The following is a 57,127-nucleotide window of genomic DNA, read 5'->3' as shown; positions in this document are numbered from 1 at the left end:
CGGCGACTTCAAGAGCACGTTCGTCGGCGACACGCCGGTGGTCGTCACGCGCACCGAGGACGGCACGCTCTCCGCGTGGGTGAACCGCTGCGCGCACCGCGGCGCGCAGGTATGCCGCAAGTCGCGCGGCAACGCGAGCTCGCATACGTGCGTGTATCACCAGTGGAGCTTCGACAACTCGGGCAACCTGCTCGGCGTGCCGTTCCGGCGCGGCCAGAAGGGGATGACCGGGATGCCGGCCGACTTCGACCCGAAGCAGCACGGGCTGCGCAAGCTGCGCGTGGACAGCTATCGCGGGCTCGTGTTCGCGACCTTCAGCGACGAGGTCGCGCCGCTGCCCGAGTATCTCGGCGAGCAGATGCGCCCGTGGATCGACCGCATTTTCCACAAGCCGATCGAGTATCTCGGCTGCACGCGCCAGTATTCGAAGTCGAACTGGAAGCTGTACATGGAGAACGTGAAGGACCCGTATCACGCGAGCATGCTGCACCTGTTCCACACGACCTTCAACATCTTCCGCGTGGGGATGAAGGCACGCTCGATTCCGGATGCGAACCACGGCCTGCACAGCATCATCACGGTGACGAAGACGAACGACGACACGTCGGCCGCGTACAAGCAGCAGAACATCCGTTCGTTCGACGAGGGCTTCCACCTCGAGGACGAATCGATCCTCGATCTCGTGTCGGAATACGACGAGGACTGCACGAACCATATCCAGCCGATCTTCCCGCAGCTCGTGATCCAGCAGATCCACAACACGCTGGTCGCGCGCCAGATCCTGCCGAAGGGCCCCGACAACTTCGAGCTGATCTTCCACTTCTTCGGCTACGCGGACGACACGCCCGAGCTGCGCGCGCTGCGCATCAAGCAGGCGAACCTCGTCGGGCCGGCCGGCTACATCTCGATGGAAGACACGGAAGCGACCGAGCTCGTGCAGCGCGGCACGGTGCGCGATGCCGATGCGACGTCGGTGATCGAGATGTCGCGCGGCAATCCGGACCAGCAGGACACGGTGATCACCGAGAGCCTGATCCGCAAGTTCTGGGTCGGCTACCAGAAGCTGATGGGCTATTGAGGCGGGAGCGAAAAATGACGGAAGACATGAAGACGTGGTTCGAGATTTACATGCTCCAGAACCGCTACATCGGGCACCTCGACAACGACCGGCTCGAACACTGGCCGGAGATGTTCACCGAGGACTGCACGTACGAAATCGTGCCGAAGGAGAACGCCGATCTCGGGCTGCCGGTCGGGATCGTCCACTGCACGAACCAGCGGATGCTGCGCGACCGCGTGGTGTCGCTGCGGCACGCGAACATCTATGAAGAGCATACGTACCGGCACATGACGTCGGGCCTGACGATCGTCGCCGAACGCGACGGCGAGATCGACACCGAGAGCAACTACGTCGTCGTTCAGACGCGCAGCAACGGCGAGTCGAACGTGTACCAGGCCGGCAAATACTACGACACGGTCGTGCGCACGTCCGACGGGCTGCGCTACAAGACCAAGCGCGTGATTTACGACACGTCGCGCGTGCAGACGCTGCTCGCGACGCCGATCTGACAGCCAGGGAACCGACATGACCGAAGCAACGCTGGCCGAGTGGCATCCGCTCGGCGCTTTCGACGAATTCTCCGAAGACGAACCGGCGGCGCGCGTCGCCGGCCAGAAGCCGATCGCCATATTCCGGATCGGCGACGAACTGTTCGCGATGCACGACCTCTGCACGCACGGCCATGCACGGCTGTCCGAAGGCTATGTGGAAGACGGCTGCGTCGAATGCCCGCTGCACCAGGGGCTGATCGACATCCGCACCGGTGCACCGAAATGCGCACCGATCACCGAGCCGGTGCGGACCTATCCGATCCGGATCGTCGACGGGCAGGTGGAAGTCAATGTCGGCTGATCCGTTCGTGATCGTCGGCGCCGGCCACGCGGCGCGGCGCACGGCCGAAGCGCTGCGCGAACGCGATGCGGCGGCGCGCATCGTGATGATCGGCGCGGAGCGCGAGCTGCCGTACGACCGCCCCGCGCTGTCGAAGGATGCGTTGCTGACGGACGGCGGCGAGCAGCGCGCGTTCATCCGCGATGCGGCGTGGTACGACGCGCAGCGCATCGAACTGCGGCTCGGCACGCGCGTCGACGCGATCGAACGCGATGCGCAGCGCGTGCGGCTCGACGACGGCACGACGCTGCCCTACGCGCGGCTCGTGCTCGCGACGGGTTCGCGCGTGCGCACGTTCGGCGGGGTGATCGACGAAGGTGTCGTGCCGCACTACGTCCGCACGGTCGACGATGCGCGTGCGTTGCGTGCACGGCTTGCGCCGGGCCGCCGCGTGGCGTTGCTCGGCGGCGGTTTCATCGGGCTCGAGGTGGCGGCTGCCGCGCGCCAGCTCGGTTGCGACGTGACGGTGATCGATCCGGCGCCGCGCCTGTTGCAGCGTGCGTTGCCGGAAGTTGTCGGCACGTATGCGCGGCAGATGCACGACGCACGTGGTGTGGTCTTCCAGATGGCGACGCTGCCGCGTGCGATCCGTCGCGCATCGGGCGGCGGCGCGGTCGTCGAGACCGATCGCGGCGACGTCGAGGCCGATATCGTCGTGGTCGGCATCGGCGTGGTGCCCAACGTCGAGCTGGCGCAGGCGGCCGGGCTCGACGTCGACAATGGCATTCGTGTCGACGCGGGCTGCCGCACGGCCGACGCCGCGATCTTCGCGGCGGGCGAGGTGACGATGCACTTCAATCCGCTGCTCGGGCGTCACGTGCGGATCGAGTCGTGGCAGGTGGCGGAAAACCAGCCGGCCGTCGCGGCCGCGAACCTGCTCGGCGCCGCCGACACCTATGCCGAGCTGCCGTGGCTGTGGTCCGATCAATACGACTGCAACCTGCAGATGCTCGGGCTGTTCGGCAACGAACGCACGATCGTCGTGCGCGGCGATCCGGCGAGCGGGCCGTTCACGGTGTTCGGGCTCGGCGACGACGGCAGGATCGTCGCGGTGGCCGCGGCGAACCTCGGGCGCGATATCGGCGCATCGCGCCGGCTGATCGCGGCAGGGGCCGTACCCGATCCGGTGAAGCTGGCCGATCCGGCGGTGAATTTGAAGTCGTTCATGTAGCGGCGGGCTGCGCGGCGCGCATGCGCCGTGCGTGCGATGCCAGCCGCGCGTTTGTCGGCTGCGGCGAAATCGGGGATATTAGCGGCATCGCCGATCCGCCGGTCCTCCATGACGCCCGACAAAGCCCTCGAACTGAAACGCAGCAAGCGCCGCGCGCTGTGGCTGCTGCTGGCCGCCGTCGCGGTGTTCGTCACCACGATCCTGCTGCCGCGCGGCCCGTGGGTCGACGGCGTCAAGGCCGTGGCCGAAGCCGCGATGGTCGGCGCGCTCGCCGACTGGTTCGCGGTCGTCGCGCTGTTCCGCCGCGTGCCGATTCCGTTCGTGTCGCGCCATACCGAGATCATTCCGAAGAACAAGGACAAGATCGCCGACAACCTCGCGGTGTTCGTGCGCGAGAAATTCCTCGGCCCCGACGCGCTCGCCGCGCAGATCCGCCAGCACGATCCCGCGCAGAAGCTCGGCGCGTGGCTCGGCGAACCGGCGAACACCGACGCGCTCGGCAGCTACGTGACGAAGCTGATGAGCTTCGCGCTCGACATGACCGACGACGCGCGGATTCAATCGTTCGTGCACGACGCGTTCCGCGCGGTGATCGATCGGGTCGACCTGTCGCAGTCGGCCGGCGCGATCCTCGACACGCTGACGAAGGACGGCCGCCACCAGGCGCTGCTCGACGACGCGATCGAACAGGTGGTCGACGTGCTCGACAAGGAGGAGAACCGCGAGGTGATCGCGGGCTTCATCGTCGAATGGCTGAAGACGCAGTACCCGAAGGTCGAGAAGATCATGCCGACGCAGTGGTTCGGCGAGAACGGCGCGCGGATGCTCGCGAGCGCGGTGAGCCGCGTGCTCGAAGGCGTGGCGGCCGACCCCGAGCACGAACTGCGGCAGCGCTTCGACCGGACGGTCGCGCGGCTGACCGAGCGGCTGAAGCACGATCCGGCGTTCATCGAGAAGGGCGAGGAGATCAAGCGCTATATCCGCGACGGCGACGCGTTCAACGAGTATGCGCGCGACCTGTGGGACCAGTTGCGCGCGTGGCTGAAAGCCGATCTCGCGCGCGCCGATTCGACGCTGCACCGGCAGGCCGCGACGCTCGGCGGCTGGCTCGGCGCGCGGCTGTCGGAGAGCCCCGCGCTGCGGGCATCGCTGAACGAGCACGTGGAGAAGGCCGTGCACGAGATGGCGCCGGATTTCGCCGATTTCCTGATGCGGCACATTCGCGATACGGTGCGCAACTGGGATGCGCGCGAGATGTCGCGGCAGATCGAGCTGAACATCGGCAAGGATCTGCAATACATCCGCATCAACGGCACGCTGGTGGGCGGGCTGATCGGGCTCGGGTTGTACCTGGTGTCGCTGGTGCCGCGCTGGGCGGCCGGGTGGCTGCATTGACGCGGCCGGATGCACCGCGGGCCGCGTGCGGCACCGGCCGCGCACGCATCACGCGTGCGCTTTCGAGCCGTGCAGTTGCAGGCCGAGCGCCTTGATGACTTTCAGGATCGTGCCGAAGCTCGGGTTGCCGTCGTGCGACAGTGCCTTGTACAGCCCTTCGCGCGACAGGCCGGCATCGCGTGCGACCTGCGACATGCCGCGTGCGCGGGCGATCACGCCGAGTGCGTGCGCGATGAAGGCCGGATCGTCGCCGGCCTCCTGCAGGCAGGCCTCGAAGTAGTCGGCCATGTCGTCTTCGGTTTTCAGGTGTTCGGCCGAATCCCACGGCCGCGTGCTGATCTTGTCCATCGATCACTCCATGTCGAAGCGCGCGAGCATCGCATGCGCGGCGCGTATGTCGGCCTGTTGCGTCGATTTATCGCCGCCGCAGAGCAGGATGACCCAGATCGGCCCGCGCCGGACGTAGTAGACGCGGTAGCCGGGGCCATGGTCGATCCGCATTTCGACGACCGGCGAGCCGGCGGACTTCCAGTCGCCCGGATTGCCCATCGACAGGCGGTCGATGCGGGCCTGGATGCGGCGCTTCGCGACGCGATCCTGCAGGCCGGCAAACCAGGCGTCGAAGACGTCGGTGGTTCGGATGCTGAACGTAGGCGCACTGTAGGGCATCGATTGCAGTATGTCAACCATGGTTCACAGATGAGGTGGGCGGGTGGCAGGTCGATTCGTGGCTGCTACGGTAGGGCCGCCCGCTTCGTTTGTGTGCCGATTGGCCGTTCGGTCGAAGTCGAAATCCGTTGAATCCGTCTACAATCAAACACGTCCTTGCCGCTCGTGCGCGTTTGCCGCGCGCGGGCGGATCCGTTCGTTCTCCGGTGTTGCCGGGGGCGCCGCCGCGCATCGCAATCGCGTATTGCGCGGCGGGAAGTGCCGTGGTTTGTGTCCAGTAGGTAAGCGTCCGCGTGCCGTAGGCCGGCGCGCGTCATGAACGCCGCGTGTCCGTAGGCCGGGCCGGCGGCATAACCGAGAGTCCCCCATGAAAGCATCGGATCTGTTCGTGAAGGCGCTGGAAGCCGAAGGCGTCGAGTACGTGTTCGGTATTCCCGGCGAAGAAAACCTCGATCTGCTCGAATCGCTGCGGCGATCGAAGATCAAGCTCGTGCTGACCCGGCACGAGCAGGCGGCCGGGTTCATGGCCGCCACCTACGGCCGCCTGACGGGCCGCACCGGCGTGTGTCTCGCGACGCTCGGGCCCGGCGCGACGAACTTCGTCACGGCCGCCGCGTACGCGCAGCTCGGCGGCATGCCGATGCTGATGATCACCGGGCAGAAGCCCATCAAGTCCAGCAAGCAGGGCCACTTCCAGATCGTCGACGTGGTCGACATGATGCAGCCGCTCACGAAGTTCACGCGGCAGATCGTGTCGATCGGCAACATCCCGTCGGCCGTGCGCGAGGCGTTCCGGCGCGCGGAGGAGGAGCGCCCGGGCGCCGCGCACCTCGAGCTGCCGGAAGACATCGCGCACGAAGAGGGCGACGGCAAGCCGATCCCGCGCAGCTACAGCCGGCGGCCGGTGGCCGAGGAGAAGGCGGTCGCGCATGCGGTCGACGCGATCCAGGCCGCGCGCCATCCGCTGTTGATGATCGGCGCGGGCGGCAACCGCAAGACCACCTGCAAGATGCTGCTCGAATTCGTCGACAAGACGGGCATCCCGTTCTTCACGACGCAGATGGGCAAGGGCGTGATCGACGAGACGCATCCGCTGTGGCTCGGCAACGCGACGCTGTCCGACGGCGATTTCGTGCACCGCGCGATCGAGCATGCGGACTGCATCATCAACGTCGGCCACGACGTGATCGAGAAGCCGCCGTTCTTCATGCGCACCGATGACAAGACCGTGATCCACGTGAACTTCCTCGGCGCGCAGGTCGATCCCGTCTATTTCCCGCAGATCGAAGTCGTCGGCGACATCGCGAACGCGGTGTGGCAGATGAAGGAGGCCGTGTCGCCGCAGCCGCACTGGGATTTCGCGCGCTTCGCGATGATCAAGGAGCACTTCGACGCGCACCTGGAGAAGGGCCAGCACGACCCGCGTTTCCCGATGTATCCGGTGCGCATCGTCAACGACCTGTACAACGCGATGCCGGTCGACGGCATCGTCTGTCTCGACAACGGGATGTACAAGATCTGGTTCGCACGCTACTGGCGCGCGCACGAACCGAACTCGCTGCTGCTCGACAACGCGCTCGCGTCGATGGGCGCGGGCCTGCCGTCGGCGATCGCGACGAAGATCGTGCATCCGCAGCGCAAGGTGATCGCCGTGTGCGGCGACGGCGGCTTCATGATGAATTCGCAGGAGCTCGAAACGGCCGTGCGGCTGAAGCTCGACATCGTCGTGATGATCCTGCGCGACGACGCGTTCGGGATGATCCGCTGGAAGCAGGAGAACATGAATTTCCCCGATTACGCGATGACGCTGCAGAACCCCGATTTCGTCGCGTATGCGCAAAGCTACGGCGCGCACGGGCATCGCGTCGAATCGGCCGACGATCTGGAGCCGCTGCTGCGCGAGTGCTTCTCGTCGCCGGGCGTGCACGTGATCGACGTGCCGATCGATTATTCGGACAACGAGCGCGTGCTGAACCGCGAGATCAAGCGCCTGTCGGCACAGCTCTGAATTCCCCGTTCACAGGAAGGAGTCGTTCCATGTTGAAGGAAACCTATCCGTACTACCTCGCCAACGAAGCCGTCTACGCGAACACCGATCTGGAAGTGACGGACAAGTTCAGCGGCAAGGTCGCGACGCGCGTCGCGCTGGCCGATGCGAAGGCGATCGATGCGGCCATTGCCGCGGCGGTCGACGCCGCGAAGCCGATGCGCGAGCTGCCGGCCTTCAGGCGACAGGCCGTGCTCGACCATTGCGTCGCGCGCTTTCGCGAGCGCTTCGACGAGCTGGCCGAGGCGTTGTGCATCGAGGCCGGCAAGCCGATCAACGATTCGAAGGGCGAAGTCACGCGGTTGATCGATACGTTCCGCGTGGCGTCCGAGGAATCCGTGCGCATCGACGGCGAGATCATCAACCTCGAGATTTCCGCGCGTGCGCAGGGCTATACGGGCTACACGAAGCGCGTGCCGGTCGGCCCGTGCTCGTTCATCTCGCCGTTCAACTTCCCGCTGAACCTCGCCGCGCACAAGGTCGCGCCCGCGCTCGCGGCCGGCTGCCCGTTCGTGCTGAAGCCCGCGAGCCGCACGCCGATCGGTGCGCTGATCATCGGCGAGGTGCTCGCGGAAACCGATCTGCCGAAGGGCGCGTTCTCGGTGCTGCCCGCGCATCGCGACGGCGCCGATCTGTTCACGACCGACGAACGTTTCAAGCTGCTGTCGTTCACGGGTTCGCCGGCCGTCGGCTGGGCGCTGAAGGAGAAGGCCGGCAAGAAGAAAGTCGTGCTGGAACTCGGCGGCAACGCGGCCGCGATCGTCGATGCCGATCAGCGCGACCGGCTCGACTACGTGGTCGAGCGTCTCGCGTTCGGTGCGTACTACCAGTCGGGCCAGAGCTGTATCGGCGTGCAGCGGATCCTCGTGCATGCCGATATTTACGACGCGCTGCGCGAGAAGCTGATCGCGAAGACGCGCTCGCTGAAGATGGGCGATCCGAAGGATCCGTCGACGTTCGTCGGCCCGATGATCTCCGAATCGGAGTCGCGCCGGCTGTCGGGCTGGATGGACGCGGCCGTCGCGGCGGGTGCGAAGATCGTCGCGGGCGGCAAGGTCGACGGCGCGATGTTCGAGGCGACGCTGCTGGAAAACGTCGGGCACGAGCAGGACCTGTACCGGAAGGAGGCGTTCGGCCCCATCGCGATCCTCGAGAAGTTCGACCGCTTCGACGACGCGCTCGCACGCGTGAACGACAGCGACTTCGGGCTGCAGGCCGGCGTGTTCACCGATTCGCTCTCGCACGCGCAGCGCGCATGGGATGAACTGGATGTCGGCGGCGTCGTGATCAACGACGTGCCGTCGTTCCGCGTCGACAACATGCCGTACGGTGGCGTGAAGGATTCGGGTCTCGGTCGCGAAGGGGTCCGCTACGCGATCGAGGACATGACCGAACCGCGGCTGATGGTCGTGCGCCGACGGTAACGCGCAGGCACGCGGCGCGGGTCCGCGACGGCACGCAGGCAGGCGATCGGGCCGGCCTGCGTGCCGTTTTTCATTGCGGTGCGTGCATCGGGTCGGCATGGCGCGCGCACCCCGCCCGGCAGCCAGCCCGGCGCGCGCTCGACTGCGGGCCTCGCCTCGTGATGTAATCGCGCCAAACTGCGGACCGCGGTACGACGCCGGAACGCGCGAATTCATTCTTCACGAGGTCGATTCATGTCCCCCGTCTCGGCATTCAAGCTGGTCCTGTTGTCATTCCTCGCGATCGTCGCGCTCGAATGCATCGCCAAGCGGCTGCGGCTGCCGCCCGCGGCCGCGCTGCTGATCGGCGGCATCGGCATCGCGTTCATTCCCGGCCTGCCGCCGATCAACCTCGATCCCGACCTGGTACTGCTGGTATTCCTGCCGCCGCTGCTGATGGACGGCGCGTACTTCTCCGTGTGGGAGGAGTTCAAGCGCAACGTCGGCGGCATCCTGATGCTCGCGATCGGCGCGGTCGTGTTCACGACGTTCGCGGTCGGCTTCGCCGTGCACTGGGTCGTGCCGGCGCTGCCGTGGGCCGCGTGCTTCGCGCTCGGCGCGATCGTGTCGCCGCCCGACGCGGTTGCCGCGAAAGCCGTGCTCGAACGCGTCGCGCTGCCGCGCCGGCTGATGGTGCTGCTCGAAGGCGAGAGCCTGCTGAACGACGCGGCCGGCCTCGTGCTGTTCCGCTTCGCGGTCGCGGCCGCGCTCACCGGTGCGTTCAGCCTCGAGCACGCGGTCGTGCGTTTCGCGGAACTCGGGCTCGGCGGCGTGGTGGTCGGCTTCGTGGTCGGCAGGCTCGTCGTGTGGTTCCTGAAGCTGCTCGACGACGACTATCTCGTGATCACGGTCGCGGTGATCACCGGCTGGATCGCGTACATCGCAGGCGAAATGGTCGAGGTGTCGGGCGTGATCGCGACGGTCACGGCCGGCATGATCGTCGGCTGGCATCAGCACGAGGTGTTCTCGGCTGCCGTGCGCACGCGCGGCACGGCGTTCTGGCAGGTCATCGTGTTCCTGCTCGAAGCGATGGTGTTCGTGCTGATCGGGCTGTCGCTGCGCGGCGCGATCCACCGGCTCGGCGGTTTCGAGCAGGTGCTCGCGACGATGGTGCCGCCGGTAGTCGCGGTGCTGGCGGCGGTGATCCTGTCGCGCTTCGTGTGGATCTACGCGGTCGAGGCGCTGAAGTGGCCGGTGCGCGGGTTCGCACGGCGCGGCGAAGCACCCGACTGGAAGGCCGCGACGATCATGAGCTGGGCCGGGATGCGCGGGGTCGTGACGCTGGCGATCGCGCTGTCGCTGCCCGAGGCGCTGCCCGGTCGCGACGTGATCCTGGTCGCGTCGTTCGCGGTGATCCTCGTCACCGTGCTGCTGCAGGGCACGACGATCGGGCCGCTGATCCGGCTGCTGCGCGTGCCGCAGCGCGAGGAGCGCGCCGCGCACCATCTGACCGAGCCGCAGACGTGGGCGCATGTCGAGGCTGCCCAGCTCGCGGCGATCCAGCCGCTCGTGCGCGACGAGAACGGCGTCGTGATCCACCCGCGCCTGCTCGAGCAGTACACGTATCGGGCGGAGTTGACCGAACGCGCGAAGAACGAACCCGAATACCCGGCGGAAGTGCGCACCGCGCACTACGACGTCGTGCTGGCCGCGATCCGGGCCGGGCGCGCGGAGCTGTTGCGCCTGCATCGGTCGGGGCGCATCCACGACGAGATGCTGCATACGCTCGAACGCGATCTCGACCTGCAGGAAGTGTCCGCGCAGCACGCGCGCGGGTAAGCCGGCGCGACCCGCCATCGCACGGGCCGGCGTCCTGCCTGCGCCGCCGAACCGCGCGCCGGCCGATCCTGGCCGGCCGCGCGTCTTTTGCACCTGTCTACCGGCCGATGTGGCGTATCGGCATCCGGCCCTCAATACGTCCGGCAAACAGCCTTGCAGCCCATGCAATCCTTATGGGACCGGTCTCGCAAACGTTATCGTCTTTCGAATCCGGAAATGATCCGATTTATCTGATTCCGTCTCTTTCGGCATATTTGGCAAAACTAAACCGGAAGGAGATAGATGCTGTGTTCTAATTTCATTTAGAATCAGCCGGTTATCTTTATTGAGAGAAAGAATGCGGAGGTAATGCGGTCGCCAATGGAGAAGGAATCGGTGTCCGAAGCCCCGCAAGGCAGTGCCGACAGGCCAAATCGGCGGAATCAGGCGGGTTTTTCAACCGCCAAAATAAGATAGTGTCCAAGTCGGATAAACAACTCCTATGAAAGAATCGATTGGAGATTCGGCGTTTGAAACTGTATTTATGAAAGAATCGAGCAGTGATAATGCCTCGGATTGTCTCGAATCGGGGTTATCGGTCCTCCTGGTCGACGATCAACCGTTCGTCGGCGAGGTGATCCGTCGCGCGCTGCGCAGCGAACACGACATCAACCTGCACGTGTGCACCGACGCGCACCGGGCGATGGCGGTCGCGCGCGACGTGAAGCCGACGGTGATCCTGCAGGACCTCGTGATGCCGGAGATCGACGGCCTCGATCTCGTCCGCGCGTGGCGCGCGGACGCCGGCACCGCACGCGTGCCGATCATCGTGCTGTCCGCGAAGGAGGAGCCGATCGTCAAGCGCGAGGCGTTCATTGCCGGCGCGAACGACTATCTGGTGAAGCTCCCCGACGCGATGGAGCTGACCGCGCGCATCCGCTATCACTCGAATTCGTACCTGATGTCCCGGCAGCGCGACGAGGCGCTCGATTTCCTGTCGCACGACATGCGTTCCCCGCAGACGTCGATCCTCGCGCTGCTCGACGTCTACCGCACCGAACACGGCGACATGCCGGCGATCATGGAGCGCATCGCCGGCCATGCGCGGCGCGCGCTTGCGCTCGCCGACGGTTTCATCCACCTGACCCGCGCGCAGTCCGAGCGCCGCGCGCACGAGGTCGTGAGTCTCAACGAGATCGTGCTCGATGCCGTCGACCAGCTGTGGGAGAAGGCGGCCGGGCTCGGCTGCCGGGTCGTCGCGCACGTGCCCGACACCGAGTGCGTGACGATGGGCGACCGCATGATGCTCACGCGCGCGGTCGCGAACCTGATCGACAACGGGCTGAAGTACGGCCCGGCCGGCACCGACGTGCACTGCACGCTGGGCAGCGAGGACGGCGCCTGGCTGATCGGCGTCGAGGATACCGGCGCCGGCATCGCACCGGAGCAACGCACGGCCGCGACCGAGTCGTTCGTGCAGCTCGAATCCGCACATGGCGCGGCGCGCGGCGGCTTCGGCCTCGGGCTCGCGTTCGTCCGCGCGACGGCGGCGCGGCACCGCGGCCGGATCCTGATGCGCAATACGGCGCGCGGCTTCATGGTCGCGCTTCGGCTGCCGGCGCAAGCGGAGCGGTGATGGTGCGGCGCGGCCTGCCGGCGCCGCGTCGTCCGCAGACCCCGATGCGCTCGCGGCGCGCCTTCCGGCGCGCAGGCGGGCGCGGATTTTTTCAACGCTGATTTTAGAAAGCCCATAACGAACATGGCCACCGTGACGCCCCGCGCGACCAATGAAAGCTTGCATCCGACGATCGGCGCCGCCCGGCTGACGCTCGGCAATCGCATCCTGCTCAGCTTCGGCGTGCTGTTCGTGCTGATGCTGGTGACAGCCGGCGTGTCGTACGAGCGACTGCGCGCGATCAATGCCGAAGCCGTCAGCATCGAGCGCGACTCGCTGCCCGGCGTCTACCTCGCGTCGTCGCTGCGCGCAGCGGTCAACGAAACGTTCGTCATGCTGCAGCAGGCGACCTTCGTCGAGACCGATCCCGACGCCGCGCAGCGCGATCTCGCGAAGATCGCGGACGCGACGAAGCAGGTCGAGTCGCTGTCGGTCGACTACCAGGCGTCGATCTTCCGCGACGACGACCGCGCGCGGTTTGCGACGTTCCGCGGCGCATACGATCGCTACCTGCCGCTGTTGACCGACGCGGTACAGAAGCACCACGGCTCGCGCGACGAAGCAATCGCCGCCTACGCGAAGGTGTTGCCGGGGTGGACCGAGGTCGTGCAGGACGCGAACATCATGGTCCAGGAGAACCGCAAGTTCGCCGACCAGTCCGCGAGGCTGATCCGCGAATCCGTGCAGGACACGGAAGTCGTGCTCGTCGGCGCGCTGACGATCATGCTGCTGTCCGCGCTCGGGCTCGGCTACCTGCTGTACCGTTCGGTCACCGTACCGATGGCGCGGCTCGTCGAGGTGCACGACGTGATGCGCACCGGCAACCTCACGCGCCGCCTCGACCTGCGCCGCCGCGACGAATTCGGCACGCTCGAGACGGGCTTCAACCGGATGGCCGACGAGCTGACCGAACTCGTCGCGCGTGCGCAGCAGTCGTCGCTGCAGGTGACGACGTCGGTAGCCGAGATCGCGGCGACCTCGCGCGAGCAGCAGGCGACCGCGAACGAAACCGCGGCGACGACGACCGAGATCGGCGCGACCTCGCGCGAGATCTTCGCGACGTCGCGCGACCTGCTGCGCACGATGAACGAGGTGGCCGGCGTGGCCGAGCAGTCGGCGACGCTCGCGGGCGTGAGCCAGAGCGGGCTCACGCGGATGGGCGAGACGATGCGCAGCGTGATGGACGCGGCCGGCTCGGTGAACGCGAAGCTCGCGATTCTCAACGAGAAGGCGCTGAACATCAACCAGGTGGTCGCGACGATCACCAAGGTGGCCGACCAGACCAACCTGCTGTCGCTGAACGCGGCGATCGAGGCCGAGAAGGCCGGCGAGTACGGCCGCGGCTTCGCGGTCGTCGCGACCGAGATCCGCCGCCTGGCCGACCAGACGGCCGTCGCGACCTACGACATCGAGCAGACGGTGAAGGAAATCCAGTCGGCCGTGTCGGCGGGCGTGATGGGAATGGACAAGTTCTCCGAGGAAGTGCGCCGCGGGATGCTCGACGTGCAGCAGGTCGGCGGGCAGCTGTCGCAGATCATCGCCGAGGTGCAGACGCTCGCGCCGCGCTTCCAGATGGTCAACGAAGGCATGCAGACGCAGGCGAACGGCGCCGAGCAGATCACGCAGGCGCTGTCGCAGCTGTCGGAGGCCGCGCAGCAGACGGCCGAGTCGCTGCGCCAGTCGTCGCAGGCGATCGACGACCTGACGCTGGTGGCGAACCAGTTGCGCACCAGCGTGTCGCGCTTCAAGGTCGACGCGTGACGCGCGCCGATCCGCAGAACGGCGCGCATGCGCTGTTCCTGATGTTCGAGCTCGACGGCGAGCGCTATGCGCTCGACGCGGCCGGCATCGACGAGGTGCTGCCGCTCGCGGACACGAAGGCCGTGCCCGGCGCACCCGACTGGATCGCCGGGCTGCTGATGCGCGGCGGCCAGCCGGTGCCGGTGATCGACGTGCCGATGCTGGCGCTCGGCCGGCGCGCGCATGCGCTGCGCTCGACGCGGCTCGTGATGGTCCGCTACCGCGCGGGCGACACGGGCGTCGAGCGCACGCTCGGCCTGATCGTCGAGCGTGCAACGCAGACCATGCGGATCGACCGCGCGGCGTTCCACGCAAGCGGCATCTCGACCGCGCGCACGCGCTGGCTCGGGCACGTCGCGGATACGCCTGACGGCGTCGTGCAGCAGGTGTCGGTGTCCGACCTGATCGACGATGTCGCGCGCCAGTATCTGTTCGACGGCCTGACGGGCCACGGGGGGGAATTCGCATGAAAGCGTCCGAATCGCGATTTCGCGGCTGGCTGTTGCGCGAGACCGGCATCGACGCCGATTCGCTCGGCAACGATTTCCTGACGCGGGCGCTGACGGAACGCGTGCATACGCTGCAGGCGGACGGCGAGCGCATGCCGTCGGCGGCGCGGCCGCCCGTCACGCAGGAAGCGCTCGACGCGTACTGGCAGCAGCTGAACGCATCGGCCGACGAGCGGCGCGCGCTGATCGAGCTGTTCGTCGTGCCCGAGACGTGGTTCTTCCGCGACCGCGAGGCGTTCGCGACGCTCGCGCGGCTCGCGACCGAGCGGCTTGCCGCGATGCCCGGCCGCGTGATCCGTGTGCTGAGCGCGCCGTGCTCGACGGGCGAGGAGCCGTATTCGGCGGCGATGGCGCTGCTCGACGCGGGCCTCGACCCGGCCAGTTTCGCGATCGATGCGATCGATCTCAGTGCGCGCGCGATCGAACAGGCGCGGCTCGGCTGTTACGGGCGCAACGCGTTTCGCGGGACGGCCACCGAGTTTCGGTCACGGTACTTCACGCCGGCGAGCGACGGCTGGCTGCTCGACGAGCGCGTGCGCGCATGCGTGCAGTTCCGTCACGCGAACCTCGTCGAACCGGCCGCGGATACGGGTATCCGCTACGATTTCGTGTTCTGCCGCAACGTGCTGATCTACTTCGACCGCGACGCGCAGGATCGCGTGATCCGCTCGCTCGACGCGCTGCTCGTCGACGACGGCATGCTGTTCGTCGGGCCGGCCGAAACGGGCGTCGCGATGCGGCACGGGATGCGCTCTGCGCGCGTGCCGCTGGCGTTCGCGTTTCATCGCGAACCGGCCGGCACGGCGATCGACGCGGGCGCGGCCCGGTCGGCGACGCCGCTGTCGGCGGCGGCGCCGTACCGGCATGCGGAGCGCCTCACGGTCGCGCCGCTCGCGGCGACGCGCCCGGTGCTGGCCGTCGCGCCGCCGGCCTGGCGTGGCGACGCGGGGCAGCCGATCGCGGTGCCGCCGCCGGCCGTGAACACGGCCGCCTTCGACGCACGGGCCGACCTGCCGGTCGCGACGGCCGACGCGGCCGCGCCGGTTGCCGAAGGCCTCGCGCCGACGCTCGAGGATGCGCAGGCGCTCGCGAACGCGGGCGCATTCGACGAGGCCGAGCGCGTGCTCGCGCAGTTCTCGGCGCGCGTCGGGCCGCATGCCGATGCGTTCTACCTGAACGGATTGATCGCGGATGCGCGCGGGCGCGCCGCGGAAGCGGGCGACTTCTACCGGAAGGCGCTGTACCTGCGACCCACGCACCACGAAGCGCTGACCCATCTCGCGACGCTGCTCGACGTCGGCGGCGATCGTGCGGGGGCGCAATGGCTGCTCGAGCGCGCACGGCGCTCGGCCGGCTGACACGAGGACGGGAACGGGACCGACACCGCGATGACCAGAGAAACTCATGAACCGCGCCGCCGCTGCCATTGACGACACGACGATCGACGTCGACGATTGCTGGAACCGGATCGGCACGCGCGGCGACCGCTCGTGCGAGCGGCTGAACGACTGCCTGCGCTGCCTGAACTGCCCGGTCTACGCGTCTCACGCGGCGAAGCTGCTCGAGCGTCCGCTCGACGCCGCCGAGCGGGCCGACGCGACGCGCCGGATCGGTGCGTTCGGCGCCAAGCACGCGGGCGGCGACGACGGCGACACGCACCATGCGGCGCTGGCGTTCCGCGTGGCCGACGAATGGCTCGCGCTGCCGATCGGCGTGCTGCGCGAGATCGCCGGCACGCGCCCGATTCATTCGCTGCCGCATCGCCGCAATTCGGCCGTGCGCGGTGTGGTCAACATTCGCGGCACGCTGCGCATCGCGATCTCGATCGGCGCGCTGCTCGGGCTCGATGCAGGCAAGGGCGGCAACCGCGATGGCGACGGCCGTTTCACGCGGCTGCTGGTCGCTGCGCACCAGGGCGAACCGGTCGTGTTCCCGGTCGACGAAGTCGAAGGCGTGCTGCGCTTCGGCGCATCCGACTGGGTGCCGGTGCCGGCGACCGTCGGGCGTGCGAGCGCCGGCCTGTCGCGCGGCGTGCTGTCGTGGCGCGGCAAGTCGGTGGGCCTGCTCGACGACGATCGGCTGTTCGACGCCGTGACACGGAGCATGCGATGAGCGGCGATGACGACCTGAGCCACCTGTCGCTGCTCGAGCTGTATCGCGAGGAGACGCGCACGCAGACCCAGGCGCTGTCCGAGCGGCTGCTCGCGCTCGAATCGGGCGAGCCCGACTCCGTCGCGCTCGAAGCCTGCATGCGCGCCGCGCATTCGCTGAAGGGCGCCGCGCGCATCGTCGGCGTGCCGCTCGGCGTCGACATCGCGGGGCGGATGGAGGAGTGCTTCGTCGCCGCGCAGGCCGGCACGATCTCGCTGACGGCCACGCACGTCGACGTGCTGCTCGCCGGCGTCGATTTGCTGGTGCGCGTCGGCGATCCGCAGGCGCAGCCCGTCACGCCGACCGAGATCGACGTGTTCGCGGCCGCGCTGACGGGCGCCGACGGCGCACAGACGATGCAGGCGCCTGTCGCGATGCCGCCGCCGGCGCCGCCGTCGGTCATGCCGTATCGCGACCACGACGGCGCCGCGAACGAGCCGGTCGGCGCGAGCGCCGCGGTGCCGCCGCTCGCCGTGTCGGGCGCGGTGCCCGATCCGGCGCAGGCCGGCCGCGTGGCCGGTGCCGGCGCGATGCGCCGCGTGCGTGCCGATACGCTGAACCGGCTGCTGAGCCTGTCGGGCGAATCGCTGGTCGAATCGCGCTGGCTCAAGCCGTTCGCCGAGTCGATGCTGCGCGTGAAGCGGGCGCAGCGCGACGCGGCCCGCTCGCTCGACCTGATGGTCGAACAGTTCGCCGATGAGCTCGACGCGGGCATGCTCGCGTCGATGAACGAAGTGCGGCACATGCTCAACGACCTGCAGCGCTCGCTGGCCGAGCGCATGGACGAATTCGACCGCTTCGAGCGGCGCAGCACGCATATCGCCGAGCAGCTGTACGACGAGGCGCTGCAGTGCCGGATGCGGCCGTTCGGCGACGCGACGCGCGCGTATCCGCGCATCGTCCGCGATCTCGCGCGCTCGCTCGGCAAGCAGGTGCGCTTCTCGATCGTCGGCGAGGGCACGCAGGTCGATCGCGACATCCTCGACCTGCTCGATGCGCCGCTCGGCCATCTGCTGCGCAACGCGATCGACCACGGCGTCGATTCGCCCGACGCGCGGCGCGCGCGCGGCAAGCCGGCCGAGGCCAGCGTGACGCTGGAGGCACGCCACAGCGCCGGCTCGCTGCTCGTCAGCGTGATCGACGACGGGCCGGGCGTCGACATGGACGCGCTGCGCGCGGCCGTCGTGCGCCAGCGCCTGACCGACGACGAGACCGCCGCGCGGCTGTCCGACCCCGAGCTGCTCGAATTCCTGCTGCTGCCGGGCTTCTCGATGCGCGATGCGGTGACCGACGTGTCGGGGCGCGGCGTCGGCCTCGACGCGGTGCAGGAGATGGTGCGCGGCGTGCGCGGTGCGGTGCGGATCTTCAACGAGCCGGGCGCGGGCATGCGCTTCGTGCTGCAGTTGCCGCTCACGCTGTCGGTGATCCGCAGCCTGCTCGTCGAAGTCGGCGGCGAGCCGTATGCGTTCCCGCTCGCGCACGTGCGCCGCACGCTCGAACTCGCGCACGCCGACATCGACGTGCTCGAAGGGCAGCCGCATTTTCCGTTCGACGGCCGGCGTGCGGGCCTGGTTGCCGCGCACCAGCTGCTCGACGCGGGCGAGCCCGACGCCGCGCGCACCAGCACGGCCGTCGTGGTCGTCGGCGCCGAGCCCGAGCTGTACGGCGTCGCGGTCGACCGCTTCCTCGGCGAGCGGATGCTCGTCGTGCAGCCGCTCGACAGCCGCCTGCACAAGATCCAGAACATCGCGGCCGGCGCGCTGCTCGAGAACGGCGACCCGGTACTGATCGTCGACGTCGAGGACCTGATCCGCTCGGTCGACAAGCTCGTGCGCGGCGGGCAGCTTGCGCGGCTCACGCGCGACCCGCAGCTCGCGCTCGCCGATCGCCGCCGCCGCGTGCTCGTCGTCGACGATTCGCTGACGGTGCGCGAGCTCGAACGGAAGCTGCTGGAAAAGCGCGGCTACGACGTGACCGTCGCGGTCGACGGGATGGACGGCTGGAACGCGGTGCGCAGCGACGTGTTCGATCTGGTCGTGACCGACGTCGACATGCCGCGCATGGACGGCATCGAACTCGTCACGCTGATCAAGGGCGACCCGATGCTCAAGCGCGTGCCGGTGATGATCGTGTCATACAAGGATCGCGACGAGGATCGCCGCCGCGGGCTCGATGCCGGCGCCGACTACTACCTCGCGAAAAGCAGCTTCCACGACGAGGCGCTGCTCGACGCCGTGCACGACCTGATCGGAGGCGCGCGCGGATGAACATCGGCATCGTCAACGACCTGCCGCTGGCCGTGGAGGCACTGCGCCGCGTGATCGCGCTGCGCGCGGACCACCGCGTGCTGTGGGTCGCGACCGACGGCGACGAGGCGGTGGATTTCTGCGTCGCCCATCCGCCCGACGTCGTGCTGATGGATCTCGTGATGCCGAAGGTCGACGGCGTTGCCGCGACGCGCCGGATCATGGCGCGCGCGCCGTGCGCGATCCTGATCGTGACGGCGAGCGTCAGTGCGAACACGTCGTCGGTGTACGAGGCGATGGGGGCCGGCGCGCTCGATGCGGTCGACACGCCGACACTCGCGCTCGGGCTGTCGGCCGACGGGTCGCCGCAGGCGCTGCTCGCGAAGATCGACCAGATCGGCCGGCTGCTGGAAAGCCGGACGGCGGCGCTCGTCCCGCCGGGGCCGGCGCCCGCGCGCGGCCAGCCGACGCTCGTCGCGATCGGTGCGTCGGCGGGCGGGCCGACCGCGCTCACCGCGCTGCTGCGCGCGCTGCCGGCCGATTTCCCGGCCGCGCTCGTGATCGTCCAGCACGTCGACCAGGCGTTTGCGTACGGAATGGCCGAGTGGCTCGACGGCTATACGCGGCTGCCGGTGCGCGTCGCGCGGCAGGGCAGCGTGCCGCAGGCCGGCGAGGTGCTGCTCGCGGCGACCAACGACCACCTTTACCTGTCGCCGCGCGGCGTGCTCGGCTATACGCGGCATCCGGTCGAGACGCCGTACCGGCCGTCGATCGACGTGTTCTTCAACAGCGTCGCGGACGGCTGGCAGGGCGACGCGCTCGGCGTGCTGCTGACGGGCATGGGGCGCGATGGTGCGCTCGGGCTGAAGGCGATGCGCGCGAAGGGCTGCTACACGATCGCGCAGGACGAGGCGACCAGCGCCGTTTACGGGATGCCGAAGGCGGCCGCGGCGATCGGCGCGGCGTCGGCGATCCTGCCGCTCGAGCGGATCGCGCCGCAACTGGTTTCGCGCATCACGCGCCCGCTGCGCGACTGACGGCGCGCAGCGGTTGCGTTGCCGGCGAGGCACGGCGTCGCTTACAATGGCGGCCTGCGGAGATGGCATGCCTCCCTGCGGTCGTTCCCGGCGCGTTGCGCGCGGTGCGGCCCTCAACCGCCGGTTTGCCCGGCTGATGATGCCTGCGTGTTCCTGGGTCGTCAGGAGGTCGCAGGCCGTCGATGCGGTATTCTGCCGCCCAGGTTTGGATGTTCCGTCGAATCTGGAAATCATGTTTTTCACGACTTCTGCCGATCTTCTCGCGACCGTGCGCTACGTGTGCCGCTGGCTCGCGCTCTCAGCCCTGCTCGGCGCGCTCGCCGGCACGGCTTCCGCGCTGTTCCTGATCGCGCTCGACTGGGCGACCGGCACGCGCATCGCGCATCCGTGGCTGCTGTGGGGGCTGCCGGCCGCCGGTTTTGCCACCGGCTGGATCTATCACCGTTTCGGCCAGTCGGTCGCGCGCGGCAACAACCTGCTGATCGACGAGATCCACGACCCGAAGGCGCTCGTGCCGAAGCGGATGGCGCCGCTCGTGCTCGTCGCGACCGTCGTCACGCACCTGTTCGGCGGCTCGGCCGGCCGCGAGGGCACGGCCGTGCAGATGGGCGGTGCGCTGGCCGATCGCATCACGCACGTGTTCCGCCTCGATCGCGAGCATCGCCGCGTGCTGCTGATGGGCGGCATCGCGGCCGGTTTCGCGTCGGTGTTCGGCACGCCGCTCGCGGGCGCCGTCTTCGGGCTCGAGGTGCTCGCGATCGGGCGCGTGCGGTACGACGCGCTGCTGACCTGCGTCGCGTCGGCGATCGTCGCGGACGTCGTGTGCCGCGCGTGGGGCGTGCATCACACGGCCTATGCGATTCCGCTCGTGCCGGCCGTGTCGGCGACGGGGCTGGCCGTGACGATCGTCGCGGGCGTCGCGTTCGGCGTCGTCGGGCGGCTGTTCGCGTTCGCGACGCATGCGCTGACCGCATGGTTCCGGCGCGTCGTCCGCCATGCGCCGCTGCAGCCGGTGCTCGGCGGCCTGCTCGTCGCGGCGGCCGCCACCGTGCTGAACGTGCCGCAGTATCTCGGCCTCGGCATCCCGACGATCGAAGCCGCGTTTCACGGTCCGCTGCCGCTGTACGATTTCGCGGGCAAGTTCGCGTTCACGGTCGTTACGCTCGCGTCGGGGTTCAAGGGCGGCGAAGTGACGCCGCTGTTCTACATCGGCGCGACGCTCGGCAACGCGCTCGGCCAGGTGCTGGCGCTGCCGGTGCCGGTTCTCGCCGGGCTCGGGTTCGTCGCGGTGTTCGCGGGCGCGGCCAACACGCCGATCGCGTCGACGATCATGGCGATCGAACTGTTCGGCGCGGACATCGGCGTGTACGCGATCGTCGCGTGTGTCGTCGCTTATCTGTTTTCGGGGCACGCGGGGATTTACCGCGCGCAGCGCGTGGCGGTGGGGAAGGGGACGCAGGCCGAGGTGGAATGAGGCGGGGGCGAACGTCCATCCCCATCGGCCGAGCGGTGTTTCCGTTCACTGCATGCCGGACATCAACCGAGAGACATTCGATGACGCTGGACGACTTTCTGACCGAAGCGAAGCGCCTTGCCAGGCCATGCCGCCTCTACCGCTTCGCGGACGACGGCGAACCCGTCACCGGCTACTGGCATGGGGTCGACGACGGCGCGTTGTGTATCTCCGTCGAGCGCGACGGAACCTGGCTGAACGTGTACCTCGACGAACACGGCACGGGCGGCCGCGCGGAGGCTTCCGCGCAACCCGTGCGCGCCGGCCGCCCGCTGTGCCGATCCGACGCGATGTCGCTTCCGCCAGTCGACGCGCTGTTCCGCTTCGGCTCCGCCGCGATCGGCGCGTACCTCGCTGCACACGGCTGGCAGCGCGACTGGGGATTCAACGGCAACTTCAAGGGCGCGGCCGCGCACGACTACGAGCGCGAGTGGATGGCGCAATGCCCGCTCTACACGGGCGGCGTGGTGGCCGTCGCGGGCGGGTGGAACATGCCATGGCCCGACGACGACTGGAATGAACTGACGGATCTCGAGTTCGTTCTCTGGACGTTCGAGGATTCGGAACCGTGGGTCGAGGTGTTTTTCGACGGCAGCCGGTACTCGGTGATCCAGCGGATCACCTAGCACGCGGGTAATCGGCCTTTACTGCTTCGGCAGCCGCGCGACATTGCGCGCCAGCAGTTCTTCGATATCGATGCCTTTTTCCGCCAGCAGCGCGGTGACGACGCCGTTCAATTCGCCGAGCGTTTCCTTGACCGATTCGCGGATCGTATCGACGACGACCTGGGTGCTGCGCTCGATCTCGATGTTGACCTGGTCGTTGACGCCCTTCGCATCGAACGTGGTCGCGCGGCGCGTTTCGGGAATCAGCCAGACGTCGAACCAGCCTTCGTCGCGATTGACGTCCGATACGGTGAGGCTGCAGCCGTTGATCGCGATGTAGCCTTTCGCGAACACATAGCGCTTGAACTCGGCCGGCACGCCGATGCGGATCATCCGGTTGTGCTCGGACGATGCGATGTGCAGGATGGTCCCCGGGAAATCGACGTGACCAGACAGCGGATGCCCGCCGATCTCCGCGCCGTCCTTCGCGGCCCGCTCGACGTTGACCCGCGCGCCGGTCGTGAGGTCGGCCAGCGTGGTGATCCGCAGGCTCGGCAACATGATGTCGAAGTCGATCAGCTCCGGCGAATGGATGGTCGTCACCGTCAGGCAGACGCCATCGACCGACACGCTGGCGCCGATCTCGATCTCGTCGGTGAAGCGCTCGGGGAATGCGATGCTGAACGTCCTCAGTTCGCCGTGATCCTTGATGGCGTTGATGGTGCCAACACCCTGAACAATGCCTGTAAACATGGTCTGCCTTTCGTCGCGAATTGCCTGGCCGACATGATAAGTGATCCCGGCGGCGGACACTTGCGCGGCGCGCGGTTCGGCGCCGCCGTGCACGTGTCGCGAGCAAAAAAAGCCGTGCGCATGGCACGGCCTCGATCCGGAACCGATTGTCGCCGACATGGCCCGGGCGGCGCTGACCACGCCGCCCGGGCCGTGTCGCGACACGCTTGCGTCAAGCCTCCGCCGGCTCCCCCAGCGGCCCGGCTTCATCGTTTGCCACGCGCCGCGGCGTATCCGCGAGCCCCTTCGCGAGCTCCAGCGCCTGCCGCTCGAACAGCCGGCGGTAGATGCCGCCTTCGATGCGGATCAGCGCGTCGTGGTTGCCTTCCTCGATCACCTTGCCGCGATCGAGCACGAGCAGCCGGTCGAGCGCGCGCACGGTCGACAGCCGGTGCGCGACCACGAGCGTCGTGCGGCCGACCATCAGCCGCTCCATCGCCTGCTGGATCAGCAGCTCGCTTTCGCTGTCGAGGCTCGACGTCGCTTCGTCGAGAATCAGGATCGGCGCATCGGCGAGGAATGCGCGCGCGATCGCGACGCGCTGGCGCTCGCCGCCCGACAGCTTGATCCCGCGTTCGCCGACGAGCGTGTCATAGCCGTCCGGCAGCGCGGCGATGAAGTCGTGCGCGCTGGCGAGACGCGCGGCGCGCTCGATGTCGGCGCGGCTTGCATCGGGGCGCGCATACGCGATGTTCTCGGCCAGCGTGCGGTGGAACAGCACGGGCTCCTGCTGCACGATCGCGATCTGGCTGCGCAGCGAATCCTGCCGCACGCGCGCGATGTCCTGGCCGTCGATCGTGATGCGGCCGCCCGACACGTCGTACAGGCGCTGGATCAGCTTGATGAACGTCGTCTTGCCCGATCCCGAATGGCCGACGAGGCCCACGCGCTCGCCCGGCGCGATGCGCATCGAGAAGTCGTCGTACAGCGGCACCGGATGGTTGCCGTAGCGGAACGTCACGTGCTCGAAGCGGATCTCGCCTTGCCCGATCCGGATGGCCGGCGCGTCGGGGCGATCGTCGATGCCGAGCGGCTGGCGTTCGAGCGCGACGAGTTCCTCCATGTCGTTCACCGAGCGCTGCAGGTTGCGGATGTGCATGCCGACGTCGCGCAGGTAGCCCTGCAGCATGAAGAACATCGTCAGCGCGAACGCGATGTCGCCGACGCTCGCCTCGTCGTTCACCCACAGCCGCAGTGCGACGCCGATCATCGCGGCCTGCATCGCGACGAGCATCGCACCCTGCAGCCCGCCGTTGAACGTGCCGCGCACCCACGTGCGGCGCGTGCGCTGCCGCCACTTGCCGATCACGCGTGCGAGCCGCGCTTCCTCGCGCGTTTCCGCGCCGAATGCCTTGACCACGGCATTGCAGCTCACGGCGTCGGCGAGCGCGCCGCCCATGCGCGTATCCCACAGGTTGCCGAGCCGCGCGGCCGGCGCGACGATGCCGAGCGACACCGCGACCGTCACCGAGATGTACAGCAGCGACCCCGCGCCGACGACGAGCCCCATCACGGGCCAGTGCGTGCCGAGCAGCACGGTGGCGCCGACCAGCATCGCGACCGACGGCAGCAGCGCGATCAGCACGGTGTCGTTCAGCAGGTCGAGCGCCCAGATGCCGCGCGTGATCTTGCGCACGGTCGAGCCCGCGAAGCTGTTCGCGTGCCAGTCGGTCGAGAAGCGCTGCACGCGGTGGAACGACGCGGCGGCGATCTCGCTCATCATCTTCAGCGTGAGCGTGATGATGTTCAGGTACACGCCCTGGCGCAGCAACGTCGCGCCGAGGCCGAGCGCGGCGAGCGTGCCGAACGCGACGAGGGCCGAATGCCACGCGGCGGCGCGGTCGGTCAGGCCGGTCGACAGCGCATCGACGAGGCGGCCGGCGAACAGCGGCGTGAGGACGTCCGCGAGCGCGGCGAGCAGCGCGAAGCCCGCGACCGTGGCGGTGCGCGCCGGCTGCTTGCGCCAGTAACGAAGGGTGAAGCCGAAGACGGCCTGGAATGCGTGGCCGCCCAGATGGGCAGTTTTTCTGGTCATTTATCGTTGCCCGGCGCATCGCGCGACGGGACTTTCCGGTTCGGAGAACGTCGAAAACGCAACAGCCGGGCCGCGCGGAAAACGCGGGCGGAGCGCAAAACGGGCTGTCGGGAAAAGCGCGGCTGACGGGTTAGCGGAAAACTCGGGAGCCGGCGCGGACGGCGGGCTGGATCAGCTGCGCCGTGGGACCACGTTCGAGAAGGTGGCTGGCATTCGGAACATCTGCACCTCCTCTGAAGTGAACGTTGAAAGGACGCCGAAAAGACGTGAAAAGATTCTATCAGCAGTGTACGGCGCGCTGCAACGTCTGACGAATGCGGCGTTGCGGCGTCGATACGGTTAGTATTCAGGGTTTCGGCCCTGCTTTCGCGGGCGTTCCGCGGCGCGGCAGCGCAGGGGCCGGCAGGGGCATCGATTACACTTCGGCGTCCACGGCGCGCGATGGTGCGGCCCCGCAGATTCACCCCGGATTCACCCCCGATACACACCTGAGGAAACGATGAGCGACGTTCAGCAAGGCATCCTGGCTCCGATCGACACGGCAGCCCGATACCTCACTTTCACGATTTCGAATGACGGCAACGTGGCAGCGGCGCTGGCCGCGCTGCGCGAGATCGTCGACGGACGCGACACGGTCGTCGGGTTCGGACAGTCGCTGGCCGCACACCTCGGGCGTCCGGTGCCGGGCCTGACCGAGTTCCCGGCGTTCACGGTGAAGGACCGCACGCTGCCGGCCACGCCGACCGACGTGTGGGTCTGGCTGCGCGCCGACGACCGCGGCGAGATCGTGCTGCGTGCGCGGGCGATCGAACGCGCGCTCGCGCCAGCATTTGCACTGCAGGATGCCGTCGACGGGTTCCGCTACTCGAACGATCGCGACCTGTCCGGTTACGAGGACGGCACCGAGAACCCGGAAGGCGACGACGCGGTGGCCGCGGCGATCGTGACGGGGCAGGGCGCGGGGCTCGACGGTGCGAGCTTCGTCGCCGTGCAGCAGTGGCTGCACGACTTCGACCAGATGGAGCGCATTCCGTCGGGCGACATGGACAACATCGTCGGGCGCCGCCGTTCGGACAACGAGGAGCTCGACGACGCGCCCGAGTTCGCGCACGTGAAGCGCACCGCGCAGGAAAGCTTCGAGCCCGAGGCGTTCATGCTGCGCCGTTCGTCGCCGTGGTCGGACGCGCGCCGCGCGGGCCTCTACTTCGTCGCGTTCGGCTGCTCGTTCCGCGCATTCGACGTGCAGATGCGCCGGATGAGCGGCGCGGACGACGGGATCGTCGACGGCCTGTTCCGCTTCACGCGGCCGCTGACGGGCGCGTATTTCTGGTGCCCGCCGATGAAGGGCGGCAAGCTGGACCTGTCCGCGCTCGGACTGTAAACGCCAGGCAGCAACGACGAACGGGCGGGTCGCGCATCGTGCGCGGCCCGCCCGTTTTGCATGTCACGCGGCGATCGCATGCCGCGTGGCGCTTGCGGCCTGTATCAGTTCAACGTCGTTTCGATCCGCGTGCCGCGCTTGATGAACTGCGTCACCGGCGTCTTCTCGCAGATTTCCGCGAGCCGCTGGCGTTGCGCATCGTCGAGCGGGCCGTCGAGCGTCACGACGCGGCGCACGTACTGCACGCCTTCGCGATCCGCATGCAGCTCGGTGCGCACGGCGATGCGCGTGGCCGGCCACGTCTTGCGCTGCATATACATGCGCAGCGTCGCGGCCGTGCATTGCGCGAGACCGGCCAGCACGAACTCGTACGGCGCCGGCCCGCGATCCTGGCCGCCTTCGCGCGGCGCTTCGTCGCCGGTCAGCGCGTGCGTGCCGGCCTGCAGCTGGACGACGTAGTCGGGTGCGTCCGCGTCGAGCACGGCGGCGGCATGGATGAGCGACATGGCAAGTCTCCGGTAAGCGGGAAGTAGAAAGCGGGCGCCGCACGGCGGCGCGCAGCCGTCAGCATACCGTCCCGGCGTGCGGCGATGCGTCGGCGGCGCCGGCGCTGCTGCGCACGAGCGCGGCGATGCGTTCGCGTACCCACTGGTGCGCACGATCGGTGTCGCGCGATTCGTGCCAGTACGCGAGGAGCGGGAACGGCTTGAGCCGCAACGGCAGCGGCCGCACGTCGATCGGCAGCAGCGCGGCCATGCGCAGCGCATAGGTGTGCGGCAGCGTGACCAGCAGGTCGCCGGTCGCGGCGATCTGGCACGCGGCGAAATAGTGCTGGCAGGTGAGACGGATATCGCGGAAGCGTCCGTCGTTGCCGAGCAGCACGTCGAGCGATTGCGGTTCGCCGAGCGACGACACCGCGATGTGCCGCGCCGCGAAATAGTCGCTGCGCCGCAGCGGCTCGCATGCCAGCGGATGATCGCGCCGCAGCGCGACGACGAGCGAATCGTCGAGCAGGTGCTCGGTCGCGATGCGGGGGCCCGTCTGCACGCGACGATCGACGACGAGGTCGGTATTGCCCGACGCGAGTTCGCGCTCGATGTCGGGTACCGCGACACGGCGGCTCACGAGCCGCAGGCCCGGTGCTTCATCGGCGAATGCCGCGACGATCCGCGGCAGCGCAATCGATTCCAGCACGTCGCGAATGCCGACGGCGATGCTCAGGTCGAGCGTCGCGGGATCGAATGCCGACGGATCGCGCACGGTGCGTTGCAGGCCCTTCAGGTGCAGTTGCACGTCCGCGATGATCGCGCGCGTGCGTTCGGTCGGCACGACGCGATTGCCCTGGCGCACGAACAGCGGATCGTCGAAATGCGCACGCAGCCGGTTGAGTGCATGCGTGACGGCCGGTTGCGTGAGATGCAGCGCGCGGGCGGCCGCGCCGATGCCGCCGTGCACGTAGACGGCGTCGAGCACGCGAAACAGGTTCAGGTCGAGACGATGATCGGCGGGCACGGAGCGCGGCTGGCGTGGTGAACGGTGGATCGATTCTAAAGGATGCACGGACAACGGATGCGCGGCGTGTCGTGCGTGCCGATCGAGTGCGTTCGATGCGTATCGATACCGTTCGAACCGGTACGTGAATGCAGCGTCATCCGGTGCGCGGTGCATCACGGCGCGTGCATCGCCACGCAAGACGGCCGCAATGATCGACCGCATCGCACGCGTGATTCTGTGCCGGCATACCGGCAATGCGCGACAGCCTGTAGTAATCCGCCATCATGCTGTCCGCGTCGGCCATTTCGTGCCAAAGGCGCTACCCGTTCGGCTAAGATGCCGTCGCTTCATATTTCGGGATAGCCGTCCTGTCGCACGCATTCAAACCAAATATAAGCCTGACAGTTCGACGGTATTAGAAGAAGTCGAACAAGTCGGGGGCTTGGCCAGTGAATGCAGCAGATGAGCGGTGGGTCGTTATCTATTTGAGTACGGGTTTTTCGTTGGCCCAGGCCGCGCGTCTCGGCGAGGCGTTCAACCTGGCGAATCGCCTGCAGCCGTACAGTGCGGATTACCAGCTGAAATACGTATCGGAAAGCGGGGGACTGTTGCAGTCGTCGTCCGGCGTGAGAATTGCGGCCGATCCGCTCGGTGACGAGCACGGTCGTCGCGCACTCGCGTTCTTTCATCTTCACGGCGACCGTGCGGCCGTCAACTGGGATGACGCGTTGCAGCGGCGCCTGACCGACATTCGCCGGCATGCGCGCTGGATCGTCGATGCGATGGACCTGCCCGCGCTCGCGGCCACGCAGCGGCCGTCGTCGGCGATCGACGTGCGGCCCGGCCGCGGCGGGCGCCGTGCCGCGACGACGGTCGAACTGCAGGCCGGCGAGACCGACGTGTTCGCGGCCGCGCTCGACATGTTCCGTGCCGATCTCGGCGACAGCGCCGCGCAGGAGATCGCCTGCAACATGATGCGGCCGGTCGAGCAGCGCTATGCACAGTCGATGTGGGCGTTTCGCGAACTGAGCGCGAGCCCGCCGATCCGGATGTCGGCACAGCGGCTGCGCGCGCAGAGCGTGAACCGCATCTCGATCGCGAGCGCCGCGCAGGCCGCCGCGATGAGCGAGCGCAATTTCCTGCGGCGCTTCAAGAAGGAGATCGGCGTGACGCCGACCGAGTTCGTCCAGCACGTGCGGCTCGAGCGTGCGTGCCACATGCTGATCCATACGACGCTGCCGGCCGACAAGGTGGCACGGCGTACCGGGTTCGGCAGCGGCGAGCGTCTCGCGAAGCTGTTTCGCCAGCGCCTGCTGATGTCGCCGACCGAATTTCGCGTCGCCGAGCGGGAGCGGATCCTGAATTACGGCACCGTGCCGCGCGATGCGGACGACGCGTCCGGCGCCGCGTCGTGCGACAGCGAGGGGATGAGTTGCGACGCGTGCATCGACGCGCACGAGAAAACGGGACGGATACCCGTAAAATCGGCCTGTCGCGATCTCGATTCCCGGTTTCCATGCCTTTCCTCCCCACTACCGCCACCGCCCCTTTCTGCCCGTCGGAAGTAAAGGGCAGCATCACGATCGACGCCGGCGCGCCGCGCTGGCAGAAGCTCAAGCGTTTCTTCGGCCCCGGCCTGCTCGTCGCGATCGGCTACATGGATCCCGGCAACTGGGCGACCGACATCCAGGCAGGCTCGCAGTTCGGCTATTCGCTGCTGTGGGTCGTCGCGTTCTCGAGCCTCGCGGCGATCTTCCTGCAGATGCTCGCGGCGCGGCTCGGCCTCGTCGCGGGCAAGGATCTCGCGCAGGCCAGCTATGACCGCTACGGCCGGTTCGGCCGCGTCGTGCAGTGGGTGACCGCCGAAGTGTCGATCATCGCGTGCGACATCGCGGAAGTCCTCGGCTGCGCGCTCGCGTTCAAGCTGCTGCTCGGCGTGCCGCTCGCGTGGGGGATCGTGCTGACAGCGCTCGACACGATGATCGTGCTCGGCCTGCAGGGCAAGGGCTTCCGGCAGATCGAGGCGATCGTGCTCGGGCTGATCGCGACGATGGCGTTCTGCTTCGTCGCGCAGGTCGCGATCACGCCGCCCGACTGGCATGCGGTGGTCGGCGGGCTCGTGCCGGGCGATCCGGGCCACGACCGCAAGGACGCGATCGTGCTCGCGCTCGGCATCGTCGGCGCGACGATCATGCCGCACAACCTGTACCTGCATTCGTCGGTCGTGCAGACGCGGCGTGTCGTCGGCGGCGCGCGCGGGACGATCCGCGACACGCTCGCGCTCGTGCGCATCGATACGATCGTGTCGCTGTTCGTCGCGATGCTCGTCAACGCGGCGATCCTGATCGTGGCCGGCGCGGCGTTTCATGCGACCGGCCAGCACAACGTGACCGATATCGAGCAGGCCTACAAACTGATTACGCCGATCGCGGGCGGCGCGGCCGCGCTGCTGTTCGGCATCGCGCTGCTCGCGTCGGGGCAGAGCTCGACGCTGACCGGCACGATCGCCGGCCAGGTGATCATGGACGGCTTCCTGCATACGAAGATCCCGTGCTATCAGCGCCGGCTGATCACGCGCGGCCTCGCGCTCGTGCCGGCGCTGATCGGCGTGCTGTGGCTCGGCGACGGCTCGGTCGGGCAACTGCTCGTATGGAGCCAGGTGCTGCTGAGCCTGCAGCTGCCGTTCGCGATGTGGCCGCTGATCCGCTCGGTCAGCGATCGCAACACGATGGGCGAGCACACGATCGGCCGCGGGATGCAGGTCGCCGCGTGGGCGCTGTTCGTCGTCATCACCGGCACGAACCTGTTGTTGATTACCGGCGTCGCGGGCTGATACAGCCTGTCACAGGCTGACACAGCCGCGGTGCGCGCATGCGGTAAACTGCGGCCTTTCCATCGTTGTCCGAAGTCCGTTATGTGGAGTGAAATCAGCAACCTCGGCGATGCCGCGCTGACCTTGCCGATCGCGCTGACGTGCGCGGCATGGCTGGCGTTGACCGACTGGCGCCTTGCCGTCCGCTGGGGCGTGCTGCTGGCTGCCGGCATGTGCCTCGTCGGCGCGACGAAGATCCTCTATGCCGGGTGCGGCATCGAGCTGCCGCAATTCGATTTCCGCGTGATCAGCGGCCATACGATGCTGTCGACGTCCGTGTGGACGGTCGCGCTGTCGATGCTGTGGCAGGCGTTCCGGCCCGGCAAGGCGCCCGGCATCGCGGCGGGGCTGGCCGTCGGCGCGGTCACGGCCGTCGCGCGCGTGTTCGACCACTCGCACACCCTGCCTGAAGTCGTCGTCGGCTGGATGCTCGGCGCGCTGGTCGCGCTGGTATTCCTGCGCGGCTACGACGGCGCGCGGCAGCGTGCGTTCTCGCCGCGGATCGCGGCGGTCTGCCTGCTGCTCGTGTCGGGCATCGCGTACGGGCACCGCGCACCGTTCCAGCAGATGATCGACACGCATTCGCCGCAGCTCTGCGCGTTCGTGCACGCGCCGTCGGGCGACGGATTCTGACGGTTGACCGTTTCCCGCCGGCGCGCGTCCGGCGGTTGCCTGATTTCTGATCCTGAACGCGTCCCGCGTCGCGGAACGCCCTCCTTGCCACTCCCCGAATCGACGAATCGGCCGATCCACCGGATCAGCCGCGCCCGCTCGTGCGTTCGCGCAGGTGCGGGATGGTCATGAACGATGTCTATGACTGGGCATAACGAATATTCATTTCATCGATTGGCGGCATTCGCGTACGCTGGCTGACGTTCAACCGGGGCCAGCGGCCGGGATTGCGCGGCAGGCGTCACGGTCATCTCGATATACTCGGGGAAACCGCGCTGCGCGCCGTCACGACGACGCACGCTCGACCGGCCTGCGTTGGCCGGGGTACGCACGGAAAACCCGTCGCGGCAGCGTTCCGCGACGACGATTCATGACAGGAGCCAGTCACATGACAGCCGTTTCATCGCGCCTCGCAGGCAAGTGCGCATACATCACGGGCGCCGCGGGCGGCCTCGGCCGCGCGATTGCGCGCCGGATGGTCGAGCAGGGCGCGCGCGTGTTCCTGACCGACATCGCCGACGCGGCGGTGCTCGACGCCTTCGCACAGGAACTCAACGCCGGGCATGCCACGCCGGTCGCATTCGCCGCGACGCAGGACGTGCGCGACGAAGCGCGCTGGCAGGCGCTGCTCGCGCAGGCGGTCGACGCGATGGGCGGGCTGTCGGTGCTCGTCAACAACGCGGGCGTGGGCTCGATCGGCTCGCCCGCGCAGATCGAGCTGGACGAGTGGCGTCGCGTGATGGCGATCAACGTCGAGAGCATCGTGCTCGGCTGCAAGCATGCGCTGTCGTACCTGGCCGAGAGCCATCCCGCGTCGATCATCAACATCTCGTCGGTCGCCGCGTTCAAGGTCGAGCCGGATTTCACCGCGTACAACGCGTCGAAGGCGGCGGTCGCGTCGCTGACGAAGTCGGTCGCGATCGACTGCGCGCGCCGCGAGATCGACGTGCGCTGCAATTCGATTCACCCCGCGTTCATCCGCACGGGGATCGTCGAGCCGCTGTTCCAGTCGCTCGGCGAACGCGACGCGACGCGCAAGCTCGCGCGCGGCATTCCGCTGCGCCGGCTCGGCGAGCCGGACGACGTCGCGCACGCGGCCGTGTATCTCGCATCCGACGAGAGCCGCTTCGTGACGGCCGCCGAACTCGTGATCGACGGCGGCATGTGCGCGGTCTGATACGCATCCCGAACCACCACGACCGGAGGAGAACATCGTGTCGACACCCGTGAACCGCCAACTGCTGCTGAAGACGCGCCCCGAAGGGCGCGTCGGCCGCGAACATTTTTCGCTCGTCGAGACGCCGGTGCCGGCGCTCGCGGACGGCGAGGTGCTCGTGCGCGTGCTGTATCTGTCGATGGACCCGACCAACCGCGTGTGGATGAGCGACGTGCCGCAGTACCTGCCGCCCGTCGCGATCGGCGAGGTGATGCGCGCGCTCGGCATCGGGCGCGTGGTCGCGTCGCGCCATGCGGGGTTCGCGGAAGGCGATCTCGTGCAGGGGCTCGTCGGCTGGCAGGACTACGCGGTCGTGCCGGCCGACCAGGCCGCGCAGCTCGTGAAGCTGCCCGCGCAGTCGGGCCTGCCGCTGCCGACGCTGCTCGGCGCGTGCGGGATGAGCGGGCTGACCGCGTACTACGGGCTGACCGACATCGCGCCGGTGCAGCCGGGCGAGACGCTCGTCGTGTCGGCGGCGGCCGGGTCGGTCGGCTCGATCGCCGGGCAGATCGGCAAGATCCACGGCGCGCGCGTGGTCGGCATCGCGGGCGGTGCGGACAAGTGCCGCTACCTGACCGAGACGCTCGGCTTCGACGCGGCCGTCGACTACAAGGCCGACGATTTTCGTCAGCAACTGAAGGCGGCGACGCCGGACGGCGTGCACGTGAACTTCGAGAACGTCGGCGGCGAGGTGATGCGCGCGGTGCTGTCGCGGATGGTGATCGGCGGGCGCGTCGCGCTGTGCGGCGTGATCTCGAACTACAACAGCGGCCGCGCGGCCGACGACGTCGGCGTACTGATCTCGAAACGGCTGACGATGCGCGGCTTCCTGATCCTCGACTACCGCAAGAGCCGCGAAGCCGTGCAGACGCTTTCCGGCTGGCTGCGCGACGGCCGGCTCAAGGCCGAGGAGACCGTGGCCGACGGTCTCGAAAACGCGCCCGACGTGCTCAATCGGCTGTTCGACGGCGACCATCGCGGCAAGCTCGTGCTGCGCGTCGATCCCGACGCGTGACGGGCGTGCGATGCGGGACGCACCGTGTCGCAAGGGCGTGTCGACCGCATTGAGTACGATCAACCGGGCCACAGTTTAGGACTTGTCCCATATATTGTTGCGGCCGCTCTCCCTAAAGTGATTGCCAGCAGACAGGCGGCGTGACCGACGCGTCACGCCGCCTTTTTTCTGGTCACGCGAACGGGAGAGGAAACATGCGAAACGACGCGAAGCGGGCGGTATCGACAACGGGCGCGGTGCGTGATCGAACGGTGTGGAGTACGGATGCCGTGCGGAGGATTGCACTTGGGCTCGGTGTCGCGCTGGCCATGTCGAATGCGGCGGCGAACGGGCAGGCCGGATCGGACGGCGTCGTGCATTTCACGGGCGCGCTCGTCGATCTCTACGACGTGACGTTCGATGCGCCGTCTGGCGCCTTCGTCGAAGGGCCGGGGATGACGCGCAGCGCGGTGGCGACACTGCGGTTCGATGCGCACGGCCGGCGCTTGGCCGGCGCCCATGTGACGCTGGCCGCGGCCAACGGCACGCCGCTCGAGCCGGATGCCGGTTCGGGCGTGCGCGCAACCTGGCGCGATGCCCGCGACGATCGGAGCGTGCCGCTGGTATCGGGCCGTGCGTATCGCGTCGGCCCGTATGGCGGCGTGATGACGGTGGCGGCAGACGACGAAACGGGCGCCGTAGCGCCCGTCGTGATCGGAATCCGTCATCCGTGACGGACGGTTTATTTATGCAGGTGTGCAGATCACTGCACGTCGGCCCTGCGGCGCGTCATTCACCCTGTTCCGAGCGTGCATAGATGTCCCAGCTCGCCATGAACAGCGCGGCGACGAGCGGCCCGATCACGAAGCCGTTGATGCCGAACAGCGCCATCCCGCCGAGCGTCGAGATCAGCACGACCCAGTCGGGCATCTTCGTGTCCTTGCCGACCAGGATCGGGCGCAGCAGGTTGTCGACGAGGCCGATCACGCCGACGCAGAACGCGACGAGGATCACGCATTTCCACACCGCGCCGATCATCAGGAAGTAGAGCGCGGCCGGTACCCATACGAGGCTCGCGCCGATCGCGGGCAGCAGCGACAGGAACGCCATCAGCGAGCCCCACAGCACGACGCCCTCGATCCCGAGGATCCAGAAGATCAGGCCGCCGAGCGCACCCTGCACGAGTGCGACCGCGATGTTGCCCTTCACGGTCGCGCGCACGACCGTCGTGAATTTTGCGAGCAGCAGGTTCTTGTGCTCTTCGTCGAGCGGGATTGCGCGGCGCACGCGGCGGCCGATCTCGCCGCCGTCGCGCAGCAGGAAGAACACCATGTACAGCATCACGCCGAAGCTCACGACGAACTGGAACGTGTTCTGGCCGATGCTGAGCGCCTGGGTGGCCGCGAACTGGCTGATCTGCGCGGCGCCGTCGGTCAGCTTCTTCTGGATGCCGGGGATGTTGGTCAGCCCGTATTTCTGCAGCAGGTTCTGGATCGACGTCGGCAGCGCGTGAATGATGTCGTGGAAGTACTGCGAATAATTCGGCTGGGCGTCCTTCAGTTCCTGGTACACGTACGCGATTTCCTGCACGAGCGTCGCCGCGACGAACACGAGCGGCAGGATCACGATCAGGATGATCAGCGACATCGTCACGAGCGCGGCCAGGTTGCGCCGCTTGCCGAAGCGCGCGGCGAGCCAGCGCTGCACGGGCTGGAACAGGATCGCGAGAATGGTGCCCCAGAACACGGCGCCGGAGAACGGTGCCAGGATCCAGCAGAGCCCGACGGTGACGGCGGCCAGCAGGAAATAGAAGAATTTTTGGTGATCGTGTCCGCTTTCCATGGATGGCGTTCGCGCAGATTGTTGCTTCGTTTGATTGAATTGCGTTGCCCGGCGCGCGATCGGCTCGCGAACGTCACGGGTTCGCGGCGGAACGCGGCGTGGGGCGGCCCGAACGGGAGTATGCCCGCAAAGGCCCCGCCATCATAGCCGCTGCGTGTGGCCCATGCGAAAACGCCGCGGCGAAGGCCGCGGCGCTGCCGGGAAGCAGATGCGGCGCGAGGCCGCGTGCCGCATCGTCAGATATTGAGCTTCGTGACCTTCGTGCCGTTCACCGACAGGTCGCCCATCAGGCCGGCGTTGGTCAGGACCAGCACCTCGACCGGTGCGGTGGCCGTGGTGGTGTCGACCGCGCCGTTCGCGCCGACCTTCACGACCGCGACCGATGCGTCGGCGCCGGCGGCCCAGCCTTCGGACTTGCGGAACGAGTCGAGCGCATCCTGCGTCATGAACAGGAACACGATCGCCTTCGACTGCGCACCGGCCTGCAGGCCGACCGACAGCGACGACGTGTTGTAGTAGCCGACGGTGCTGCCGCCGACGCGCAGTGCGCCGTTGCCGGACTGGCCGCCGACGATGAAGCCGGCCTGCAGCACGTTCGGGAACACGAGCGTGCCGCGCGATTTCGCGACGAGTTCACGCGAGCCCGGCACCGTCGAATAGAGGCGCGACAGCGTGGCGTTCACGCTGGCGTCGATCGATTGCCGCTTCGACGCACTGGCCGATGAGCTATCCGGCTTGTCGGGCGTGGTCGTGCAGCCGGCCAGCGCGAGGCTGCCGAGCATCACGGCGGCGGCGGCTTTCATGGCGAGGGATTTCTGCATGGCGGTTCTCCTTCGTTGTCTGATTGAGGATGGACAGTGCGGGCAGCGGGGCGGCTGGGCGCGGTCAACGGCGGGAAAGGAGCAGGCCCGCAACGAACGCGAGACCGGCCACGACACCGGCGGTTTGCCACGGGTTGTCGTGCACGGCCTGCGACACGCGTTCGGCCGAATCGCGCAGCCGGGCGGCTGCGCTGCCCGACGCGTAGTCGAGCGCGCTGCGTGCTTCATCGAGCCTGGATTGCACACGCTTGCGCAGGGCGGCGATATCGCCGTCGCCATCGTTTTTCAGCAGGTCTTCGAGTTCGTCGACCAGCCCGCGCAGATCGTCGGTCACGTCGGCATGCAGGTCGCGGGCGGCCGAGCGCGTCGTGCGTCCCACGCGCCGGCCGGTGCGACGGATGTCGGCCAGGCCGCGGTCCAGCTTGTGTTCGATCGAGTCGGTGAGCGCCATGATGTTTATCCTCCTTCGATTCAAGGCCAGTTTGAAGATAAGACGAATCCCAGCAACCAATGTGATTCGCCTGATCCAATTGAGTTTCGAGACAATTTTTCAATTCGTCGGCAGGATCGCCGGGAAGCCCCGCCGCGCGGGGCCGCGCGACGATTGAAAAAAATTCTCAATTGGGCGAAACGTGTGCAGCAGACAGCGATACGAAGCGAATGTCCGGTAAATATGGCGTCGCCCGGGGTGCCAGGTAAATAGTGCCATTGCAGGCGACAGGCTGATGCAAATGCACTAATCGACAGCGTACTGGCGAGCAGGGTTTGTGCCTGCGGCCGGCATCCGGGAGCGGTGCCCCAGTGCGAGGTCGACGACGACGGGATCGTGGTCCGACGAGCGATACGCATCGGGTGCGTAATAGGACGACCGGTGCGCGGCCGTTTTGTAATCGGGCACCGGTTGCAGTGCAATCGGTTCATCGGCGTTGATGTGCCAGACGTGCACGGCCTTGACGCGCGCGGCCAGTGCCGGCGTCGCGAGCGCGTGATCGAGGCTGCCGGCCTCGCCGCGAAATACGTAGCTGTACGCAGTGTCGCCGGCGAAGCGGGGCACCAGGTTCGCATAGCCGCGCGCCTCCAGCGCGCGAACGGGATCTTCCTTCGCATAGCTGTTCAGGTCGCCGATCAGCAGCACGCCGTCTGCCGCGGCGCCCGTCGGCGACGTGGCGAGCCAGTCGGCGATGCGCACGGCCGCCCGCGTGCGCGCCGCATTCCAGCAGCCCTGGCCGTCCGACTGGTCGCGATCGGCGCCGCTCGCATGCGGGCAGTTCTTCGACTTCAGGTGATTGACCGCGACCGTGAACGCCCGTGTGCCGCCTGCGCGCCGGAATGTCTGTGCGAGCGGCGGCCGGTGCCGGCCGCCCAACGTGACGGTGGCGGCACGCCCGGCCGGCTCGACCGTGCGGCTGTCGTACAGCAGCGCAACCGCGATCGCATCGCGGCCGAGCCGCGCGGTACCGGGATCGACCGCGCGCCAGCCGTCGCCGAGTTGCGCGGCGAGACGCCGGACGGCGCTCGCGTCGCCGTAGCCGTTGTTCGCGATTTCCATCAGCCCGATCACGTTGGCGTTCAGCGCGCGCAACGCCGCGACGATCTTCGCTTCCTGCCGCGCGAACGCGGCAGGCGTTTTTGCTCCGCGATCGGCCGCGGCGCCGAATCCGCCGCCGCGGCCGTCGCCGTTGAAATAGTTGAATACGTTGAACGATACGACGCGCACGTCGGCATCGGGATGCCGGGCCGGTGCATCGCGACGCGGGTTCGCCGTGGCGTCGAACGCCTGCGCGGCGCCGGCGGCCGGTTGCAGCCGCCACGCACCGTAGCGCAGTTCGAGCACGCCTTCGACGCCGCGCACCGTGTAGCCCGCACGAAGCGTGTTGGCGGCGCTCAGTGCGGGCGACGGATAGCGGACGGCCGCGCGATCGCGGCGGTTCGAGCCGTCGTCGAGCACGATGCGGTTGCGCGCGTTGGCCGCCGCGAGCGCAGCGGCTTCGGCGGGCGGCGCGACCTGGGTCGGGATGCGCAGCCGGCCGTTGCTGAGCACGACGCTGCCGTAGCGGCCGAGTTCGTGCGTGTCGCTGACCGTCAGCGTTTGCGGCAGGCGCACCAGCATGCCTTCGTGCGCGGCCAGCACGGCCGGCGTGGCGACCGGCAGCGTGAGCGTGGCGGGCGTGACCGCCTGCCCGCGTGCACAGACCGCGACGCCGCCCGTCAGCGTGAACTGCGTGCGGCCGTATCGATCGTCGATCCGGCCGGTGAGATGCACGAGATCGCCTGCATTCGCACGCGCGTTCGGCGCGTACACGAACAGGCCTTCCGGGACGCCCGGCTTGTGCGTGCGCTGCGCATCGGCCTGCTGGACGAAGAAGCCGCCGAGGCCGTCGGGCCCGCCGAACGTCGCGGTGACGACGGCCTCGATCGACGTCGTGTGCCCGGCCACCGGCGACGGGCCGTCGCCGCGGCGGAGATCGGCGATCGCCGAGGTCGCGCCGCCGCAGCCCGCGCTGACCGGCAGCGCGGCGATGGCCGGACGGACGAAGAGGGCGAGCGACAGCGCAATGGCAGGCAGTGGCAGCAGGCGTGACATGGGACGGTCCACAGGAAGAAAATCCAACGGTTCGGCCCCACATCCTGAAGGCAAAATGTCAGGAGGCGGCCGAATTGGCCGTCAGGCCAGTGCCGGTCGGCCAACGATGCCGGCAGGCCGCATCGCGGCTGTTACGCTTTCGCATCGGGCGTCGCTTGCCGATCGTGCACCGAACATTGCCGCGCCCCGTTCCCACAGGAGATGCCCATGTCTTACATGCTGTTGATTGTCGAGCCGACCGAGCAGCGTGCCGAACGCACGCTCGACGAAGGTCAGGCGCTGTACGCGCGGATGGTCGATTTCGCCGAGACCCTGAAGGCGCGCGGCGTGCTGCGCGGCGTCGAGTCGCTGGAGCGTTCCGAGCGCGGCACGCGCGTGCAGGTGCGCGACGGCGAGACGCGCCTGCTCGACGGCCCGTTCGCGGAGGCGAAGGAAATGGTCGGCGGCTTCTTCCTCGTCGACGTCGACACGCGCGAAGAGGCGATCGAGATCGCACGCCAGTGCCCGGCGGCGCAATGGTGCACGGTCGAGGTTCGCGCGGTCGGCCCGTGCTTCCTGTGACGGCTGCGACTCGGTATTTACCCTGATCTGTCGCGGCGCGTGTCGATCCGGCCGTCTTTCGTCCGTCGTCCGGATAAGGCCCCGATGGACGGGCGCCTCCTTCCATCGACGACAAGGAGTAAACGATGCGATTCATGATCATGATCCGGGCGAACGCCGTCAGCGAATCCGACGCGTTGCCGGACAACCGGCTGGTCGAAGCCATGACCGTCTATCACGAGGAACTGGCCAAGGCCGGCGTGCTGCTCGACGCGAACGGGTTGCGGCCGAGCGCGCGCGGCTGGCGCGTGCGCTACACGGGCGGCAAGGGCACCGTGATCGACGGCCCGTTCGCCGAAACGAAGGAGCTGATCGCCGGCTATACGCTGATCCAGGTGCGTTCGCGCGACGAGGCGCTCGAGTGGACGCGCCGGTTTCCCGCGCCGTTCGGTGCCGAGATGGATTGCGAGATCGAGGTGCGGCCGCTGTTCGAGCTCGACGACCTCACGCCGAGCGACGCGGTCGAGCGGTTCCGCGATCTCCACGTCGGCCGCGCCGGCGCCTGAACGTCCACCTGAATCCAACTTCACCGGGAGCACCCGTCATGCACAAGATGGTCTTCATCAACCTGCCCGTCGCCGACCTGCCGCGCTCGAAGGCGTTCTACCAGGCGCTCGGCTTCGAAGTCGTGCCCGAATACACCAACGACATGGCCGCCTGCATCAAGATCAGCGACGCGATCTTCGCGATGCTGCTCGTGCGGCCGTTTTTCCAGACCTTTACCGGCAAGACGATCATCGATCCGGCCACGCAGGTGCAGGTGCTGTCGTGCCTGTCGTGCGAAAGCCGCGCCGAGGTCGACGCGATCGTCGCGAAGGCGCTCGCGGCCGGCGGCTCCGCGCCGCAGGCGCCGCGCGAGTACCCGAACATGTACGGCCACGGGTTCGACGATCCGGACGGCCACGCATGGGAGCTGATGGCCATGCCGCTGGAGGCGCCGGCCGCGGGGCAGGCGTCGTGACGCTCGAGGCGACGCATCGTGCGATCGAAGCGGTCTGGCGAATCGAGGCGCCGAAGATCATCGCGCGCGCCGCGCGCGTGGTGCGCGACGTTGGCGTCGCCGAGGAGCTGGCGCAGGACACGCTCGTCGCGGCGCTCGAGCACTGGCCCGTCGACGGCGTGCCCGACAACCCGGCCGCCTGGCTGATGACGGCCGTGAAGCGTCGCGCGCTCGACCGCGTCCGGCAGGAGTCGCTGCATGCGGCGAAGCGCGACCAGCTCGGGCACGAGATGGACGCGCTCGAGGCGCACGTCGTCCCCGACATTGCGGAGGCGCTCGCCGATGCGAGCGACGACGACATCGGCGACGACCTGCTGCGGCTGATCTTCACGTCGTGCCACCCGGTGCTGTCGACCGATGCGCGTGTCGCGCTGACGCTGCGGCTGCTCGGCGGACTGACGACGGGCGAGATCGCACGCGCGTTCCTGACGCCCGAGCCGACGATCGCGCAGCGGATCGTGCGCGCGAAGCGCACGCTCTCGGCCGCGCACGTGCCGTTCGAGGTGCCGGCCGCCGATGCGCGGCCCGCCCGGCTCGCGTCGGTGCTCGAAGTGATCTACCTCGTGTTCAACGAAGGCCATGCGGCGACCGCCGGCGACGACTGGACGCGTCCGGCGCTGTGCGACGAAGCGCTGCGGCTCGGCCGCGTGCTGGCCGGGCTCGCGCCGGACGAAAGCGAAGTGTTCGGGCTCGTCGCGCTGATGGAACTGCAGGCGTCGCGCATGCATGCGCGCACCGATGCACAGGGCCGGCCCGTGCTGCTGCTCGACCAGGACCGCAGCCGCTGGGATCCGCTGCTGATCCGGCGCGGCCTCGCGGCGCTGGAGCGGGCGACGAAGCTCGGCGGCGTGCGCGGGCCGTATGCGCTGCAGGCCGCGCTGGCCGCCTGCCATGCGCGTGCGCGGCACGCGTCGGATACCGACTGGGCGCAGATCGTCGCGCTGTATGACGCGCTCGCCGAGGTCGCGCCGTCGCCCGTCGTCGAACTGAATCGCGCGGTGGCGGTGGGGATGGCGTTCGGGCCGGCCGCGGCGCTCGAGCTCGTCGACGCGCTGCGCGACGATCCTGCGCTGGCACGCTATCACTGGCTGCCGAGCGTGCGCGGCGACCTGCTGGCGAAGCTCGGCCGCGCCGACGAGGCCAAGCTCGAGTTCCGCCGCGCGGCGGAACTGACGCGCAACGAACGCGAACGCGAATTGCTGCTCAAGCGTGCGACGGATGCATGACGCATGACCCATGACGCACGAGAGTGCGTCCAGCTTGCCGTCCCGACACCACCCGCGTCTCGCCTGGCACTGCCTGACACCGCCCGACGCTATCGCGCGCATTGAAAAAGCCTATTGGGGGATGCGAACGCGAGCGCCTAGATTGAAGAGCACGATGCGTGCGCCGCGGCGCACGCATCGTTCCCCACATACATCATCGGCCCGGCTTCGCACGCGGCCGCGCCGACTCGAACGGAGGCGCAAATGGCTCAACTCAAGGGCAGCAAGACCGAAGAGAACCTGAAGGCCGCATTCGCAGGCGAATCGCAGGCGAACCGGCGCTATCTGTATTTCGCTTCGAAGGCCGACGTTGAAGGGCAGAACGACGTCGCCGCGCTGTTCCGCTCGACCGCCGAAGGCGAAACCGGCCATGCGCACGGCCATCTCGAATACCTGGAAGCCGTCGGCGATCCGGCCACGGGCTTGCCGTTCGGTTCGTCGCGGCTGAATCTCGAATCGGCGATCGCCGGCGAGACGCACGAATACACCGACATGTATCCGGGCATGGCGAAGACGGCCCGCGACGAAGGCTTCGACGAAATCGCGAACTGGTTCGAAACGCTCGCGAAGGCCGAACGCAGCCACGCAAACCGCTATACGAAGGCGCTGGACAGTCTCGTCGACTGACGGGCCGCCGCGGGCCGCACGGCATCGCCGTGCGACCGGCATGCGGCCGGCTGTTCGTTCACCGCTGCTCGCAGTGCGCGGGCGGCGCGCTCGCGCGCATGCGCGCCACGCTGGAGCGCCCCCATGCCCCACAAGGAAGGCAGTCTCGAAGCCCCGACCCGGCATCCGCTCGACTGGCAGTCCGATGCGTTCTACGACCAGGCCGCGATCGATGCGGAAATGACGCGCGTGTTCGACATCTGCGCGGGCTGCCGGCGCTGCGTGTCGCTGTGCGGCGCGTTCCCGGCGCTGTTCGACCTGGTCGACGACACGCCGATGGGCGACATCGAGGAAGTGCCGAAGGAAGCGTTCGGCAAGGTCGTCGACCAGTGCTATCTGTGCGACCTCTGCTACATGACGAAATGCCCGTACGTGCCGCCGCACGCATGGAACGTCGACTTCCCGCACCTGATGCTGCGCGGCAAGGCCGCACGCTACCGGCGCGGCGAAGTGGCGTTGCGCGACAAGGTGCTGTCGAACACCGATGCGCTCGGTCATTTCGCGGGCATTCCGATCGTCACGCAGGCGGTCAACGCGGTGAATCGCACGCCGCCCGCCCGCCACGCGCTCGAAGCGGCACTCGGCGTCGATCGCAACGCATGGCTGCCGGCGTTCGCGCCGCGCACGTTCCGGCGCGGCGCGAAGCGCTCGGACAACCCGCCCGTGCGCGACGGCGAACGCACGCCCGGCAAGGTCGCGATCTACGCGACGTGCTACGTGAATTTCAACGAACCCGGCATCGGCCACGACCTGCTCGCGATCCTCGCGCACAACGACATCCCGTACGAACTCGTCACGCGCGAAGCCTGTTGCGGGATGCCGCTGCTCGAACAGGGCAATCTCGACGGCGTCGCCGCGAAGAAGGCCGTGAACATGCCGGTGCTCGAACGCTATGCGCGCGAAGGCTATGCGCTGATCGGCGCGATTCCGAGCTGCGTGCTGATGTACAAGAGCGAGCTGCCGCTGATGTTCCCCGGCGACGAGGCGGTGCGCGCGGTGGCCGACGCATTCTGGGATCCGTTCGAATACGTGATCGCGCGGCATCGCGACGGGCTGCTGAAGACCGATTTCACGACCGGCCTCGGTACCGTGTCGTATCACGTGCCGTGCCATGCGCGCGTGCAGAACATCGGCCGCAAGACGGCCGACGCGTTGTCGCTCGTGCCCGATACGCGCGTGAACGTCGTCGAGCGTTGCTCGGGCCATGCGGGCACGTTCGGCGTGAAGAAGGAATTCCATGCGGACGCGATGCGGATCGGCGCGCCCGTGTTCAAGGCGATGGCCGAGGCGCAACCGGATGTCGTGTCGTCCGACTGCGCGCTGGCCGGCCATCACATCGTGCAGGGCATCGACGAGAAGGGGCTGCCGTCCGCGCCGCTCGCGCATCCGCTCACGCTGCTGCGCCGCGCGTACGGGATCTGATTCGAGGCCCGCCACCCACGAGGACTGCTCATGACGCTGACCCGCGACTCCCTGCTGACGCTCGAGGCGTACGCCAAGATCCGCCGGGCCGAACACGCACGGCTCGTCGCGTACAAGCGCCGCCGCGCGGTGGCGCTCGGCAATCACCTGCGCTTCCTGTTCGAGGACGAGACGACGATCCGCTATCAGATCCAGGAGATGCTGCACATCGAGAAGATTTTCGACGAGGCAGGCATCGAGGGCGAACTGGAAGCGTATCTGCCGTTGATACCCGACGGCACCAACCTGAAGGCGACGATGCAGATCGAATACGAGCACGAGGCCGAGCGGCGTGCGGCGCTCGCACGGCTGATCGGTGTCGAGGATCGCGTGTACGTGCAGGTCGACGGGCATGCGAGCGTCTATGCGATCGCCGACGAGGATCTCGAGCGCGATACCGCCGAGAAAACGTCGGCCGTGCACTTCGTGCGCTTCGAACTCGACGCGCCGATGCGCGCGGCGCTCAAGGGCGGGGCGGCGCTGTCGATCGGCTGCGATCACCCGGCCTACGCGATGCCGCCGCAGCTTGTGGACGCGGACGTGGCCGCATCGCTGGCCGGCGATCTGCGCTGACGCGACCGCCGTGGGTCCCGGGCGCCGGTTTCAGCCTTCCCGTTCCGACCCGAAACAGGATTTCCGCTCGCCGGGCGGCATGGCCGCGCGCGTGTCGCCGCGAAAATGTAACAGGCGTCACGAGGTTGCATGCGGGGACATACCGTGCATCGCGCGTCACCGCGCTTTCATCACTCGCAGAGAAACAATAAAAAGATTGTGCACGGAGATAATCAAAGCGAACGGGAATTGAATGATTTACCGATTCGTGAATATCTTGTTACGATTTTTTCCCTGATTTACCGATTTTCGGCAGCAATTCTTGCGATTGTTGCCGACAAGGGCCGGATCAGCCTGTAACAGCTTATTTCAGGCCATTCTTCATACCCCGCGGAGCCCCGCCAGACGGGCCTTTGCAGCGGCGGGCATAAAGATCTCGCAAAAAAATTCAAGCGTAAATAGATTGCGCATCAATGGCTGGATGTTTCAGTGCGTAACATTAAGTCATTGTCATATTGAGATAAACCCTGAGGATGGTATGCTTCGTGCACAAAAATTCCCACATTGGAGTGAGACCGTGACTTGTGCGCCATTGCCGGGAATTGCGGCACCGTGAAAGTGCGGTGTCGCCCGGTATGCACAACACCGGATAACCATAATGTGCAACCTGGCCGCCGGGCGACGCGATTGTGTCGCGAAGGCGCCGCCAATCGCAGCCCGGCCTGGCTGCGTGGAGAGATCTACTATGTTCTTCGATGAGCTTAACGATGAAGAGTGGGTTCGTCTTTCAACGCTGATCGCCGATGAACCCATCCGGCTGAACCGTCGTGGGCGTCCACGCGCCGAACCGCGCGTCGTCGCGAATGCGGTGCTGTGGATCCTGACGACCGGTGAAGCCTGGTCCAAGCTGCCCGGCCGCTATCCGTCCGGGCCGACGTGCCGTCGCCGCTATGAAGAGTGGCTGGCGAACGGCACGCTGCTGAAGATGATCGACGTACTGACCCAGTTCAGCGGGCGCACGTTCGCGTATATTCCGCCGCCGCCGGAGGCGGCAGTGCCTGCGCGTCGCGCGGAGCCCGTGCCCGACAACGATCGCTTGCGCGGCGTGTTCTGGCAAAACCCCGAGTCGTGGCAATTGCCGGTTGCGCAGGCAAACGTTTGGGAGGGCGAAGGTGCGTCGATCAGCGCGATGCAGGTCGATGCGGTGATCGACCGGTCCGACGCATCGTTCGTGGTGCCCGGGGCGCCGGCGGCCGAGTTGCGCCATGCACGCGCATCGGCGACGAGCTTCGCCGCGGCCGAACCGCAAGTCGACGAGTATCGCGGCTATACGATCAGCGGCATCGCGCAGCCCGTGCAGAACCTGATGTATCGCGCGTGGGCCGAGATCTCGCAGGGCGACCGGCGCGTGGAGCGCTCGGGCCTCATCGGCCCGCGCTTCACCGATGCCGAGGAAGCCGAGCAGTTCGCGCTCGACTGGGCGCGCCAGTGGATCGATCGCCATGGCGCGAGCGACGAGCCGGCGCGCGAGCCGCAAAGCGAGGTGCTGGTCGGCCTGTCCGCGCTGGCGCGTGCGGAATCGGACATCAAGCGCTTCATCGCCGAGCGTCACGCGGGCGCGATGTCCGAAAGCCGCAACGATCCCGTGCAGTCGGAACGTCGCGAGTACGCGTATCGCGTCGGTTGATCGCGGTGTCGATGCAATGCGCGGGCCGCCGTGTGCCACGACGTCCGCGCAGTTGCCCAGTCTCTCCATGGCCGCGTTGCCGGGAGCGCTGCCACGACGGCAGCGCTTCCGGCGTTTGATGCATCACTGGCGGCCGTAGGTATCGTCGAAGCGGACGATGTCGTCCTCGCCGAGATATGCGCCCGATTGCACTTCGATCAGTTCGAGCGGCATCTTGCCCGGGTTCTCCAGGCGGTGCGAGACGCCGAGCGGGATGTACGTCGATTCGTTTTCGGACAGCAGGAACGTTTCGTCGCCGCGCGTGATGCGCGCGGTGCCGCGCACGACGATCCAGTGCTCGGCGCGGTGGTGGTGCATCTGCAGCGACAGTTGCGCGCCCGGCTTCACGACGATGCGTTTCACCTGGAAGCGCTCGCCCATGTCGACCGAGTCGTAGTGGCCCCACGGGCGGTGCACCTTGCGGTGATCGGTGGCTTCCGCGCCGCGTTGCGCCTTGATGCGTCCGACGATCTTCTTCACGTCCTGCACGCGCGATTTGTCCGCGACGAGCACGGCGTCGGGCGTTTCGACGACGACGAGGTTCTGCGTGCCGACGCAGGCGACGAGCCGGCTTTCCGAATGCGCGAAAGTCGATTCGGCGCCTTCGAACAGCACGTGGCCGCGGCCGACGTTCTCCGCATCGTCCTTCGGCGAGATCTGCCAGATCGCGTCCCACGAACCGACGTCCGACCAGCCGGCGTCGAGCGGCACGACGACGCTCTCGCACAGTTGCGGCAGGCTCGCGAGCGGCTCCATCACCGCATAGTCGATCGAGTTCGACGGCGAAGCGGCGAATGCGTCGCGATCGACGCGGAAGAAATCGCCGTCGTCCCTGCCTTGTGCGACCGCCTGTTCGCACGCGGCGTAGATCGCCGGTTCGAGCTGGTGGATCGCCTTCAGCCAGACCGACGCGCGCACGATGAAGATCCCGCTGTTCCACCAGTATTCGCCCGACGCGACGTACTGCTGGGCGAGTTCGAGGTGCGGCTTCTCGACGAAACGGTCGAGGCGGCGCACGTCGAGGCTGCCCGTCGCGGCGTCACCGAGCGGCGCGCCGACGCGGATGTAGCCGTAGCCGGTTTCCGCGTGCTTCGGCACGATGCCCATCGTCGCGATCTTGCCTTGCGCGGCGCAGTGCACGCCGGCCGCGACTGCTGCGTGAAAGCGCGGCAGGTCGGCGACCGCATGGTCGGCCGGCATCACGGTCATCACCGCATCGTTGCCGTCGGCGACGAGCCGCAGCGCGGCGAGCGTCAGCGCGGGCGCGGTGTCGCGGCCGAGCGGCTCGAGCATGATCGTCGCGCGCTTGGCGGTCAGGCGCAGCTGTTCGGCGGTCGTGAAGCGATGATCCTCGCCGCACACGATCAGCACGTCGTCGTTCAGCGGATGGACGGCCTCGAGGCCGTCGAGGCGCAGTGCGGTTGACTGCAGCAGCGAATGATCGCCGAGCAGGCCAATGAGCTGTTTCGGAAAACGTTCGCGCGACATCGGCCACAGACGCGTGCCGGAGCCGCCGGCAAGAATCACCGGTTGCACCGCGAGGCGCGTGCCGGTGGCGGGGGCGGCGGAAGAAGCATGGCGCGTTTCGGCTGCCACGGCCGGAGCATTCATGATGGCACTCTCCACGGTTGAAGTCAGTGCCTGTCGTTGTAGCATGAAGTAAATCGACAATAAAACCGGGACCATTGCCTGATATTCATCGGGCATTCACCAGGAAAAATTTTCCGCGCTAGCATCGGTTGCAAATAAAAAAATAAAAAATAATTCCGCGCATTGTTGTCAATGGCTTGCCTGCAAAGGGCTGGCGGCGACCGTAAAGTTTCCGAAAACTTCTCGATTTTCGACCGATTCGGGAAAACGTGCCGAATTAATTCAAAAAGATCGCGGCAAGTATTTCCGATTATTTTTCGAAATACTTGTGCGCTTGAGGGGGAATTTTCTTGTCGCTTCAATAGCGTCATGCAACGTTTGAATCGAGTGTGCGGCACGGGTCGCACGAGGAGCTGTTCGGCAAACGCCTGTTCAAAGAGGAAGCAGACATGTTGAGCGTGCTGGCGAGAGTCATCGATATCGCGATGGTCGTAGCGGGGGCGCTGATCGCCGCCGCGCTGCACGGCGGCAGCATCTGGCTCAACGACCTGCAGCGCACGATGATGCTGTTCGATTGCCTGCTCGTCGTCGTGTGCTTTCCCGCATTCGGCATCTACCAGTCCTGGCGCGGCAAGCGTCTCGTCGGGCTGGTGGGGCGGGTCGTGTTCGCGTGGCTCCTGGTCGAGCTCGCGGGCATCCTGCTGAGCTTCAGCTTTCACCAGTCGGGTGACCTGTCGCGGCTGTGGCTGGGTTACTGGGCGCTCGTGACGATGGCGCTGCTCGCCGGCTCGAAGGCCTGCGTGCACGTCGTGCTGCGGCAACTGCGCCGCGGCGGCTACAACCTGAAGGCGGTCGCGATCGTCGGCGGTACGCCGGCGGCGCGGCGGCTGATCGCGCAGATGCGGGCGCGGCCGGAAGCCGGTTTCAACCCGGTGTGCGTGTACGACGAAAGCGAAGTGCCGGGCGAAGTGGCGCTCGACGACGTGCGCATCGAGCGGCAGTTCGAATCGCTGGTGTGGCTGGTGCGCAGCCGCGCGATCAGCGAGCTGTGGCTCACGCTGCCGATCACCGAGGAGCGCCGGATCCACCACATCGTGACGGTGTTCCGCCACGACTTCGTGAACATCCGCTTCATCCCGGACGTGCGCACGCTGTCGTTCTTCAACCAGGAAGTGGTCGAGGTGCTCGGCGTGCCGGCGATCAACCTCGCGGCGTCGCCGATCACCGACGTGCGGATCCTGCCGAAGTTCGTGTTCGACCGGCTGTTCGCGCTGGCGGCGCTCACGGCGCTTGCGCCGGTGATGGTGCTGATCGCGGGCCTGATCAAGCTGACGTCGCGCGGGCCGGTGTTCTTTCGCCAGAAGCGCAAGGGCATCGACGGGCACGAGTTCGAGATCTACAAGTTTCGCTCGATGAAGGTGCACCAGGAAGTGGCTGGGCAGGTCACGCAGGCGACCAAGAACGACTCGCGCGTGACGCCGGTCGGCCGGTTCCTGCGCCGCACGAGCCTCGATGAACTGCCGCAGTTCATCAACGTGCTGAAGGGCGAGATGTCGGTCGTCGGCCCGCGTCCGCATGCGCTCGCGCACGACGACATCTACAAGGATCTGGTCAAGGGCTACATGTTCCGCTACCGGATCAAGCCGGGCATCACCGGATGGGCGCAGATCAACGGCTATCGCGGCGAGACCGACCAGATCGAGAAGATGATGGGACGCGTGAAGCTCGATCTGTACTACATGCAGAACTGGTCGTTCTGGCTCGACATCAAGATCGTCGTGCTGACGCTCTGGAAAGGCTTCACCGGCAGCAACGCGTACTGATACCGACGTCCGGCACCGCCACGCAGGCATTCCGGTCTTACGAATTTCGAATCATTGGTCACGAGGTCCGACACATCATGAATCTGACTATCATCGGCAGCGGTTACGTAGGTCTTGTCACCGGCGCATGTCTCGCCGACATCGGGCACGACGTGTTCTGTCTCGACGTCGACCAGGCAAAGATCGACGTCCTGAACAACGGCGGCGTGCCGATCCACGAGCCGGGCCTGAAGGAAGTCATCGCGCGCAACCGTGCGGCCGGCCGCCTGCGCTTCTCGACCGACGTCGAGGCCGCGGTCGCGCACGGCGACGTGCAGTTCATCGCGGTCGGCACGCCGCCCGACGAGGACGGCTCGGCCGACCTGCAGTACGTGCTCGCGGCCGCGCGCAACATCGGCCGCTACATGACGGGCTTCAAGGTGATCGTCGACAAGTCGACGGTGCCGGTCGGCACGGCCGAGCGCGTGCGCGCGGCGGTCGCCGAGGAACTCGCGAAGCGCGGCGGCGACCAGATGTTCTCGGTCGTGTCGAATCCGGAATTCCTGAAGGAAGGCGCGGCCGTCGACGATTTCACGCGTCCCGACCGCATCGTGATCGGCTGCGACGACGACGTGCCGGGCGAACGCGCCCGCGAGCTGATGAAGAAGCTGTACGCGCCGTTCAACCGCAACCACGAACGCACGCTGTACATGGACGTGCGCTCGGCCGAGTTCACGAAGTACGCGGCCAACGCGATGCTCGCGACGCGCATCTCGTTCATGAACGAGCTGGCGAACCTCGCCGACCGCTTCGGTGCCGACATCGAGGCCGTGCGCCGCGGGATCGGCTCCGATCCGCGCATCGGCTACCACTTCCTGTATGCCGGCTGCGGCTACGGCGGCTCGTGCTTCCCGAAGGACGTCGAGGCGCTGATCCGCACGGCCGACGAGCACGGGCAGGCGCTGCAGATCCTGAAGGCCGTGTCGTCGGTCAACGCGACGCAAAAGCGCGTGCTCGCCGACAAGATCGTCGCGCGTTTCGGCGAGGACCTGACGGGCCGCACGTTCGCGATCTGGGGCCTGGCGTTCAAGCCGAACACCGACGACATGCGTGAAGCGCCGAGCCGCGAGCTGATCGCCGAGCTGCTGTCGCGCGGCGCGCGCATCGCGGCGTACGACCCGGTCGCGCAGCAGGAAGCGCGCCGCGTGATCGCGCTCGACCTGGCCGATCACCCGAGCTGGCTCGAACGCCTCTCCTTCGTCGACGACGAGGCGCAGGCCGCGCGCGACGCCGACGCGCTCGTGATCGTCACCGAATGGAAGATCTTCAAGAGCCCCGACTTCGTCGCGCTCGGCCGCCTGTGGAAGTCGCCGGTGATCTTCGACGGCCGCAACCTGTACGAGCCGGAGACGATGAGCGAGCAGGGCATCGAATACCACCCGATCGGCCGGCCGGGCTCGCGCCAGGCCGTCGCCGCCCGCGTGCCGGGCGCCGTGCGCGCCAGCGCGTAACCCGTTTCCCGTCACTCGCCACGAGACGCCATGTTCCGGAACATCCTGATCGTCTGCCACGCGAACGTCTGCCGCAGCCCGGCAGCGGAGATGCTGTTCAAGTCGCACGCCGCGTCGCGCGGCGGCCCGCGTCCGACGTTCCACTCGGCCGGCGTGCATGCGAATGACGGCGACGGCATCGATCCGGTGATGCGGCAGCTGCTCGCCGAGCGGGGCGTCGATGCGACGACCCATCGCTCACGGCGGCTGTCGCGCCGGATCGTGCGCGACGCCGACCTGATTCTCGTCAGCGAGCGCGGACAGATTGCGGCCGTCGAAAAGGTCGATCCGTTCGCGCGCGGCAAGGTCCACCTGCTCGGCAAGTGGGAAGGGGCCGAGATTGCCGACCCGCACGGCGGCCCCGAGGCCGATTACCGCGAGAGCTACTCACTGATCGAACGTCTGGTTCAAGGATGGCTACAGAAACTATGCTGAAACGCCCGATGCGCCCAATGCGCCCGGTGGCGCTTGCCGTCGCGCTGACGACTTTCCTGTCAGCCTGTGCGACCGCCCCCGGCAACTACCTCGATTCGTCGAACCTGAAGGACGAAGGCCGGCAGCAAGCCGCCGAAACCTATCCGGTTCATTACATCGACGCCAAAGTGGTGATGGACCAGCTGCAGAAGGCGCAGGTCGACCATCCGCTGCCGCCGGGACGCTATACCGATCCGTCGGAGTACGTGTACCGCGTCGGCCCGCAGGACATCCTCGGCGTCACCGTGTGGGACCACCCCGAGCTGACGACGCCGCAGGGCCAGTCGTTCTCGAGCGGCGGCAACACGACGCAGACGGTCGCGGGCGCGTTGCAGCAGCCGTATACGACCGCGCTGCCGGGCCAGGCCGATCCGTACGGCCAGACGGTCGCCGCGGACGGCACGATCTTCTTCCCGTTCGTCGGCCGCATCAAGGTGGCCGGCAAGACGGTCGCGCAGATCCGCGAGCAGATGGCCACCACGCTGTCGCGCTACGTGAAGAATCCGCAGCTCGACGTGCGCGTGCTGTCGTTCCGCAGCCAGAAGGTGCAGGTGACGGGCGAGGTGAAGCAGCCGGGCCCGCTCGCGGTGAGCGACGTGCCGCTGACGCTCGTCGACGCGATCTCGCGCTCGGGCGGCTCGACCAACGAGGCCGACCTGCAGCGCGTGCGCCTGACGCGCGACGGCAAGCTCTACACGCTCGACGCGAACGGCGTGCTCGATCGTGGCGAAGTGAAGCAGAACGTGATGCTGCAGCCGGGCGACATCGTCAACGTGCCGGACCGCAGCGACAGTCGCGTGTTCATCATGGGCGAGGTCAAGACGCCGGTCACGGTGCCGATGCTCAAGGGCAGGCTGACCATCGCCGACGCGCTGACCGCGGGCGGCGGCATCCTCGACACCGACGCGAACCCGCGCAAGATCTACGTGATGCGCGGGATGCGCGACAACCCGACGAAGCCTGAGGTGTACCGCCTCGACATGACGCAGCCCGATGCGCTGATGCTGTCGAGCCGCTTCCCGCTTCAGCCGCTCGACGTCGTCTACGTCAGCACGGCCGGCTCGGTGCAGTTCAACCGTGTGCTGCAGCAGGTGCTGCCGACGATCCAGACGATCTTCTACATGCGGCAAATCACGCGCTGATAGCCCGCCGGGGCGGCGCCTCCGCCCCGGCACCACTCAAGCGGGAACGAATGGTGAACACGCAAGCGAAACACTCCTACGCGGATCTGTCCGCCAAGACCGAGGAAGAGGACGTCGTCCTCGGCCAGTTGCTCCAGGTGATCATGGACGACATCTGGCTGCTGCTCGGCATCGCGGTGACGGTCGTCGCGCTCGCGGGCCTCTACTGCTTCATCGCGAAGCCGGTCTACCAGGCCGATGTGCACGTTCGCGTCGAGGGCAACGACAACACGTCGCAGGCGCTCACGCAGACGCAGACGGGCGCGATGATCAACAGCGGCCCGCAGCAGGCGCCGACCGACGCGGAAATCGAGATCATCAAGAGCCGCGGCGTCGTCGCGCCGGTGGTCGAGCAGTTCAAGCTGAACTTCTCGGTCGCGCCGAAGACGCTGCCGGTGATCGGCAGCCTCGCGGCACGCCTCGCGACGCCGGGCACGCCGTCGCGGCCGTGGCTCGGCCTGAAATCGTATGCGTGGGGCGGTGAAGTCGCCGACGTCGACACGATCAACGTCGAGCCTGCGCTCGAAGGCAAGAAGCTGACGCTGACGGCCGGCCCGAACGGCACCTATTCGCTGGTCGACGCGAACGGCAAGCGGCTGCTATCGGGCCAGGTCGGCGAAGCGGCGCAGGGCGGCGGCGTGACGCTGCTCGTGAAGAACCTCGTCGCGCGCCCCGGCACGCAGTTCACGGTGGTCCGCTACAACGATCTCGACGCGATCAGCGGATTCCAGGCCGGCATCCAGGTGACCGAGCAGGGCAAGCAGACGGGCGTCGTGCAGATCTCGCTCGAAGGCAAGGACCCGGACCAGACCGCCGCGATCGCGAACGCGCTCGCGCAGTCGTACCTGAACCAGCACGTGGTCGCGAAGCAGGCCGAAGCGACCAAGATGCTCGACTTCCTGAAGGGCGAGGAACCGCGCCTGAAGGCCGACCTCGAGCGCGCGGAAGCCGCGCTGACGCAGTACCAGCGCACGTCGGGCTCGATCAACGCGAGCGACGAGGCGAAGGTCTACCTCGAAGGCAGCGTGCAGTACGAACAGCAGATCGCCGCGCAGCGCCTGCAGCTCGCGTCGCTCGCGCAGCGTTTCACCGATTCGCACCCGATGGTGATCGCGGCCAAGCAGCAGCTCGCGGAACTGCAGGGCGAGAAGGACAAGTTCAGCAACCGCTTCCGCAGCCTGCCGGCCACCGAAGTGAAGGCCGTCCAGCTCCAGCGCGACGCGAAGGTCGCCGAGGACATCTACGTGCTGCTGCTGAACCGCGTGCAGGAGCTGTCGGTGCAGAAGGCCGGCACGGGCGGCAACATCCACCTCATCGATTCGGCGCTGCGTCCGGGCGATCCGGTCAAGCCGAAGAAGGTGCTGATCCTGTCGGCGGCGGTGTTCCTGGGCCTGATCCTCGGCACGGGCGTCGTGTTCCTGCGCCGCAACCTGTTCCAGGGCATCGAGGATCCGGACCGCATCGAACGCGCGTTCAACCTGCCGCTGTACGGGCTGGTGCCGCAGAGCGCCGAGCAGGTGAAGCTCGACGCGCAGGCCGAGAAGGGCGGCAGCCGTGCCCGGCCGATCCTCGCGAGCCTGCGTCCGAAGGATCTCAGCGTCGAGAGCCTGCGCAGCCTGCGCACCGCGATGCAGTTCGCGATGATGGACGCGAAGAACCGCGTGATCGTGCTGACGGGCCCGACGCCCGGCATCGGCAAGAGCTTCCTGACGGTCAACCTCGCGGTGCTGCTCGCCCATTCGGGCAAGCGCGTGCTGCTGATCGACGCCGACATGCGCCGCGGCCTGCTCGACCGCTACTTCGGCCTCACCGCGCAGCCGGGCCTGTCCGAGCTGCTGAGCGACCAGTCGCCGCTCGAGGAGGCGATCCGCGAAACGCCGGTGCAGGGCCTGTCGTTCATCGCGGCCGGCACGCGTCCGCCGAACCCGTCGGAGCTGCTGATGTCGTCGCGCCTGCCGCAATACCTCGAAGGGCTCGGCAAGCGCTACGACGTCGTGCTGATCGATTCGCCGCCGGTGCTGGCGGTGACCGATGCGACGATCATCGGCCGCATGGCCGGCTCGACGTTCCTCGTGCTGCGCTCGGGCATGCATACCGAAGGCGAGATCGCCGATGCGATCAAGCGCCTGCGCACCGCGGGTGTCGACCTGGAAGGCGGGATCTTCAACGGCGTGCCGCCGAAGGCGCGCGGCTACGGCCGCGGCTATGCGGCCGTGCATGAATACCTGAGCGCCTGACCCACCTGGTGCGTAACCGGGCAGGCAGCGCGTGCTGCCCGCCCGGCCGACTGGAGAAACCATCGATGAAAATTTCCGTGCTCGTTCCGACCTACCGGCGTCCCGCCGACCTCGCGCGCTGCCTGCTGGCGCTGCAGCGGCAGCAGCGGCTGCCCGACGAGGTGATCGTCGTCGCGCGCCCGGAGGACGACGCCACGCACGAGCGGCTCGCCGATCCGGCGGTCGGCGGCGCGCTGCCGCTGCGCATCGTGCCGGTCGACGTGCCGGGGCAGGTCGCCGCGCTGAACAAGGGGCTCGACTCCGCGCACGGCGACATCGTGGCGATCACCGACGACGATGCGGCGCCGCATCCCGACTGGCTCGCCCGCATCGAATCGGTCTTCGAGGCCGATCCGCGCGTGGGCGCGGTCGGCGGGCGCGACTGGGTCCACGAGAAGGGCCGCGTGCTCGACGAATCGCGCGAGCTCGTCGGCCAGCTCACGCTGTCCGGCAAGATCGTCGGCAATCATCATCTCGGCGTCGGCGGCGCACGCGAAGTCGACATGCTGAAAGGCGCGAACATGAGCTACCGCCGCGCCGCGATCGAGCGGCTGCGCTTCGACACGCGGCTGCGCGGCGCCGGTGCGCAGGTGCACAACGACATGGGTTTCAGCATGCGCGTGCAGCGCGACGGCTGGAAGCTCGTCTACGACCCGGCGATCGCGGTCGATCATTTTCCGGCCGAGCGTTTCGACGACGACCGGCGCGATGCCGCGTCGCTGAATGCGATCAGCAACGGCGCGTACAACATGCACCTGATCCTGCGCGAGCACCTGCCGCCGCTGCGGCGCGAGCTTGCCTGGTGGTGGTGGACGCTGGTCGGCACGCGCGTCTACCCGGGCGTCGCGCATCTGCTGCTGTCGCTGCCTACGGCGAAGCGCGAGCGGATTCTCGAGCACTGGCGCGCGGTGCGCCGCGGCGCGCGCGACGCCCGCCGCGCGAACCTTGCCCCCCACCGCGCGGCGATGCCGCCGGTGACGTCTTGAACGGCACCCCCGGAGGGCTCGCATGACTTCAACGAAAGTTCACGTCCATTTGTTTTACGGCGCCGATCCGCGTACCTACCGGAAAGGCGAGAACATCGGCTGCCTGTACGGCTATCACCATGCCGAATCCGACGAATTCCGGCTGACCTATTCGCAGGACGGCGGCGAGAACCGCGTCGCCAGCCTCGCGCGTCGCGCGCTGAAGGCGGCGCTCGGCTTCGACATCGTGCATGCCTGGCGCAACCGCGCCGCGCTGCTGAACACCGACGTGATCTGGACGCACACGGAACAGGAGCACCTGGCGGCCTCGCTGGTGCTGAAGCTCGCCGGTGCGCAGGGCAAGCGCCCGCTGCTGCTCGCGCAGAGCGTGTGGCTGTTCGACAAGTGGGGCAGCTTCGGCGGCCCGCGCCGCTGGCTGTACCGCAAGCTGCTCAACCGCGCCGACGCGCTGACCACGCTGGCGCGCGACAACGCCGACCTGTGCCGCCGCTATCTGGGACGCGAAGCCGAGTTCGTCTACTACGGGCTGAACACGCAGGATTTCCCGTTGACCGAGCCGCAGCAATGGAAGCCGAACCGGCCGCTGCGGATCGCGGCGATCGGCAACGATCGCGACCGCGACTGGCGCACGTTCCTCGCCGCGTTCGGCGGCGACGAGCGCTACGACGTGCGGCTCGCGACGCGCCGCCGCGTGCCGCGCGAGTGGCATGCGCCGAACGTGAAGATCGGCTCGGCGTCGGGGCTCGCGAAGCAGCACGAGCTGTACGCGTGGGCCGACGTTATCGTCGTGCCGCTGCGGCCGAATTTCCATGCGTCGGGCATCACCGTGATGCTCGAGGCGGCGGCCGTCGGCAAGCCGATGATCGTGTCCGACGTCGGCGGGCTCAGCGACTACTTCCCGCACGATACGGCCGCGTACGTACCGGCGTTCGACGCACAGGCGATGCGCCAGGCCGCCGACCGTTTCGTCGCCGATCCGGTGGCGGCGCTCGCTTGCGCGCAGGCCGCCGCCGCGTGCCTGCGCGATCGCGACCTGACCACGCAGGCGTTCGCCGAGCAGCACGTGCGGATCACGCGCGACATGCTGCGCCGGCGCCGCACGCCGGCGGCCGCGGGCGTGGCGATGCCGCTCGCGGATTCGCGTCCGTCGTCGCGGTGAGAGCGGATCGATGAGTACGATTGCCGCCGAACGCACCTCGTCGCGCACGCGCAGCTGGCTGCCCGAGCCGAAGCACTGGGTCGGGCAGGCTGCGCTGTGGTCCCTTACCGCCGCGCTGATCGCCGTACACCAGGGCAGGGTGCTGA

Annotated in this window: 52 protein-coding genes and 1 riboswitch (2 of these 53 cut by a window edge); of the genes, 41 read left to right on the top strand and 11 right to left on the bottom strand. The window is 67.9% G+C overall.

Annotated elements, in window-relative coordinates; translation table 11 throughout:
* From andAc to U5798_RS07445, 5 genes are all read left to right on the top strand, one after another.
* Positions 1–1,078, top strand: the 3' portion of a protein-coding gene (gene andAc, locus U5798_RS07465) for an anthranilate 1,2-dioxygenase large subunit AndAc (RefSeq protein WP_322081675.1). 194 nt of this gene lie to the left of the window's left edge; the window shows 1,078 of its 1,272 coding nt (coding positions 195–1,272); the start codon falls outside the window, past its left edge; it ends in the stop codon at positions 1,076–1,078.
* A 14-nt stretch (positions 1,079–1,092) separates the two neighbouring features.
* A complete protein-coding gene (gene andAd, locus U5798_RS07460; protein ID WP_322081674.1) occupies positions 1,093–1,569 on the top strand; it encodes an anthranilate 1,2-dioxygenase small subunit AndAd in 477 nt (158 codons plus the stop codon).
* Positions 1,570–1,585: 16 nt separating this feature from the next.
* A complete protein-coding gene (gene andAb / locus U5798_RS07455; RefSeq protein WP_059237394.1) occupies positions 1,586–1,912 on the top strand; it encodes an anthranilate 1,2-dioxygenase ferredoxin subunit AndAb in 327 nt (108 codons plus the stop codon).
* A complete protein-coding gene (gene andAa / locus U5798_RS07450) occupies positions 1,902–3,122 on the top strand; it encodes an anthranilate 1,2-dioxygenase system ferredoxin--NAD(+) reductase (protein ID WP_322081673.1) in 1,221 nt (406 codons plus the stop codon). Before andAb ends, andAa begins: the two co-directional genes overlap by 11 nt.
* 108 nt (positions 3,123–3,230) lie before the next feature.
* Positions 3,231–4,517, top strand: coding sequence for a DUF445 domain-containing protein (locus U5798_RS07445; protein WP_322081672.1), 1,287 nt, complete (start codon positions 3,231–3,233; stop codon positions 4,515–4,517).
* 48 nt (positions 4,518–4,565) lie between these two features.
* On the opposite strand, the gene U5798_RS07440 is transcribed toward U5798_RS07445, so the two are convergent.
* On the bottom strand, positions 4,566–4,865 hold the full coding sequence (locus U5798_RS07440) for an addiction module antidote protein (RefSeq protein WP_124446336.1): 300 nt from the start codon (positions 4,863–4,865) through the stop codon (positions 4,566–4,568).
* A gap of 3 nt (positions 4,866–4,868) precedes the next feature.
* Complete coding sequence (locus tag U5798_RS07435) at positions 4,869–5,186, bottom strand: type II toxin-antitoxin system RelE/ParE family toxin (protein WP_322081695.1); 318 nt, start codon at positions 5,184–5,186, stop codon at positions 4,869–4,871.
* A 367-nt stretch (positions 5,187–5,553) separates the two neighbouring features.
* On the opposite strand from U5798_RS07435, the gene U5798_RS07430 reads away from it, so the two are divergent.
* The 12 genes from U5798_RS07430 to U5798_RS07375 all read left to right on the top strand — a co-directional run bounded on the left by U5798_RS07430 (position 5,554) and on the right by U5798_RS07375 (position 22,011).
* Positions 5,554–7,194, top strand: a complete 1,641-nt coding sequence (locus tag U5798_RS07430) for an acetolactate synthase large subunit (protein ID WP_124446340.1) — start codon at positions 5,554–5,556, stop codon at positions 7,192–7,194.
* A gap of 29 nt (positions 7,195–7,223) precedes the next feature.
* Positions 7,224–8,657 carry an aldehyde dehydrogenase family protein gene (locus U5798_RS07425; RefSeq protein WP_322081671.1) on the top strand — a complete coding sequence of 478 codons (1,434 nt, stop codon included), beginning with the start codon at positions 7,224–7,226 and terminating at the stop codon, positions 8,655–8,657.
* Positions 8,658–8,891: 234 nt separating this feature from the next.
* Positions 8,892–10,475: a Na+/H+ antiporter gene (locus tag U5798_RS07420; RefSeq protein WP_124446344.1), complete on the top strand. Its 1,584-nt coding sequence runs from the start codon at positions 8,892–8,894 to the stop codon at positions 10,473–10,475.
* Positions 10,476–10,956: 481 nt separating this feature from the next.
* On the top strand, positions 10,957–12,090 hold the full coding sequence (locus U5798_RS07415) for a hybrid sensor histidine kinase/response regulator (RefSeq protein ID WP_124446348.1): 1,134 nt from the start codon (positions 10,957–10,959) through the stop codon (positions 12,088–12,090).
* 123 nt (positions 12,091–12,213) lie between these two features.
* Positions 12,214–13,890 (top strand): methyl-accepting chemotaxis protein, encoded by a 1,677-nt coding sequence (locus U5798_RS07410; protein ID WP_124446350.1) that lies wholly within the window; start codon positions 12,214–12,216, stop codon positions 13,888–13,890.
* On the top strand, positions 13,887–14,399 hold the full coding sequence (locus U5798_RS07405) for a chemotaxis protein CheW (protein WP_124446352.1): 513 nt from the start codon (positions 13,887–13,889) through the stop codon (positions 14,397–14,399). Before U5798_RS07410 ends, U5798_RS07405 begins: the two co-directional genes overlap by 4 nt.
* Positions 14,396–15,796 carry a CheR family methyltransferase gene (locus tag U5798_RS07400; RefSeq protein WP_322081670.1) on the top strand — a complete coding sequence of 467 codons (1,401 nt, stop codon included), beginning with the start codon at positions 14,396–14,398 and terminating at the stop codon, positions 15,794–15,796. Before U5798_RS07405 ends, U5798_RS07400 begins: the two co-directional genes overlap by 4 nt.
* Positions 15,797–15,842: 46 nt before the next feature.
* Positions 15,843–16,550 (top strand): chemotaxis protein CheW, encoded by a 708-nt coding sequence (locus U5798_RS07395; RefSeq protein ID WP_124446356.1) that lies wholly within the window; start codon positions 15,843–15,845, stop codon positions 16,548–16,550.
* Complete coding sequence (locus U5798_RS07390; protein ID WP_124446358.1) at positions 16,547–18,856, top strand: hybrid sensor histidine kinase/response regulator; 2,310 nt, start codon at positions 16,547–16,549, stop codon at positions 18,854–18,856. The genes U5798_RS07395 and U5798_RS07390 overlap by 4 nt, the downstream gene beginning before the upstream one ends.
* The gene (locus tag U5798_RS07385; RefSeq protein ID WP_124446360.1) at positions 18,853–19,872 is read left to right on the top strand and encodes a chemotaxis response regulator protein-glutamate methylesterase; all 1,020 of its coding nucleotides are present in this window, start codon (positions 18,853–18,855) and stop codon (positions 19,870–19,872) included. Before U5798_RS07390 ends, U5798_RS07385 begins: the two co-directional genes overlap by 4 nt.
* A gap of 49 nt (positions 19,873–19,921) precedes the next feature.
* Positions 19,922–20,025: riboswitch (Fluoride riboswitch) on the top strand.
* Positions 20,026–20,104: 79 nt separating this feature from the next.
* Positions 20,105–21,346 (top strand): voltage-gated chloride channel family protein, encoded by a 1,242-nt coding sequence (locus U5798_RS07380; protein WP_322081669.1) that lies wholly within the window; start codon positions 20,105–20,107, stop codon positions 21,344–21,346.
* 80 nt (positions 21,347–21,426) lie between these two features.
* Positions 21,427–22,011, top strand: a complete 585-nt coding sequence (locus tag U5798_RS07375) for a hypothetical protein (RefSeq protein ID WP_322081668.1) — start codon at positions 21,427–21,429, stop codon at positions 22,009–22,011.
* An 18-nt stretch (positions 22,012–22,029) separates the two neighbouring features.
* Here the strand turns inward: U5798_RS07375 and U5798_RS07370 are convergent, their stop codons facing one another.
* Together U5798_RS07370 and U5798_RS07365 are read right to left on the bottom strand one after the other, a co-directional pair.
* On the bottom strand, positions 22,030–22,743 hold the full coding sequence (locus U5798_RS07370) for a riboflavin synthase subunit alpha (protein WP_322081667.1): 714 nt from the start codon (positions 22,741–22,743) through the stop codon (positions 22,030–22,032).
* 211 nt (positions 22,744–22,954) lie between these two features.
* Entirely contained in the window at positions 22,955–24,817 is a 1,863-nt protein-coding gene (locus U5798_RS07365) for an ABC transporter ATP-binding protein (RefSeq protein ID WP_322081666.1), read from the bottom strand.
* Positions 24,818–25,316: 499 nt separating this feature from the next.
* Between U5798_RS07365 and U5798_RS07360 the strand changes: the two genes are divergently transcribed.
* The gene (locus tag U5798_RS07360; protein ID WP_124446368.1) at positions 25,317–26,198 is read left to right on the top strand and encodes a Dyp-type peroxidase; all 882 of its coding nucleotides are present in this window, start codon (positions 25,317–25,319) and stop codon (positions 26,196–26,198) included.
* A 104-nt stretch (positions 26,199–26,302) separates the two neighbouring features.
* On the opposite strand, the gene U5798_RS07355 is transcribed toward U5798_RS07360, so the two are convergent.
* Together U5798_RS07355 and U5798_RS07350 are read right to left on the bottom strand one after the other, a co-directional pair.
* Positions 26,303–26,704, bottom strand: a complete 402-nt coding sequence (locus tag U5798_RS07355) for an OsmC family protein (RefSeq protein WP_124446370.1) — start codon at positions 26,702–26,704, stop codon at positions 26,303–26,305.
* Positions 26,705–26,762: 58 nt separating this feature from the next.
* On the bottom strand, positions 26,763–27,710 hold the full coding sequence (locus U5798_RS07350; RefSeq protein WP_124446372.1) for a LysR family transcriptional regulator: 948 nt from the start codon (positions 27,708–27,710) through the stop codon (positions 26,763–26,765).
* Between the two features lie 485 nt (positions 27,711–28,195).
* Between U5798_RS07350 and U5798_RS07345 the strand changes: the two genes are divergently transcribed.
* The 6 genes from U5798_RS07345 to U5798_RS07320 all read left to right on the top strand — a co-directional run bounded on the left by U5798_RS07345 (position 28,196) and on the right by U5798_RS07320 (position 34,180).
* Positions 28,196–29,260: a helix-turn-helix domain-containing protein gene (locus U5798_RS07345; protein ID WP_124446374.1), complete on the top strand. Its 1,065-nt coding sequence runs from the start codon at positions 28,196–28,198 to the stop codon at positions 29,258–29,260.
* Positions 29,209–30,525, top strand: a complete 1,317-nt coding sequence (locus U5798_RS07340; protein WP_124446376.1) for an Nramp family divalent metal transporter — start codon at positions 29,209–29,211, stop codon at positions 30,523–30,525. Before U5798_RS07345 ends, U5798_RS07340 begins: the two co-directional genes overlap by 52 nt.
* 81 nt (positions 30,526–30,606) lie before the next feature.
* A complete protein-coding gene (locus U5798_RS07335; RefSeq protein WP_322081665.1) occupies positions 30,607–31,197 on the top strand; it encodes a phosphatase PAP2 family protein in 591 nt (196 codons plus the stop codon).
* Positions 31,198–31,624: 427 nt separating this feature from the next.
* Positions 31,625–32,413 carry an SDR family oxidoreductase gene (locus U5798_RS07330; RefSeq protein ID WP_322081664.1) on the top strand — a complete coding sequence of 263 codons (789 nt, stop codon included), beginning with the start codon at positions 31,625–31,627 and terminating at the stop codon, positions 32,411–32,413.
* A gap of 37 nt (positions 32,414–32,450) precedes the next feature.
* On the top strand, positions 32,451–33,467 hold the full coding sequence (locus U5798_RS07325) for an NADP-dependent oxidoreductase (RefSeq protein ID WP_322081663.1): 1,017 nt from the start codon (positions 32,451–32,453) through the stop codon (positions 33,465–33,467).
* 194 nt (positions 33,468–33,661) lie between these two features.
* The gene (locus tag U5798_RS07320; protein WP_124446384.1) at positions 33,662–34,180 is read left to right on the top strand and encodes a thioesterase; all 519 of its coding nucleotides are present in this window, start codon (positions 33,662–33,664) and stop codon (positions 34,178–34,180) included.
* A 55-nt stretch (positions 34,181–34,235) separates the two neighbouring features.
* On the opposite strand, the gene U5798_RS07315 is transcribed toward U5798_RS07320, so the two are convergent.
* From U5798_RS07315 to U5798_RS07300, 4 genes are all read right to left on the bottom strand, one after another.
* Positions 34,236–35,288 carry an AI-2E family transporter gene (locus tag U5798_RS07315; protein WP_124446386.1) on the bottom strand — a complete coding sequence of 351 codons (1,053 nt, stop codon included), beginning with the start codon at positions 35,286–35,288 and terminating at the stop codon, positions 34,236–34,238.
* Positions 35,289–35,524: 236 nt separating this feature from the next.
* Positions 35,525–36,109, bottom strand: a complete 585-nt coding sequence (locus U5798_RS07310; protein ID WP_322081662.1) for a YSC84-related protein — start codon at positions 36,107–36,109, stop codon at positions 35,525–35,527.
* Positions 36,110–36,173: 64 nt separating this feature from the next.
* On the bottom strand, positions 36,174–36,560 hold the full coding sequence (locus tag U5798_RS07305; RefSeq protein WP_124447249.1) for a DUF883 family protein: 387 nt from the start codon (positions 36,558–36,560) through the stop codon (positions 36,174–36,176).
* A gap of 285 nt (positions 36,561–36,845) precedes the next feature.
* Complete coding sequence (locus U5798_RS07300; protein ID WP_322081661.1) at positions 36,846–38,693, bottom strand: ExeM/NucH family extracellular endonuclease; 1,848 nt, start codon at positions 38,691–38,693, stop codon at positions 36,846–36,848.
* 207 nt (positions 38,694–38,900) lie between these two features.
* Between U5798_RS07300 and U5798_RS07295 the strand changes: the two genes are divergently transcribed.
* From U5798_RS07295 to U5798_RS07255, 9 genes are all read left to right on the top strand, one after another.
* Positions 38,901–39,254, top strand: a complete 354-nt coding sequence (locus U5798_RS07295) for a YciI family protein (protein ID WP_034185688.1) — start codon at positions 38,901–38,903, stop codon at positions 39,252–39,254.
* A gap of 125 nt (positions 39,255–39,379) precedes the next feature.
* Positions 39,380–39,799 carry a YciI family protein gene (locus U5798_RS07290; protein ID WP_124446392.1) on the top strand — a complete coding sequence of 140 codons (420 nt, stop codon included), beginning with the start codon at positions 39,380–39,382 and terminating at the stop codon, positions 39,797–39,799.
* A 38-nt stretch (positions 39,800–39,837) separates the two neighbouring features.
* Positions 39,838–40,254 (top strand): VOC family protein, encoded by a 417-nt coding sequence (locus U5798_RS07285; protein ID WP_322081660.1) that lies wholly within the window; start codon positions 39,838–39,840, stop codon positions 40,252–40,254.
* Complete coding sequence (locus U5798_RS07280; protein ID WP_124446396.1) at positions 40,251–41,519, top strand: RNA polymerase sigma factor; 1,269 nt, start codon at positions 40,251–40,253, stop codon at positions 41,517–41,519. The genes U5798_RS07285 and U5798_RS07280 overlap by 4 nt, the downstream gene beginning before the upstream one ends.
* A 243-nt stretch (positions 41,520–41,762) precedes the next feature.
* Positions 41,763–42,185: a rubrerythrin family protein gene (locus U5798_RS07275; protein ID WP_006497294.1), complete on the top strand. Its 423-nt coding sequence runs from the start codon at positions 41,763–41,765 to the stop codon at positions 42,183–42,185.
* Positions 42,186–42,308: 123 nt separating this feature from the next.
* Complete coding sequence (locus tag U5798_RS07270) at positions 42,309–43,646, top strand: heterodisulfide reductase-related iron-sulfur binding cluster (RefSeq protein WP_322081659.1); 1,338 nt, start codon at positions 42,309–42,311, stop codon at positions 43,644–43,646.
* 30 nt (positions 43,647–43,676) lie between these two features.
* Positions 43,677–44,258, top strand: coding sequence for a DUF3501 family protein (locus U5798_RS07265; RefSeq protein ID WP_124446400.1), 582 nt, complete (start codon positions 43,677–43,679; stop codon positions 44,256–44,258).
* 129 nt (positions 44,259–44,387) lie between these two features.
* A complete protein-coding gene (locus tag U5798_RS07260) occupies positions 44,388–44,597 on the top strand; it encodes a hypothetical protein (RefSeq protein WP_124446402.1) in 210 nt (69 codons plus the stop codon).
* Positions 44,598–44,982: 385 nt separating this feature from the next.
* Entirely contained in the window at positions 44,983–45,924 is a 942-nt protein-coding gene (locus U5798_RS07255; RefSeq protein ID WP_124447251.1) for a transposase, read from the top strand.
* Between the two features lie 123 nt (positions 45,925–46,047).
* Here U5798_RS07255 and U5798_RS07250 read toward each other — a convergent pair whose 3' ends face one another.
* The gene (locus tag U5798_RS07250; protein WP_322081658.1) at positions 46,048–47,574 is read right to left on the bottom strand and encodes a mannose-1-phosphate guanylyltransferase/mannose-6-phosphate isomerase; all 1,527 of its coding nucleotides are present in this window, start codon (positions 47,572–47,574) and stop codon (positions 46,048–46,050) included.
* A gap of 428 nt (positions 47,575–48,002) precedes the next feature.
* Here U5798_RS07250 and U5798_RS07245 point away from each other — a divergent pair, with 428 nt between their 5' ends.
* The 8 genes from U5798_RS07245 to U5798_RS07210 all read left to right on the top strand — a co-directional run.
* Positions 48,003–49,376, top strand: a complete 1,374-nt coding sequence (locus tag U5798_RS07245) for an undecaprenyl-phosphate glucose phosphotransferase (protein ID WP_124446406.1) — start codon at positions 48,003–48,005, stop codon at positions 49,374–49,376.
* Between the two features lie 77 nt (positions 49,377–49,453).
* Entirely contained in the window at positions 49,454–50,866 is a 1,413-nt protein-coding gene (locus tag U5798_RS07240; RefSeq protein WP_124446408.1) for a UDP-glucose dehydrogenase family protein, read from the top strand.
* A 30-nt stretch (positions 50,867–50,896) separates the two neighbouring features.
* The gene (locus tag U5798_RS07235) at positions 50,897–51,340 is read left to right on the top strand and encodes a low molecular weight protein-tyrosine-phosphatase (RefSeq protein WP_027791027.1); all 444 of its coding nucleotides are present in this window, start codon (positions 50,897–50,899) and stop codon (positions 51,338–51,340) included.
* On the top strand, positions 51,319–52,521 hold the full coding sequence (locus tag U5798_RS07230) for a polysaccharide biosynthesis/export family protein (RefSeq protein WP_409364402.1): 1,203 nt from the start codon (positions 51,319–51,321) through the stop codon (positions 52,519–52,521). The genes U5798_RS07235 and U5798_RS07230 overlap by 22 nt, the downstream gene beginning before the upstream one ends.
* A gap of 50 nt (positions 52,522–52,571) precedes the next feature.
* Positions 52,572–54,797, top strand: a complete 2,226-nt coding sequence (locus U5798_RS07225) for a polysaccharide biosynthesis tyrosine autokinase (RefSeq protein WP_322081657.1) — start codon at positions 52,572–52,574, stop codon at positions 54,795–54,797.
* A 65-nt stretch (positions 54,798–54,862) separates the two neighbouring features.
* Positions 54,863–55,822, top strand: coding sequence for a glycosyltransferase family 2 protein (locus tag U5798_RS07220; RefSeq protein ID WP_322081656.1), 960 nt, complete (start codon positions 54,863–54,865; stop codon positions 55,820–55,822).
* A gap of 22 nt (positions 55,823–55,844) precedes the next feature.
* Complete coding sequence (locus tag U5798_RS07215) at positions 55,845–56,981, top strand: glycosyltransferase family 4 protein (RefSeq protein WP_124446415.1); 1,137 nt, start codon at positions 55,845–55,847, stop codon at positions 56,979–56,981.
* 10 nt (positions 56,982–56,991) lie between these two features.
* Positions 56,992–57,127, top strand: the beginning of a protein-coding gene (locus U5798_RS07210; protein ID WP_124446417.1) for an O-antigen ligase family protein. Its footprint extends 1,331 nt past the window's final position; only the first 136 of its 1,467 coding nucleotides appear in the window; it begins with the start codon at positions 56,992–56,994; its stop codon lies off the right edge, out of view.

The sequence above is a fragment of the Burkholderia sp. BCC1972 genome (assembly GCF_905339605.1).
GTDB lineage: Bacteria > Pseudomonadota > Gammaproteobacteria > Burkholderiales > Burkholderiaceae > Burkholderia.
Note: the sequence above shows the minus strand (reverse complement) of the source record. Positions and strands in the feature narration are given on the sequence as shown.

What these genes read in the sequence shown, in the direction of transcription:
- U5798_RS07315 (WP_124446386.1), bottom strand. Translation starts at nt 35,288, where the DNA reads ATGGAAAGCGGACACGATCACCAAAAATTCTTCTATTTCCTGCTGGCC.
- U5798_RS07230 (WP_409364402.1), top strand. Translation starts at nt 51,319, where the DNA reads ATGGCTACAGAAACTATGCTGAAACGCCCGATGCGCCCAATGCGCCCG.
- U5798_RS07365 (WP_322081666.1), bottom strand. Translation starts at nt 24,817, where the DNA reads ATGACCAGAAAAACTGCCCATCTGGGCGGCCACGCATTCCAGGCCGTC.
- U5798_RS07385 (WP_124446360.1), top strand. Translation starts at nt 18,853, where the DNA reads ATGAACATCGGCATCGTCAACGACCTGCCGCTGGCCGTGGAGGCACTG.
- U5798_RS07250 (WP_322081658.1), bottom strand. Translation starts at nt 47,574, where the DNA reads ATGAATGCTCCGGCCGTGGCAGCCGAAACGCGCCATGCTTCTTCCGCC.
- U5798_RS07330 (WP_322081664.1), top strand. Translation starts at nt 31,625, where the DNA reads ATGACAGCCGTTTCATCGCGCCTCGCAGGCAAGTGCGCATACATCACG.
- U5798_RS07420 (WP_124446344.1), top strand. Translation starts at nt 8,892, where the DNA reads ATGTCCCCCGTCTCGGCATTCAAGCTGGTCCTGTTGTCATTCCTCGCG.
- U5798_RS07300 (WP_322081661.1), bottom strand. Translation starts at nt 38,693, where the DNA reads ATGTCACGCCTGCTGCCACTGCCTGCCATTGCGCTGTCGCTCGCCCTC.
- U5798_RS07375 (WP_322081668.1), top strand. Translation starts at nt 21,427, where the DNA reads ATGACGCTGGACGACTTTCTGACCGAAGCGAAGCGCCTTGCCAGGCCA.
- U5798_RS07290 (WP_124446392.1), top strand. Translation starts at nt 39,380, where the DNA reads ATGCGATTCATGATCATGATCCGGGCGAACGCCGTCAGCGAATCCGAC.
- U5798_RS07225 (WP_322081657.1), top strand. Translation starts at nt 52,572, where the DNA reads ATGGTGAACACGCAAGCGAAACACTCCTACGCGGATCTGTCCGCCAAG.
- U5798_RS07445 (WP_322081672.1), top strand. Translation starts at nt 3,231, where the DNA reads ATGACGCCCGACAAAGCCCTCGAACTGAAACGCAGCAAGCGCCGCGCG.
- U5798_RS07305 (WP_124447249.1), bottom strand. Translation starts at nt 36,560, where the DNA reads ATGGCGCTCACCGACTCGATCGAACACAAGCTGGACCGCGGCCTGGCC.
- U5798_RS07425 (WP_322081671.1), top strand. Translation starts at nt 7,224, where the DNA reads ATGTTGAAGGAAACCTATCCGTACTACCTCGCCAACGAAGCCGTCTAC.
- U5798_RS07340 (WP_124446376.1), top strand. Translation starts at nt 29,209, where the DNA reads ATGCCTTTCCTCCCCACTACCGCCACCGCCCCTTTCTGCCCGTCGGAA.
- U5798_RS07400 (WP_322081670.1), top strand. Translation starts at nt 14,396, where the DNA reads ATGAAAGCGTCCGAATCGCGATTTCGCGGCTGGCTGTTGCGCGAGACC.
- U5798_RS07395 (WP_124446356.1), top strand. Translation starts at nt 15,843, where the DNA reads ATGAACCGCGCCGCCGCTGCCATTGACGACACGACGATCGACGTCGAC.
- andAd (WP_322081674.1), top strand. Translation starts at nt 1,093, where the DNA reads ATGACGGAAGACATGAAGACGTGGTTCGAGATTTACATGCTCCAGAAC.
- andAb (WP_059237394.1), top strand. Translation starts at nt 1,586, where the DNA reads ATGACCGAAGCAACGCTGGCCGAGTGGCATCCGCTCGGCGCTTTCGAC.
- U5798_RS07275 (WP_006497294.1), top strand. Translation starts at nt 41,763, where the DNA reads ATGGCTCAACTCAAGGGCAGCAAGACCGAAGAGAACCTGAAGGCCGCA.
- U5798_RS07265 (WP_124446400.1), top strand. Translation starts at nt 43,677, where the DNA reads ATGACGCTGACCCGCGACTCCCTGCTGACGCTCGAGGCGTACGCCAAG.
- U5798_RS07215 (WP_124446415.1), top strand. Translation starts at nt 55,845, where the DNA reads ATGACTTCAACGAAAGTTCACGTCCATTTGTTTTACGGCGCCGATCCG.
- U5798_RS07415 (WP_124446348.1), top strand. Translation starts at nt 10,957, where the DNA reads ATGAAAGAATCGATTGGAGATTCGGCGTTTGAAACTGTATTTATGAAA.
- U5798_RS07320 (WP_124446384.1), top strand. Translation starts at nt 33,662, where the DNA reads ATGCGAAACGACGCGAAGCGGGCGGTATCGACAACGGGCGCGGTGCGT.
- U5798_RS07335 (WP_322081665.1), top strand. Translation starts at nt 30,607, where the DNA reads ATGTGGAGTGAAATCAGCAACCTCGGCGATGCCGCGCTGACCTTGCCG.
- U5798_RS07390 (WP_124446358.1), top strand. Translation starts at nt 16,547, where the DNA reads ATGAGCGGCGATGACGACCTGAGCCACCTGTCGCTGCTCGAGCTGTAT.
- U5798_RS07360 (WP_124446368.1), top strand. Translation starts at nt 25,317, where the DNA reads ATGAGCGACGTTCAGCAAGGCATCCTGGCTCCGATCGACACGGCAGCC.
- U5798_RS07440 (WP_124446336.1), bottom strand. Translation starts at nt 4,865, where the DNA reads ATGGACAAGATCAGCACGCGGCCGTGGGATTCGGCCGAACACCTGAAA.
- U5798_RS07235 (WP_027791027.1), top strand. Translation starts at nt 50,897, where the DNA reads ATGTTCCGGAACATCCTGATCGTCTGCCACGCGAACGTCTGCCGCAGC.
- U5798_RS07380 (WP_322081669.1), top strand. Translation starts at nt 20,105, where the DNA reads ATGTTTTTCACGACTTCTGCCGATCTTCTCGCGACCGTGCGCTACGTG.
- U5798_RS07370 (WP_322081667.1), bottom strand. Translation starts at nt 22,743, where the DNA reads ATGTTTACAGGCATTGTTCAGGGTGTTGGCACCATCAACGCCATCAAG.
- U5798_RS07430 (WP_124446340.1), top strand. Translation starts at nt 5,554, where the DNA reads ATGAAAGCATCGGATCTGTTCGTGAAGGCGCTGGAAGCCGAAGGCGTC.
- U5798_RS07410 (WP_124446350.1), top strand. Translation starts at nt 12,214, where the DNA reads ATGGCCACCGTGACGCCCCGCGCGACCAATGAAAGCTTGCATCCGACG.
- U5798_RS07285 (WP_322081660.1), top strand. Translation starts at nt 39,838, where the DNA reads ATGCACAAGATGGTCTTCATCAACCTGCCCGTCGCCGACCTGCCGCGC.
- U5798_RS07260 (WP_124446402.1), top strand. Translation starts at nt 44,388, where the DNA reads ATGCGGGGACATACCGTGCATCGCGCGTCACCGCGCTTTCATCACTCG.
- U5798_RS07245 (WP_124446406.1), top strand. Translation starts at nt 48,003, where the DNA reads ATGTTGAGCGTGCTGGCGAGAGTCATCGATATCGCGATGGTCGTAGCG.
- U5798_RS07295 (WP_034185688.1), top strand. Translation starts at nt 38,901, where the DNA reads ATGTCTTACATGCTGTTGATTGTCGAGCCGACCGAGCAGCGTGCCGAA.
- U5798_RS07255 (WP_124447251.1), top strand. Translation starts at nt 44,983, where the DNA reads ATGTTCTTCGATGAGCTTAACGATGAAGAGTGGGTTCGTCTTTCAACG.
- U5798_RS07220 (WP_322081656.1), top strand. Translation starts at nt 54,863, where the DNA reads ATGAAAATTTCCGTGCTCGTTCCGACCTACCGGCGTCCCGCCGACCTC.
- U5798_RS07310 (WP_322081662.1), bottom strand. Translation starts at nt 36,109, where the DNA reads ATGCAGAAATCCCTCGCCATGAAAGCCGCCGCCGCCGTGATGCTCGGC.
- andAa (WP_322081673.1), top strand. Translation starts at nt 1,902, where the DNA reads ATGTCGGCTGATCCGTTCGTGATCGTCGGCGCCGGCCACGCGGCGCGG.
- U5798_RS07240 (WP_124446408.1), top strand. Translation starts at nt 49,454, where the DNA reads ATGAATCTGACTATCATCGGCAGCGGTTACGTAGGTCTTGTCACCGGC.
- U5798_RS07355 (WP_124446370.1), bottom strand. Translation starts at nt 26,704, where the DNA reads ATGTCGCTCATCCATGCCGCCGCCGTGCTCGACGCGGACGCACCCGAC.
- U5798_RS07270 (WP_322081659.1), top strand. Translation starts at nt 42,309, where the DNA reads ATGCCCCACAAGGAAGGCAGTCTCGAAGCCCCGACCCGGCATCCGCTC.
- U5798_RS07435 (WP_322081695.1), bottom strand. Translation starts at nt 5,186, where the DNA reads ATGCCCTACAGTGCGCCTACGTTCAGCATCCGAACCACCGACGTCTTC.